The following is a 54640-nucleotide window of genomic DNA, read 5'->3' as shown; positions in this document are numbered from 1 at the left end:
TGGCGTGCATCTGAAGCCAGATCGAGGCGCCGCAGCAGGCCAGCAGCAGCACGGCGAACACGACAGAGATGCGCCGGGACAGGCTCGCACGAAGGGTCATGAAGCACCCTCCTGGGCCGCCAGCTTGTAGCCGCGCCCCCACACCGTGAGGATGCACCGCGGCTGCGACGGGTCGGCCTCGATCTTCATGCGCAGGCGATTGATGTGCGTGTTGACCGTGTGCTCGTAGCCGTCGTGCTGGTAACCCCAAACATGGTTGAGCAGGTCGAGTCGCGAGAACACCTTGCCCGGATGGCGGGCGAAGAAATGCAGCAGGTCGAACTCCCGCGGCGTGAGCTCGATCGACCTGCCGTCGACCTGCACCTCGCGGGCGACCGGATCGATGCCCAGCTTGCCGATGTCCAGGCGCCCCGCTTCCATCCGCGCATTGCGCGCCAGCGCGTCGGTGCGCCGCAGCAGCGCCCGGACCCGCGCCACCAGTTCCAGCACGGAGAACGGCTTTGCCAGGTAGTCGTCAGCGCCGAGTTCCAACCCCAGGATGCGATGCACCTCGCTCGACCGAGCACTGGTGATGATGATCGGTGTATACCGCGTCATGGCTCGGGCCCGGCGGCAGATCTCGAGGCCGTCGACCCCCGGCAGCATCAGGTCCAGGATCAACGCGTCCCAGCTGCCGCGTTCGAGCTCCCGCATGCCGGCATCGCCATCGGCCGCGCGTGTGATGGCATAGCCCTCGTCGTGAAGGTGCATGCGCATCAGCTCGGCGATGTGGGCATCGTCCTCGACGATCAGAACGCGTTTGGCGGAGTCCATGAAGGTGGATTGTGCGGCGATCCGGGCGGCGCATTTATCACGATTAATTGAACTCTTCGTGATGAAACGGCCATCGGGCGCACCCAAGAATCTGCCCCATGCAGCGCAAGTCTCCATCCACCGGCAACGTGCCCATCCACCCGCTGTGGCTGCGCATCACGCATTGGCTCAACGCCCTCGCGGTGCTGGTGCTGGTCACGAGCGGTTGGCGCATCTACGACGCATCGCCGCTTTTCGGCTTCGAGTTTCCGGCCTCCATCACGCTGGGCGGTTGGCTGGGCGGCGCACTGCAATGGCACTTCGCCGCGATGTGGCTGCTGGCGATCAACGGCCTGACCTATCTCGCGCTCAATGTGGCGAGCGGGAGGCTCTGGCGCAAGTTCTTCCCGTTGTCACTCGCCGGCATCTGGCGCGATGCACTTGCGGCTTTGCGCGGCAAGCTGTCGCACGATGACCCGCGGCGCTACAACTACGTGCAGCGCCTGGCCTACCTGTTCGTGATGGTTGACATCACGGTGCTCGTTCTCTCGGGTCTGGTGCTCTGGAAGTCGGTCCAGTTTGCAGGTCTGCGCGAGTTGCTGGGCGGCTACGAATTCGCCCGCCGCATTCACTTCTGCGCCATGGCCGCGCTGGTCGGTTTCGTGGCGGTCCATCTCGTGATGGTGGCGCTGGTCCCGCGCACGCTGCTCACGATGCTGAGCAACCACGGCAAGGAAGCAGCATGAAGGTCTTCAAGCGCCCCTCCCTGACCCCTTTGGCCGGCGTGGACACGGACGCGGCCCTGGCCGAGGCACGCAAGCTGATCGGACGCCGCATCGAGCAGCCTGCGCGCCGCGCGTTCCTGCAACGCTCGCTGACGCTGGGCGGCCTGTCGCTGCTCAGCGGATGCAGCATCAGCGACAACGCGACGGTCGAGGCTGCCCTCCTGCGCATCTCGCGCTTCAACGATGCCGCCCAGGCCTGGCTCTTCGACCCGGACAAGCTCGCGCCGACCTATCCGGACTCGATGATCACGCGGCCGTTTCCATTCAATGCGTACTACGGCGAGGACGAGATCCGCGAGGTGGCGGAGGCCGGCTACCGGCTCGAAGTCACTGGCCTCGTCGCCGACAAGCGAAGCTGGACACTGGCTGACCTGCGCGCGATGCCGCAGCAAGACCAAGTCACGCGCCATATCTGCGTCGAAGGCTGGAGCGCGATCGGCAAGTGGGGCGGCATTCCCTTCGCCGATTTCCTGCGCAGGATCGGCGCCGACACGAGCGCGAAGTACGTCGGCTTCAAGTGCGCCGACGATTACTACACCAGCATTGACATGCCCACAGCACTGCATCCGCAGACCCTGCTCACGCTCACTTACGACGGCCAGCCGCTTCCTCCGAAGTACGGCTTCCCGATGAAGCTGCGCATGCCCACCAAGCTGGGCTACAAGAATCCGAAGCACATCCGGGCGATCTTCGTCACCAACACCTACCCTGGCGGCTACTGGGAAGACCAGGGCTACAACTGGTTCGGCGGCAGTTGAGTCGATCCCGATTCAGCGCTGTTGAAAGCGCGCGGCCGCGTTCTCTTGAACCGTGCCCATCGAAACTTCCACTCACAAGGACACAGAAATGAACAAGCTCACCGCAACGCTCCTCGCCGCCTTCATGGTCGTCGGCCCTGCCTCGGCATTCGCCGCGGACGACATGAGCAAGGACGCCATGTCGAAAGATTCCATGTCGAAAGACGCCATGGGCAAGGGTGGCGCCATGGCCAAGGACGGCATGAAGAAGGACTCCATGGCAAAGGACAGCATGTCCAAGGACTCCATGGCAAAGGACGGCATGTCCAAGGACTCCATGGCAAAGGACGGCATGAAGAAGGACGACATGAAGAAGGACGACATGAAGAAGGATGAAATGAAGAAGTAGCTCCCGCCCGGCGTTCCCCCCTCTGAAACGTCGCCACAGGAGCGAAGTCATGCGTATCGACGAAGACAAACTCAACAACCTGCTCGGCAGGATGGTTGCCGAATTCGGCGGGTTGGCCAGCGCGCGCGATGGCGGGTGCCGGGCCGATGGCGGTGGATCAGTTCAGCGAACGCACACGACTGCGCCTGCGTTACGCGCAGGAGTGGCTCAATGCGCAAGCAGCGAGCGGCTTCGTCGACTACGACCCGGATGCGCAAAGCTACAAGCTTTCGCCGAAGCGGCCCAGGTGCTGGCGGACGACACCAGCCCGGCCTTCATGGGCGGGGGTTCGAATGCCTGATGTCGATGTTTTTCAACATTGACAAGGTGCAGAAAGCCTTCCGCGATGGGTCGAGCCTCGCCTGGCACGAAAATCACCTGAGTCTTTTTCCGGCACCGAGCGCTTCTTCCGGGCTGGGCACAGCGCGAACCTGGAGCCGAGCTGGATTCCCGCATTGACGGCATGAGCGAACGGCTGGCAGCCGGCGCTCACGTGGCCGATGTGGGTTGCGGCTTCGGCGCCGACGATGATCTGTACCCCCTGCTCGCTGTCACAGGAAGTAGGGCTGGGACTCGGCGCCCAGGCCGGCGAATCGCGGCTTCGAAGGGTGGCGCAAGACGGAGGATTCGGCCGATTTCGGTGGGCGGCCCAGACGCCTTTCAAACTGGTTTTTGAAACTCGTCCGTAGCCTCATGGGAGTCGGGCGGCACGACGCGAAGCTCTTGCGGATGGCTTTGGCCTGAACTCGCGATGGAGGTCGTCACCAAGTGATGCGCCAGTGCCTCGTACAGGGGGCGACTGATCATGCGGGACACAAGGCTGGCCAACATGGCGCACGCCATCAAGCTCAGCACCATCGAATGTCCATCCACCATCTCCATGACGATGATGAATGCCGTTAGCGGCGCCTGCGTCACGGCGGCCAGGAAGCCCGCCATCCCCATCGCAATGAGGGCGGGACCCAGATCGGGCGTCGCGAACCGAGCCACGGTCTCGCCGATTCCCGCGCCAATGGACAGTGACGGAGCAAAGATGCCACCTGGCACGCCGCACCACGCGGTGATCCATGTGGCAACGAACTTAAACAGCGTGAAGAGTGGCGTCAGCTCTTCGTGTCCTGCCAGCATCCCCTTCACTGCCTCGGAACCGGCGCCGAAAGTGACCCCGCCGCTCACCAATCCGAGCACCGCCACCACAAGTCCCCCGGCGGCAGCAAATCGAATGGGCCAGCGCGCCCGCAAGGTGTTGAGACGTTGAGGCGAACCGGTGAGGGAGGCAATCATCAGTCGGGAAAAAAGTCCACCGGCCACACCTGCTCCCAAAGCCACCATCACGCCGGGCCCCGCCAGATCCAACCCCAAACGGGGTACTCTAATCACTCCAAAATAGCTCAGGTTGCCGAAGGCCGATACCGCCACCAGACCGGCCAGCACGATCGCGGTGAGGATGACGCCGCTCGCTCGCGCCTCGAGCCTGCCGGTCAGTTCCTCGATGGCAAACACCACCCCCGCAAGCGGCGCGTTGAAAGCTGCGGCGATGCCGGCCGCGCCACCGGCGACCAGGAGAGCGCGAATGTCGACGCTAGACCCTGCAGACAGCCACCGCCGGGCGTGTTGCATGACGCCCGCCGCGACTTGAACCGAGGGGCCCTCCCGGCCGACGGAGAGGCCGGCGGCAAAGCTCGCCGCCCCGAGCACCATCTTTGCCAGCGTGAGGCGCAGCGATACCAAGTTCCCGCGCCGCCCCGCGGGGAGATCTGCATGCAACGCCGCCTTGACCTGCGGAATGCCCGAGCCGGCGGAGCCCGGGAACCATCGCCTCGTGGCCCAAACAATGCACGCGGTCAGCGCTGGGGTCCACACCAGCACGGCCCACGCGTGTTTCGAATGCAGAGCTTCGAACAAGCCGAAGGCCCAGTTCGCGGCCAAGGTAAAAAGCACGACGAAGAGTCCGGCGAGCAAGGCATAGCCAAGGACGATGGTGCGATCGACCCACAGGCGCCAGCTCGATAACTCGGTGCGCAGGTTTGCCAGGAAGTCGGGTTCAACGTTCATCGCTCCGCCAATTGTGCCAACACACGAGCAGCAAGCCATGGCTCAAGGCGCGACGCGCCAGCCAGCGCCTCAATTCGGGAGTAGCGCGCTAGCGTCTGCTCGAGCGGTGACCGCGAGGTCCGCTCATGGCCCGACAAGGGAAGTCCTGGCCGCGTCGCGCGCGTGTCCGCTCGCAGTCTTGAAGCGACTTTCAGCATTCGTGGGTTTACACACGCTGCGCCCAGGTCGTTTTCCAGCAGGACGGATTCGACGTTGGCATCGATGCTCACGCGTCCTATGCTCCGCTTTGGCTGACGGTGGTCGAGCCTCCTTACCAGTCGTCCCCACCGCTCGAGTCGCTGCCGCCACTGTCCCAGGAAGACGAGTCCGAGATCCCGAAGTCGTTGCCGCCCATATTCGGGTCCAGGTCGGGTCCCAGGTCGTTGGCAAACGCGGGTGAATGGCCGCGGCGGTCATCGCTGTCATCCCGACCGACGCTCCGGAAGCCGTCGCTGCTCTCGTCGCGATGAGAAATGTGGCGCACCGCTTCTTCCACGGCCATCGCGCCGAGGCCCATCGCGGCGCCCGTCGCCAAGGCGCCGCCGATGCCCATGCCGCCGGCCGGCGCGGGTTGCGGCGGCATCGGTTGAGCATTGCCGTATCCGCCTGAATACCCACCACCGTAGGACGGTGCAATGGGCCCGCCACTGTGCCAGGCCGTGGCCGCCGAAATGTTGCGACGCACCTCAAGGTCCGACCAGGTGCGCTAAAGGCAGATCCGTGGCTCAGCGAACTCGCGGCCGACATCCTCGTTGAGATTCTGCGTCGAGGCCACGTCGCGCCGAGGCGCTTTGCGAGCACGCCCCAAGAGTTGGCTGACGGACGTCGCGGCCAACAGCGGAAAGGCCAGCATTGCAGACATCAACAACGCGCGCACACGATCCAACTTCAAGGGGGCCGCGCAGCCCAACAGAAACATAGGCGTCGCAAAACTCGTCACATCAACGCGGCCGGCGCGCTCGCGACCTTGTGTCTTCGGTCGGCGGAAGCAGGGGAGCCACGACTTCCGCAATGGCCGTCGCGTTGCGACCGCTGATTTTGCGCATCGATGCCGACAGTCGCTCATCCGCCTCGGCCGACAGCCAGAAGTTGTGAGCGGCCTCGAAGGCTTGCGTCCACACGTCGTGCTGCGCCCCCAATGATTGGAACGAGGGCGTGACAACTCGAAGCTCCGGCTCGATACCGCCTCCGACCGGCGAATACATCATCGGGAGCATGTCGTAAGCGGGCGATACCCCGACAGGGCGACCGCGTTCGTCCGTCATGAGCGACAGGTTCTCAAAATGACGATCGCCGTTGCCGATCAGCTCGGAATAAGCCGTGAGAACCTGGACCCGTTGAACGCCATGTGCATCAAGGAGGCCTTCGTCTGCGCATCGGTGAGCGAAGGCTGGCCACGTGTCGCGCATGCCGAAGAGTTCATCGTCGATTGCGCCCGCGGAGATCATCCCGCGACGGCCAAACCGACCTATGCGATCGAAGCGATCGACCTCGAGGAACCCATATTCGTCGCCCTCGAAGTAGCGGGCTGCCGCAGCCTCGACGCCCGCCGCGGAAAGCGACGAGAGCGCCAGCTCTTCGAGCACGAGCAAGTCGGATGACCGGCTGCGAACGCGCGCAAACTTCACGATGAGATGCCCTCGCGACGCTGTCTCGCACGTGAACTTGGGCTGTTCGCCGCCGGCGCTGCTTCCTGCACCCGTCTGGCTTGTGGCGCTTGCCAGCTCTTGATATACGCGCTGGATGTCGGCGTCCTGAATCGGCACCATGCGGCGCGAATTCATGTGAGCAGCGAATGAATCCGCCCCCCACATCAATGAGCCGGCCACGTCGGCACCCATGGTGCAAAGAAACTTGGCGCGGTGGTCGTCCGACCAGTCACGAAGGGAGGCCGGCACGCCGATCGCAGAAGCGACGACCTTCGCGATGCGCGCGCCTAGATATCCCGAGGGTGCGGCGAAAGCCATCGCCGGCGGAAGTCCTTCGTAGAACTGGCTGTCCGGTCCGGCAAGGTCTACCCATGTGCCACCGCCTTGGAGGAAATTGACCTTGCCGATCTCCGCCACCCTTCCATCCTCGTCGACTCGAAAAATGGGCTGGGGCGAAGGAACGGGCTCGTCTCGCAGGAGGGCATACCGCGGCGTGCGGATACCCGGTTGTCGAAACACGATCGCTTCGCTGCCTATCCGTTGAATAGTTCGCGAGAAAGTCGGCTGACTGATCTTGAGCTGGGCCAAGAGCTCGTCGGTTGGGCGCGGCCCATGCGCGAGGGCGCGGCGGACGGCGAGAGCGCGCTCCGACTGAAGATCGTCAGCGCGACTGCGTGCGGCATTCACTGGATAGTTTGATGAATAGTTCGACGCATGAAATATTGTAGCCCGGCACCCAGCGCCAGGAACCACATGCCTGCGTCCTCATCTCCGGCTTTCCGCGTTGCGATACATCGACGTCGTCCCAACCGACGCATGCCCAAGATTGTTCTGTACCACCCGAATGGGTACCGGTGCCTGCCCTTCCCTTCCCTGCAGCGCATGCGAGCCATGAGAATGCCGCAGCCAGTGGGTGCTCGCCTTCCGGAGGTGCTGCGCATCAGCGCCCTCCAGACAGTCGGCCGCCTGCGCGAGGAACGCTTTGATCGCCTGGTAGAGCCCTGAAGCGGACCACGAGGCAGGCCGTTCGACGTCCGGCTCGAATCGCGCCATGATTGGGATGCCCCGGTTGCTGACGGCGCCGACCTGTCGATCGAAGCCGTGGCGCTCGAGTTCGTCACCGAGCTCGCTAACCAATTCGTCAGGCACCCGCACCTGCCGGCTGCGGCCGCCCTTGCCGGCGACGCGCAGCAGCCAGTCGGGCGCAGTGGCTCCATGAGCCGCATGGTTTTCGGCAGGCTTCAGGTCCTCGCACCGCACGTTCGTGATCTCGGCCAAGCGCAGCCCGGTCGCATAGAGCCAGCGCATGGCGCGTCGCAGTCGCCTGCCTGGTTCGGTATCGGCGTGGCCCTGCAGCAAGCCGTCAATGTGATCCCACTGCGCGAAGCTCAAGGTCCGGCTCGAGCCTAGCGGCCGTTGTGGATTCGGCGGCAGCGCGACGGCCGAGAACGGGTTGCCGACCACGTAGCCCTGGCTCACCAGGAACGCAAACAGGCTGCGCAGGATGATGAGCGACTGGCGTCTGGCGGTGGGCGTCAAGGGTCCTTCGAGCGGGCGCCACAGCGGCGACCAGCGCTGGCAATGACGCGGGCCGCACCAGGTCGACGGTGGATCGACGAGGAAGCTGCTGAAGGCGGCTGCGTCTTCGACTGACAGCGACGACAGCGCCTTCTTCCGTTCAAGGATCGACCAAAGCAGCAGCCGCTCAGCCTCCTTGCGGTACGAGCGCTGGGTCGACGAGAGCTCGCCTTCGGTGCTTGCGCCGGATCCGTCCGGCTGCTTCGAGGCCAGCCACGCTCCGATCGCCGCGTGGTCGTCGGCCGCCATCAGGAGGCACTTGTCGTGCGGCGCGCGGTAGCGCCCTGCACGGCCGTCCAGGTCGGCAGGCAGCACGAATTTCTCGAAGGGAACGATAGCGGTCGCCGCAGGCACCACGGCGGACAGGACGCTCGGAGCCAGTTGCGCCCGCGGGCGCTTGACGTGAGCACCCACTCGCATCCCGAGGGCTTGCTCGTTCGCAAGCAGCCAATCCAGGATCCGGGTCGCCTTGAGTTCACCGACGCCGGGCACCTGAACCCACCACCGGGCACCGATGCCATTGATACGTTCGATGAGGTCAGAGAGCGTGGGCACGCCCGAGCGCTCGAGCCGGGCGGCGAGAGCCGGATGGAGCCAGGTGCCGACGCTGTCGCCCGGCCGCGGATCCTTCACGACCAGGCCCTCGAGCCACCGCAGCGCCTGCAGCTGGTGGTCGATCACACGGGCTCGGCGCGACGGCCGGGCGGATGCCCCGCCCTGCCCTCCCCGCCCCCCTCCGCCTCCGGCCGGGTAGGCGGCCTCGTAGGCCTCAATCTGCTCGGCTTCTGAGAAATCCTCCATGCCCTGCGCGGCCGCGAACTCGGCCAAGGTCGGAAGCGCCGGCGCGGACTTGAAACGGTCGGGATCGAGCAGGATCAGCCGCGCAGTGCCAGGCTTGTTCTCGCGTTTGGCGGCCGCCGCAAACTCGTCGCGGATCCAGGCGATCGTGCTTCGCACTGTCCGCAGGTCGGTGTGCTCGCCTTCCAGACGCAGGTAGCGCTCCCAACTTGTGCGTTCGTCCAGACCCTGGGCGAGCGCGCGCATGAACGCGAAGTGACCGCGGTGCAACTTTCGGTGCGGACCGACGTTGCCCTTCTTTGAGTTTGCGGACAGTCCGTCTTGCCGGGTCACCAGAACTTCCACCACGGCTTAGGTGGCGCGATAGGCGCCAGGGCATCGAGGTGCTGGAGTTCGCTCTGACGCAAGCGTCGTCGGCGTTCCACTTCGAAGGCGTGCGCAACACCAAACGCCCGTCGGTCCCCGCGTAAGGCTTGCGTGCGCCAGCCCGCGGCGAGTTCCTCGAGGCGATCGTCGGCGAGGTTCGCGATCTGGGAAGGGGTAGGCAAGTTGGTCATTGGTAACGAAGGTGGCCGATCAGAAGCTGGACAGTTCGGGCTCGATGACACGCAGTTGCGAAACGACGCGCCCTCCGTTCATGCCCAGGGAACCTCGGTTTTGGGCCGTTTCGGATGAGTGATTATCCACATAATCATCAATTTCGAAAACGTGTTTCAAAAGGAACGGGCCGAGCGGCGATCAAAATAAATTCAATTGAATCAAAGACTTATGCCGCTGCTCGCTGAATGAAAGCGAACAATGGTTTGATGCGAAGGCGGGTGTCGCGCCGTGCGGGTTGGGTTGCCAGAGGGTCTTCCGGACCGTTTCGGCGAACCCCTGGGGACGTGCCTCCACGCCGCCCATGGGTTGCGCACCTGCACGCCCATCGCCTCGAAGGGCCCGGTGTCGCGGGTTGCCACCGCCTCAATGCCACTGGCGGGCGCAACGGCCGCGTCGAGCATCTCCATGACGGTGCTGGCGCTGATGCACAGATGGTCGGCTACCTGGTCCTCAGCCAAGCGATCGCAGCGCGGCCGGCTTCAGAGGTTCTGCCAGGACGTTCGTGGCGAGCAGGATCATTCGAATGTCGCCGGTTCGTTTGGTCACCCTCGCGCCTGAATCCGGCCTCGATCTCCTCGTCGCCCATGCCTTCTCCAGCGACAGCGAGGCTCGCCTGGAACTGACGGCCGATGGTGGCAAGCTGGCTGTCCGGGCCAGGCCCCCGATTCCGAGTCGCATCGACCAGGAGCTTTCGGGCGAGATCTTCCACCCCGCGCCGACCGCCTTCGACTGCCATGACATTGAGTGCCGCGTGGGGCGCCTTCGGGAATATCGCGGATGGTGATCGTTGCCATTGCTATCACTTTGCTAGCAAGCATAAATCGAGGTGCTGTCTGCTACAACGTGCAGCTGGACATTTATAGGAGTAAGCATTCACTTAACGAGTAATTCCATTTCCGCCGGCCTCGTTAAGAACATCTGCGCCAGAGCTCTGGTACCGGAGAAAGCGCAAGCGCGCTGCCCCGCCATCAGCCTCTCCGATGACAACCCTCATGCTCGAAAGTCGCCACGTTCCCATTCACACGATCCGGGTTGTCGATGGGATGGAACTCAAGTTTCCGTTGGGGCGAGGTCGCGTCGCCGAACGGGCGATTGCAGACAAGATTTCGCGGTCTCCCCGGCCTCACGACGGCGGACAGGGCTTCCTTGATCGAGCGCCAAGTCGTGCTTGATGTGTTGCAGGCTCGAGCATCGCCGCAACACCTGCGGGGCCAGTCCGTCCCAACGCCACAATCTGCTGCCTGCGCCGTACCGCATTTAGGCGGGCTACGAGCTGCTCATCGCCCCGCGTGTCTGGGGGCCGCCTGGCCTCTGTAGTACGGTACTACGCCCCGGACTCTTCCTCCGCGTCCAGCTTTGCTCACTGACCTGAATCTCCAGCGGCGCCTTTCCCCGCAGAAGCCGAACGTCTAAAGGCGGTGGGAACGACGACCAGCACATTTCGGAACCCGATGGCTGGCAACCACGCGAGGCATATTGCCTTCATAGGACGCTGCGCGAGCCGCCGGATCTTGACTAGCTTGCCGGCACGTTCATTGCGCAGCTTTCGTTGGCGCCTCGGGGCGAGACCGTGGAGACACCCTATCCTGAGCAGGCCGTGTGGACTCGTCAGCGCGACATGGCAACCGGGTTGCCACCGTTTCTTTCAACGGGATCTAGCCCCCGCCCAACGTCCCAGTTTGGACCCGATGAGAAGATGAGAAGGGCATGGAATATCGTGTGAGCGCCCCGCATGGACTTGCGGTCCAGCCTTCGACTTGCGTCTGGCAACCCGGTTGCCGGCCTGCCTTGGCAACCCCAAATAGGCCAGCAATCGCTAGTTCGCAGGTTTCTGATTCCCAATCGGGCCTCGCAGCGTGTGAACGATTTCCTCCCCGCGAGCTGGCCGAAAAACCTAACCAGCGATAGCAATCGTCAGCCCCGCCATCGGCGGTCTGCACGGCCTTGCCCAGGTGGCTGCCGACTTTGAACTCAAAGTGCACTCCCTTGGCAGTCGCGTTTACCTCTAGAAGGGGCGCGACCCTCGCGCCGCGGGCGCAGCACGCAGCGGCCGATACAGCTTGGCCGTAGTACGGTACTACGCCCCTGCCCTCCACCCCTCCCGGTTGCACGGATAGGCCTCGAAACTGGGTGTAGTACCGTACTACGGCATCTCGTTGCTCCGAGGGGGCCCGGCACTCGGATGCCACAGGGCCCCCTCCAGCATCGGGGCGCAGCACGGTACTACGCCCCTGCGCTCCATCCCCTCCGGTCGCACGGATAGGCTTCGAAACTGGGTGTAGTACCGTACTACGGCATCTCGTTGCTCCGAGGGTGCCCCGCACTCGGATGGCGCAGGGGCCCTCCAGCATTGGGGCGTAGTACGGTACTACACCCCTGCTCTCCCTCCCTTTCCGGTCGCACGGATAGGCCTCGAAACTGGGTGTAGTACCGTACTACGGCGTCTCGTTGCTCCGAGGGTGCCCCGCACTCGGATGACGCAGGGGCCCTCCAGCATTGGGGCGTAGTACCGTACTACACCCCTGCTCTCCCTCCCTTTCCGGTCGCACGGATAGGCCTCGAAACTGGGTGTAGTACCGTACTACGGCATCTCGTTGCTCCGAGGGGGCCCGGCACTCGAATGCCACAGGGCCCCTCCAGCATCAGGGCGTAGTACCGTACTACACCCTCGCACGCGTGCGGCAACAAGAAAAAGGGGCGCCAATGCGCCCCTGATTCATGGAAGTGAAGGACGGCTCAACTTGCGTCCACGAAACGCTCCAGCAGTTTGGCTAGTTCGCGTTGACGGGCACTCGTCAATCGCACGTGGATTCGGATTACCGAGCGCCCTTCCCCATCAATCTTCATCGTAGCAACGGTCTTGCCTTCTCTTTCAAAAGCCTGCACCGTCGCCGGCGCTTGCGCCTGGACAGGGCTCTCCTGCGGTCCGGTCAGCGCCGCAAAAATCTGCTTCGGCGTCATGCCGCTGCGGTTGGAGATGATCTTGGCCGCCCTGCTTTCCAAGCCTGCCAAATCGCTTTCGATGGCCGTCTTGAATGCAGTCGACCAGCGGAACTGCAGGTCCAATGGCGACGCAAACGCGTCCAGCACCTTCCCCGGCAGCCGCGCCAAGACCAGCGCCTTCGACAGATTAGTTGCATCGACCCCGATCGCAGAGGCGAGTTGGCGAATCGAGGGGTAAAGGCCTCGATCCAGGGCACGGGCATACATGACCCCCTGCTCCCACGCGGACAGGTCGGCACGCTCCCGGTTCTCGCGCTCCATCGCTTCGAATAGCGCCTGGTCATCAAGGTTGTCCACGAATGCCAGGACCGGCAGCCCCAGTTGCGAACAGGCCTCGTGGCGGCGATGCCCGAAGACGATCTCAAATTGCGGTCCGTCACCTGGGTTGGCCACCGCCCTCACCTTGATCGGCTGCACGTTCCCACCGGCCTCCTTGATCTCCCGCTTCAGCGCTTCGAAGCCTTCGCTTTTGAAGCTGGACTCATGGCGGTTCGCATAGACGCTACGCTTGATGGCCTTGGGATCGAGCAGCCGGGTCGCTTTCGCGCCGTCCCAACTCTGAAGTTCCTCAACCGCGCTCTGCAGCCGGCCTTCCAATTCAACCGACTTGGCCGCCTGCTGGCGCAGAACGTCGTTCTCACGCAGCAGTTCGGAGCGCTGATCATTGGCCAGCGCCATCATGGCGCCGGGCGCAGTCTTTGGCTTCGCTGCTTCGGGGTTGAGCGGCGGTACCGGCATCAACGAGGCGAAATCGATCTTGGATGCCTTGTCCTTGAGTCCCATATCAGGCCGCCGTTTCCAGGATTTGTCGTTCCGCCACTTGGCGGGCCCAAACCGCTTCGATCTGCTGCTCAATCAGTTCGCACATGCGATCGTAGGCAACACGCGCGCGAGAGAAGGTCTTCGAATTCACCGAACCGCGGGGCAAGTCGTAGACCGTCCCGAACTCGGCACTCGCCGTGGCGGCGACGGACGTCTTGGGGATTTCGATCGGCAGGACCTTATCGCCATAGCCTTCGAGGATCCACTGCCGCACCACCGAACTGGCGGTGTCGGAAGGCTCGACACGCGAGAGCAGCACATCGATGAATTCAAAGCTCTTGTCCTTGCCGCGGCTTCGCACAAGCTGGTTGCAGAGGTCGGAGAACAAGTCCCAGAACTGGGCCGAGCTCGAGAAGTCAAGGGCCGAAGGGGGCAGGGGCATGATCACCCCATCGGCCGCCATCAGCGCATTGATCGTCACATAGCTCAAGGAGGGTGGGGTGTCGATCACGATGGCGTCGTACTTTTCCCGGGTGAGATCCAGCCCTCGGTCCAGCACCCGCCAGAACTCGAAGCCGGGGTCGCGAGCCTGCCGCGCTGGCAGATGGAACTCGGCACCGTAGAGGAGGGGTGCGGCACACACCAGGTCGATGTTGGGCCAGTAGGTTGGGCGAATCGCGTACTGAAGATCGTCCTGCTCTCCGGTGAACAGGGACATCGCCGTGTGCTCGGTCTCCACCTCGGCATCGGGCAACACACCAAACAGCGTGGTAGCCGAACCCTGGGGATCCAGATCGACCAGGAGAACCCTGTGGCCGCGCATCGACAGGCCCTGCGCAAGCGTCACGGCGGAGGTGGTCTTGGCGACGCCGCCCTTGAAGTTCGCCACGGTGATCGTGATGCCAGCGGCGCCCTCAGGACGCAGGTGCTCGGCACGCAGTTCACGAGCCCAGACCTGCGACTCCGCCATGGTCCACTCACGGCTGTTGCCATGAATTTCGCCAGCGGGCAGGTCGCCCCGCGTCAGGCGATACGCAATCTTGGATTTGTCGACGCCGCAGAGCTCGGCCAGTTGCACTGCCTTGAGGGTTGGAGCAGACTTCGCGGCGGTCGGCGCCAGCATCGCGGCGCGGATCCGCTCCATCATGCCGGCAACCTTATGTGCTTGGTGCTCGATATCCTCAAGGTTCTGTCGTCGGATGGTCTTCTTAATGTCCACGATATCTGCCTTGAAAGTTTGAGTGTCGTGCGATTATGCCAACCACCTTCGAAAAAACGAAGAATCGCGTGCGCATCTCGGTTTCCTTGAGGTCTTGGCAGGGGCCAGAAGGAGGTTTCTTGCTCAAGATCCCCCGAGATTAAGAAGAAGTCTTAAATACCTTAAATAGATTAAGCTTGCGCTTGATTGGAATTTCTTCTTATAAATCAATGACTTACATGCGGTCTGCTGGATGAAGTGTCCAGACTCTGATCGCATGCGTCCAGGTTTTGATCGGAGCCGTCCGTGTTCTGATCGGCAGCTGTCCGGAAGCTGATCGGGGCGGGGGTAGATATCCACAGGGCGCCATATCGCTGGTGGAAGGGCCTCAAAGTGGCGTCTGAAGCGCAATGTCCAGCTTCTAATCGACCCCAAAACAGAGCCCGAGATGGGTTGAAGTGCGAAGTGTCCGGGTTTTGATCGCCTCGGTCGGCGATCGCCTCCGGTCCGGGGACGGCAAAATGTCCAGCTTTTAATCGCCCAAACTCGCCCGGACGTCGTTGTCCGCGGTCTTCCGAGCTTCGAGGCGCCCGCGTGGTAGGTGCCGTCTTGTGTCCAAGCGGAGTTGGACATACGATCAGACCCCCATGAGCGCGTCAACGAACATCGTCACCCAGGTTTCCGGTTCGGAGGAGCCGCTCGAGTTGCGCAAGCCGCACGAGATGATCGTCATGATGCCGCGCTCGGCTCGCGTGACGCTCACTGGCCGACGCATCTACACGGCGCTCCTGCAGATCGCGCAGACGCGCCTGGTTGCCATGCCAACGATGCCAACGGCCGATTTCATGTTCGAGGCCCCGCTGGCGGCGGTGCTGCGCACCACCGGGTCGAGCGGCAGCGAGCGGACGGCGGCGAAGCGCTATCTGATCGAGATGCGCAGCCTGGAAGTCGACTGGGAGTCGACGGCGCCTGGAGATGGGGTCAAGTGGCGCGGTTTCTCGATGTTGTCTGAGGTGGCGCTCGAAGTGCGACGCGGCGAAAACTGGGTCAGCTGGTCCTACCCGCCAACCATCATGTCCGCGCTTCGCGAGCCGCAACGCTGGGCAACGATCGATCTCGAGGTGCTCGGCAAGCTGGGGTCGTACACCGCGGTCGCGCTCTACGAGATCTGTGTGCGCTATCGGGACAATCCCAGCGGGGTGACGAGCCGCAAGCCGGTGGCCTGGTGGGTCGATGCCTTGAGCAATGGCCCAGGGCCCGAGCGGCGCGAGTGGCGCAAGTTCAAGAACGAACGGGTCAAGGACGCGGTGCTGGAAATTAACGCCGAGACCGAGCTCGAGATCGAGTTGATCGAGCACAAGCAGGGAAGGTTGATCAACGAAGTGCAGTTCGCCGTGCGAAAGAAGAGGGTGGCCGCGGTGCCGCAGCCTGCTGCCGCACAGCCGGTGGATGCGAATCTGATTTTTCGCGCCGAGACCTTGGGAATTCGGGAGATCAAGCTGGAAGGGCTGATCAAGGAATTCGGGGACGATCGTGTGCGCGAGCAGATCGCCGTCCTGGAGAGGCGGGCGGCGAGCAAGAATCTGCGCTCGATTGAGAACGCCTTCTCGTATTTGCGGTCCTTGCTACGGAACGGCGCGGAGGAGGGTGCGCCGCCGGCGATTGCTCCTTCTTCCCCAAGCGTTCCCGAGGCGCCGCCCGCGCGGCCGGTGCAGCCGTCGGCAAGCGACAAGTCGACTTGGTTGCGCGAGCGCATCGAGGGAATGAAGCAAGAGGTCGCGGCGCTCGACGCGACGACTTTGCAGAAGTGGGTCAACCGCGCGTTGCAGGACTTGGCGCGCAAGGGTGCCCTGAATGCTGTCATCAGCCGGCGGGCGGCGCAGGGAGACGTTCTCCATGGGCTGCTCGGCTCGGCCGTGGTCTACGCGTATGCGGACGCGACCTACGGGCCGGACTGGAAGGTTGATCGGCAGCTGTTTGATGCGGAGGCGGGTAAGTAGCGTTGGTTCGCTGCGCCCGCCCGAAGCAGACGGGGCCGGCCGCAGATGGATCGCCCTGCGCGGCGTCCGGTGCACTCGTTAGCGACTCTTCATGGACGCCGCATACAGCGACGGCTGCAGGTCGCGCAGTTCCTTGCGTCGAGCAACGAGGTCGGAGTGGCGACCCTGCCGCTCCAGACCGAGAAGTTCCACCAGGAGTTCGAGAAGTGTTGCCGGGCAGCAGGTTGTCCGGACCCAGGCGGATCGTAGGCTGAGAGCACCGAGCCGTTCACGTTGTCGTTCCTCACTTCTTCGCGTGACGGAACTCGAATGGATTGAAGACGGGAACGTCGAACTGCTTGAAGTCTGCGACGTTTCGGGTGACAACCGTCAGGCGATGATGAATGGCCGTGGCGGCGATCATCGCGTCCTCGTAGGGCGTGTCTGATCGGCGATGCATCAGGCGCGCCCAGATGCGAAACGTCTGTGCATCCATCGATAGCAATTCGAATGCGTCGGCCATTTGCTGAGCCTATTGCTCGATCTCGGCTGCCTTCCACGTATCCTGCTCTCGGGTTAGTTCGATACCGGCTTGGATCTCATCGATGGTGACGTCCGAAATGCGCAGTTCGCCATCCGGTACTGACTGCAGTCAGGCTACCACCGCACCATGCGGCTTGGGACGGCGCAACTCGAATACGACATTGGTGTCCAGCAGATACATGCCGCGTCCTTAGGTCAGGGGCCTGACGGGGCGACGCCGTGCATGCCCGCCCTGGTGCTGGCGTTCGGGGGTCAGTTGTTCCGTGCGAGCTACTGCCGACAGCAACAAGTCCTTGAGGGAAGGACGTGCAGCCGCCTGCATTTGCTTCCATTGCGCAGCAGGTACCAGAATCGCTGCCTCGGTGCCACGGCGAGTGACCATCTGCGGTCCTTCGGACAGGCAACTGTCCAAGAACTCGCTAAACCGCGCTTTTGCGTCCTGGACAGACCAAGTGTTCACGGCGGGCTCCCCTATAAACTGACTGGTCGTTTTATCACTGACTCAGCGTCGGTCGCTCCTGCCATCGGGGAATCCCTTCTCACGAACTGCGAAGGGTCGGAGAAAATCGTCTGCGGCCGCAGATGTCACGAACGCAGAAGGGTTTGTCGCTTCCGATGCGGCATGGATGCCGGACACTCCCGGCGCGCGTAGGAGCGATGTGGCTATCGACGGAAGCCTTCCCGAAAGTCAGGACGCCGCAGTGGAGTCGACCGAAGCGCGAGATCTCGCTGCCATCGAGCGCAGCATTGGACTCGATGAATCGGCGGCACAAAGGCGCTTCCGGCAAAACGTTGCGGTGGCAATCATCTTCGCGCTCGCGGCGCTCACGCTGGTCGTGATCGTGCGACTGGGCCACGCGTTCTGATGAACTACCAAAGTTGTCCCCTTGGGCCGTGGGCGCCTTTTCTGCCAGCGTAGCCGCGACACTTGTCGGTATGGCGAAAGACCGTCACAGGAACCTCGAGTTGCTTCCTTCGGAGAAAGAGAGGGCCGCGTCTGCGCGCGCTCGTCGCAAGGGCGCGCCCTCGCGTGGGCGGGGATCCAAAAGGCAGCCTCTGCTGTTCGACTATGAGACTTGGCTGACCCTGACCGCGGGCGTTGCCCAAGCAGCGGCCGCCGCTAAAGCAAGCGGGACCGGCCGCGGGTAGTTCACGCGCCAGTCGTCAGCGACTCCTCATGTACGCCGCATAGAGCGAAGGCTGAAGGTCGCGCAGTTCCTTGCGTCGAGCAACGAGGTCGGAGTGGCGACCCTGCCGCTCCAGGCCCAGCAGTTCCACCAGCAGACGCATCGCCTGCTCCGGCGGGGTGTGCTGCGAGGGCTGCGTGGCTGCCAAATGCTCACGAAGATCCGGGCGCTCGATGAGCGCCCATGCGGCGAGCCAGCTGAGGTCGCCGATCTCGGCCCCACCCGTGCTCGCCTCGAAGCTGCGAATCAATCGTGGCAAGTGCGGGTCGGGCGAGCGTTGTGCGACGTCTTCCAACAGCGTTGGCGACAGCCACCCCAATTCCGCGAGCAACGGCCAAGTTGCTGGCAGTCCGAGCAGGTGCAACCGGGCCTCGGCCATCCAGGCCAGTGGCACCGGCTTGCGCCGCCACGATTCAATGGTGGCGACCGCCCGTGCGGCGGCCTCCCAGTTGCCTGCGCGCAGCCATAGTGGCGCCGCATGGTCTCGCGGTTCCGCGGCGTCGAACGCCAGCGACCCGGCGCGACGCGCGAGTTCCTGCCAGCTCACAGCGAGCCAGACACCGGAGCCCGGGTTGCCGAAAGTGCGGTGCGCAGCGTCATGGATCGACTCTTGCAGCATCCGTCGCGCTTCGCGTGAGGATGCGTGGTCGGTAAACGCAATTTCGCGGTTGCCCTCGGCGGCCTCGATGTAGCCGGCCAGAACGCGCAGCGAGGGCAGGGATTCGTCGTCAGGATATTCCTGGGAAAGGCGATCGCAAGCGTGCAGGGCGGCCAACGCGTCGCGTCGCTCGAGAGCGTGCACGACGTCGTTCCTCAGCATCACCTCGCGGCCGTTTTCGAAGATGTCGAGTTGCATCGGTTCACCTGTGCTTCATGCTCCCACACGCGCTCGTTCTCTCGCACCGGGGCGCGGAAAGATTCTGATGTGCTGTTGCGACCAAGCGGGTGCCGTCGAACAGGGTAAGAGCGGAGCCGGGCACCCCCGGAAATGTAGTGTCTTGCGCGCCGATGAACCGATCGAATCGCACACGGATCGCGCCCTTGCCCGGCTTTGTTTGCGGGACACGCGTGCCGGCGACCGGATCGCCGCATCACGGCATGGATCTTCCAAACGAGGCTGGCGCGCCGTCGGTCGGCCTCAAACCACAGAGTCGATCACGTTCTCATGTCGCATTGGCCAATTGACGCGCTGGTCCTGTGGAGAAACACGTGTAGATACGCGGGGGCCTCCGGGCTCCTGCCAACGGGAGCGACCATGCACACTGCAAAAGCCAAGCTCTTTGCCAGTGGGGGGAGTCAAGCCGTGCGACTGCCGGCGGAGTTTCGCTTTGAGGACGTCACCGAGGTCTACGTCCGCCGGGACGACATGACGAGCCGACAGCCATGGCACGCTGCGCGCCCACCTCAAAGCTCAAGGCCAGTCCATCGGGGACTTCGACGAGATGATTGCTGCCCATGCGCTCGCTGTTGGTGCAGATACGAAGCCGAGCGCCCATGAGTGGCTTCTGGGGTTCGGCCGCGTGATCGAGGGCGCTGGGCGGCTCAGCCGCCATTGGCCTTGCGCAGGAGCTTCATCTGCCGCGCCTCTTCGGCCTCACGGAGGCTCTTGGCCGCCCTGGCGGCAGCGAACTGCGCGTAGAGGATGTCGATCTCGCGGCGCCACGCCTTGCCGGGCTCGCTATGTTCGGGCGGCACCGCCACGCCAACTTTGGTGAGGATCTGCGCCTTGTGTCTCGCGCTGAGCATGTTTGGCTCCTGGGGTTCACGTGTTGCGCCTGTTGCATCTGCCGGATGCGCTCTAGCCTGAAGCAAGCTCCAGACTATGTCCGAGGCAGCCGGGTTTCATCGATGAAGACGCTGATGCGGGTGCGCCGGGGAGGGCGCAGAATGGGACTTTGTTTCCCGACGATCTGACGTTTTCCGCCATTCGGCGTCGCCGTCCTCCAGGTGGCGGTTTGCTTCATCTGAAGAGCCGATCGAATGGATGCATCGATCAGTGCGCGAACAATTGAAGGGCTTCGCGGCCTGCCTTCGGTCGCGACCCGGGCTTCCATCCCTGACGCGATCGCGCACATGATGGCGCCTTCTGGGTGCTCCTCCTGGGAGACGTCTTGTCAGACCTCTCCCGCCGGCGCTTCGCTTGGCCTCCCTCTCCATACCGCGGAACTGCCCGAGGCAGCTCCGCGGGCCTGCGCCTGATCGGCGCAGCCCATGGCCGCCTGCGGCGGCCAGCTGCACTTGCGTGCGATCAGCGCCGGCGTGACCGCCGGCGGTAGGCGCTCGGCGCGCGCCGGGTTCTGAGTGCCTGGCGCGGTGGCGCCGTGTTTCCGCACTTCCTGAGTTCCTCGCTTTTGCCGGTGACTTTGCTCCGGTGCTGGCCAGCGATCGCTTCGCTTCAAGGGTGCGGCTTCGCCCAGGTCCTCACCCGTTCGGTGCTCGCTGCGCTGCGCTCCGCATGCGGCCTGCGGGCCTGCCCTTGCTCCCTGTCCATCCCCTGCGCGGCAGTGCACCGGGCGACGAACTCAGGAAGTACGGCGGCAGCAACACCGGAGCTGCCGCATGCCCTCAGAACCCCAGTCGATGGGCTCTGAATCTTGGAACCCGGTCAGCTCTAGGAGTCAATGAAATGTCAGCTTTTGAAGCAACGAACGATGCAGTGGTGGAGGTCGAAGGCAACACCGTGCCGGTGGAGCAGGGCGAGCGTCGGATCATTCCCCTGAACCGTCTCTTCCTGTCCGCGCAGAACGTGCGCAAGGTGCGCAACCCGGAAACGATTCCCGAACTGGCCGCGATGATCGAGGCGCAGGGCCTGCTGTACCCGCTGTGCGTTGTGGTCGAGAAGCGCAAGGGTGCAAAAGGTGAGCACTTCGGCGTGGTGGCGGGCGGCCGTCGATTGGCCGCGCTGCAGTGGCTCGTGGAGATGGGGCGAATGGCAAAGGAGGTGCCGATCGAATGCCTGGTGTTCGATGTGGACCGAGCGGTGGCTGTGAGCTTGACCGAGAACGCAGCGCAGGAAGCCATGCATCCCGCAGATCAGTTGGAAGCGTTCAAGCTGATGGTGGAGGAGGGCAGGGCCGTGGGTCAGATCGCCGCGGCCTTCGGTGTGTCGGCTCTGACGGTGGAGCGGCGTCTCAAGCTCGCCAATCTGGCGCCGATGTTCATCGCACTGTTCCGCGAGGGCAAGATCGAGCAGGCGCAGATGCAGGCCTTGGCCCTCACAGAGGACCATGCGCAGCAAGTGCGCGTGTGGGAGTCGCTGTCTCACTGGGAGCGCAGTGCTCACAACATCAGGAGCCGGCTGACGGAGCAAGAGGTTCGCGCAGATCAGCCGTTGGCTCTGTTCGTGGGTCTCGATGCATATCGCGCTGCGGGGGGCAGCGTTCGCACCGATATCTTCGCCAACGAAGGCGAAGGCTTCTTGCATGACGTTGATTTGCTGAACCGGCTGGCTGCGGAGAAGCTGCAGGCCAAAGCTGACGCGGTCCGTGCGCTGGGCTGGAAATGGGTCGAGGCGAGGGAAGCCGGATTCCCGTACGCGGAGCGCTCGCGCTTCGCGCTGCTGACCTGCGCTTCGGTCCAGCCGAGCGCGAAAGAGGCCGAGGCCATCGAGGCCTTGGAGGCAGACCTCGCTCGCATCGTCCGCCGCATGGACGAACTGGAGGAACTGAACTCCTACGATGCAGACACCGACGAGGACCGGGAGTGGACGCCTGAACAGCAAGCCGAGTACGAGGCCCTCGAAGAGCAGCACGGCACGCTGGACGACCAACTCGACGCGATGCGCGATTCGCTGCGCGAATGGAGTCCCGATCAGAAGGCAATGGCCGGTGTCGTGCTCTACATCGGGGAGGGCGGCACGCTGGCCAGTGTGGAAGGGCTCGTTCGGGCCGAGGATCGCAAGGAAGCCAATCGCAACGTTGGTGGCGGCGGTGCCACCCCGTCGTATGAATCCGCACCCAAGGAGCGCGCGGAGTTCAGCGCTGCTCTGTGCCAGAGCCTTACCGCGCATCGCACCGCTGCTGTTGCCGCCGCGTTCACGCTGAGTCCGAAGGTCGCATTGGCTGCCTTGCTTCACACCTTGCTTTCGCATGAGCGCGAGCCATGGCAATCGTCGCCGCTCGGAGCGCGCTTCGACAACAACGCACACAAGATTGCCAGTGCCGCGAAGGACTTTGACTCATCTCCTGCTGCTCGGATGCTGGAGCAGGCGGAAGGGTGGGGCGACCACCTGCCCGGAGACTCTGCGGCTCTCTTCGATCGACTGCAGGCGATGGAGGTGAACGGATTGCTCGAACTGCTGGCGCGCGTTGTGGCACGTGCCTACAGCGTGCAGGGCCCGGATCCGGTTCGTTCGATTCAACGGGGATTTGATCCGGCGAGAGGCATCGAGACGGCATTGGGTATCGACATGGCCGACTGGTGGTCGCCGACGCCCGAGAGCTTCCTGAACCACGTCTCCAAGGCCAAGATGATCGAAGCGGTCACCCAAGCTTGCGGCGCAGAGGCCGCGCGGCCCATCGAAGCCATGAAGAAAGCGGATGCGGTGGCCGCTGCAGCTGCGCTTTTGGAGGGCAAGCGCTGGTTGCCTTCGACCCTGCAGTCCTATGTGGCCCCTGCGGTCAATGACGACGACGTGGTCGCAGTCGAAGAGGAGGGCGCGGAGGACTGATGGGAGGCGCCGCAGCTTCGCGCTGCGGCGCCTTCTTTCAGACGGCGAACAAGATCATGGACAGAAATTCATTGAAGCTTGCGGTCCGCTACAGCGGCGAGACACCACCCGCCACGCTGCGCGCCTGGTGCGACGTCCATCCAGAGCGCGTGTTTGAACTGCATGTCGGCGGCGGCCACAACACGGACCGGCCGGATGGCCGCGCCTACGACGTTCTGCTGCGGCCCGGCTGGCGCATGGCGGACGACTACTGCCACACCCTGATCGAGCCGACTGTCGCCGGAATGCTGCGGCAGTTGCGCGCTACAACGCCGTGCGAATGCGAAGATTGCAAGAAGGCGCTGGCCAAGGAGGACGGCGCATGGTGAACGTAGTGCAAGGTCAACATCGACGGATCTTTCCTGACGAGGCGGATGGCATCGCCTACTGGTCCTTTCGCGATTGGAAGAAGTGGGCCGTCCACATCGTGGCCGGACCGGCAAAGAGGCCGACCTACAAGCGCACGGCCTACGTCCGTGCGAGGACCGCACAGGCGGCGATCTCGGTCGCTCGCCGCGAGGTCTATCCCAGCCCGCCTCGATCCGCGCGCTTCGACGCGCGGATGGTCGGGCCGCGCGAGCTCGGCTGAGAGTGGAAAGATCTCGCCGACCGTACCGGCGCGAGGGGTCGCGTAGGGGCGCGCGAATTTGTCGTTCTCTGTTGCCAATGACCCCGGACCAAGACATCCAGCGCTGACCGCCGCGCTTCTGGGCTCGATCAGGCCCTGCCTAGTAGCAGGAGCCTTCGTGCGGGTTCACAGGTTGCCGTGGGGAAAAGGCCGTCAGACTTTTCCTGACGGCCTTTCAATGCCGCTTGGCGGCCTGCGCTGCAAGCGCTGATGCATCCCATCGTGCGCAGAGGCATTGCGCCCCACGGCGCAAAATGGCGCTTTCACGATCCATGTTGAAAATCAAGGAGGCGCACATGGAGCAATGGACCCAGAAGCAGGCGATCGACTACGAATGCGCGCGCGAGTGCATCACCGCGTTGATCGGCGTGTATACGTCGGAGCTCGACGAGCAGGAGGCTCGCCCTGATCCGGATGCGGTGGCGATCGCGGCACTGAACGAGACGATCACCCGGCTCTTCAACGAACGCAGGGATCTTCGGCTCACCGACGACGAGGAGGTGGCTCGTGTGAATTCCGTCTATGGATCAATGGTGCGATCCGCGATGGAGGCCACGCGGAGCCAACTGCAATCTTCGGCCGGGCCCACCTGAGCCGTGGATCGCAATGCAGATCTGCATCTCCTGAGCGAACCTGAAAACGAGCGGATCTTCGACCAACGAATTCGATCGCGCCTCTTCGCCGAGGCGCGTCCATCTTCCCTTCCGGTGGCAATCATCTTTGGTGGTCAACCAGGCGCAGGCAAGAGCGCGGCGCTCGCCGCCGCCATGCTCGAGATGGAGTCGCGTGGGGGAGCCGTGGAAATCATTGGCGACGACCTGCGCGCCATGCATCCGAGCTTCAAAAGGCTCATGGCGGCGGACGATCAGTCCGCCGCCTTCTACACCGATCGCGACGCCGGCAGATGGGTGGAGAAGGCCATCTCGTATGCCAAGGACCATCGCTACAACGTCGTGATCGAGGGCACGTTCCGTAGTAGCGATGTGGTTGCCAACACCATGCGGCAGTTTCGCGAAGCTGGCTATGAGATCGATGCGCGTGCCTTGGCTGTGAACGAGCGTTTCAGCCGGCAGGGGATCATCGAGCGCTACGAGGCGCAGCGGGCCGCTCGCGGCAGTGGCCGCATGACGATGCCCCACTCCCATCAGGCCGCCTATGACGGCATGCCGTTGACCATCGAGCGCATTGAGAGGGAGCAGCTCGTCGATCGCCTTGCGCTCTACCGGCGCGGCAACGAGGTGATCTACACGAACCAGGTGAAGAACGGCCGTTGGGAGAATCCGCCTCGGGCCGTCGAGGCGCTGCAGCAGGAGCGCGCCAGGCCGTGGTCAGAGCATGAGCGGACCGCGTTCCTTGATGCGGCGGATCGCATAGAGGCCATGTTGCTCGCTGAAGGCCGGCACGCGACGCAGAAGGAGATTGCCGCTGCAGTGCAGCTACGCTCGGCCATCGAGCCGGCGAGCACCGAGTTGGCGAAGGAGCAAAGCGGGCTCGTGGATCCGCTTAGCCGCTACCCTGAGATCGTCGCTGCAAGGGCTCGCGTTGCGGCGCGAGACCTTCAGCGTTCCCGCTCGCCCAAGGGCCCTGGCAAGGGGTTTGGACTTGAGGGTTTTGGGGAGTAGGTCGCTACTGCCTGTTTGGGAGGCAGCGTAGTGCGAAGCCGCGCCGGGCCTCGCTTTCGAGGCTTCTGGTGGATCAAATCCACAGCGTTATCCACTGAATTCTGGGATTGATCTTGCCGGGTAGGCCGCCGATGGTCGGCGTGTCCCGGCAGCGCGTCCCGGCCGGGCTGCCGGGCCTGGCGGCCCTACGGCCGTAGGCGCTGGTCGTACGCCGGTGCTGGCGTGCGCCACGGCATGCATTGCGCGGATCGCGATCAGGCGATGCGAATGTCGAGCCGTTTTCCCATCGCGTGCAGAGCCGCAGCGATGGTGTCGATCTTCGTCGCGTGATGCAGATCCACGAGGCGGGTTACCTCTTGCGGGCGCGTGTGCATCAAGCGCGCCAGTTCGGCAGGGCGCTTGCCCTGCGCAATCATCTCGTTCAGCAAAAGTACTTTTGCTGAAACGCTCACGGGCAGATCGACGGCGATCTGTCCCTTTTTCAACGGTGACGGCATTGGAACCGGCCGCCTATCCTCGAAGTAGAAGTCCATCGCGGTGGTCAGAGCGTCGGCCGCCAGCTCGATTGCTTCGGCTTTGTCTTTCGCACCGGTCACGGCTTCCGGGATGTCCGGGAAGGTCACCAGGTAGCCATCGCCATCCCGCGTGACACGTGCGGGGTAGCTAAACATCGGTCATTCTCAATCTTTGATGTCGAGTTGCCTCAGGATTGCCTTGCGCAATCCTTCGCCAAGTTCCTTGGCGTGTCGCGGCAACAGCGACTGTTTTCCGTTCCGATTTCATCTTTCCTTGGTGAGAAATCGAAGAGTTGTGGCCCCCCATTGGATTTCATCGAGGTGATCGAATCGTAAACAAAAATGTTGATTCAAGCGATCTGGATGGGTCGTCTCCGGCTCTCGCCGGCCGCGCTGTCGTGCTTCGCATCGAGCCCTAGCGGTCTCGCCCCCTTCGGGCTTCCATCCCTGACGCAGGCCTGCGCCTGGCAGGCGCAGGTCACGGCCGCCCGCGGCGGCCAGCTGCACTTCGTGCAATCAGCGCCGGCGTGACCGCCGGCGGTAGGCGCTCGGCGCGCGCCGGGTTCTGAGTGCCTGGCGCGGTGGCGCCGTGTTTCCGCACTTCCTGAGTTCCTCGCTTTTGCCGGTGACTTTGCTCCGGTGCTGGCCAGCGATCGCTTCGCTTCAAGGGTGCGGCTTCGCCCAGGTCCTCACCCGTTCGGTGCTCGCCTGCGGCTGTGCTCCGCATGCGGCTTCCGGGCCTGCCCTTGCTCCCTGTCCATCCCCTGCGCGGCAGCGCACCGGGCGACGAACTCAGGAAGTACGGCGGCAGCAACACCGGAGCTGCCGCATGCCCTCAGAACCCCAGTCGATGGGCTCTGAATCTTGGAACCCGGTCAGCTTCAGGAGAGGAAGATCATGCAACTCGCTTCACGTTTCGGCCGCAATTCGCACTCGTACCGCAGTCCCTCGCCGCTGTCGGATGAGCAACTGCGCAAGGTGGCTCCTTCGATCTTTGCGGAGGCGGCGCACGGCAGCCGTTCCGAGCGCTACACGTACATCCCGACTTCGCATGTTCTCGCAGGCCTGCGCAAGGAGGGCTTCGAGCCTTTCATGGTGTGCCAGACGCGCGTTCGCGATGAAGAAAAGCGGGCTTTCACGAAGCACATGCTGCGCCTTCGGCATGCGAGCCAGATCGATGACGCCGAGGCGAACGAAATCATTCTGCTGAACAGCCACGATGGCACGAGTTGCTATCAGATGCTGGCGGGGATGTTCCGCTTCGCGTGCAGCAATGGTCTTGTCTGCGGCACTCAGATCGCGGACGTGCGGGTGCGTCACAAGGGCGAGATCGTCGACAACGTAATCGAGGGCGCCTTCGAGGTGCTCGACGGCTTCGATCTCGTGCGCGAGAAGCGAGAACAGATGCGGGCCGTCACGCTGGAGCCGGTCGAGGCGGAGATCTTCGCTCGCTGTGCGCTCGCCCTGAAGTACGACGCCCCGGCGAAGCCCGCGCCAATCACCGAGGCCCAGATTCTTGCGCCGCGCCGCATCGCTGACGTCAAGTCCGATCTCTGGACCACGTTCAACCGTGTGCAGGAGAACTTTGTGAAAGGCGGACTCTCCGCGCGCACGTCGAACGGTCGCCGCCAGAGCACGCGCGCCGTGCAAGGCATCGACCAGAACATCAGGGTCAATCGCGCCCTCTGGCTGCTCGCCGAGGAGATGCAGCGCCTGAAGGCCTGACCTTCAAGCGCAGAAGCCGGCGACTGGTGGTCAGCCGCCGGCTTCTGACCATGCACCACGCAATGAGGAACACAACACATGGCTAAGCCAAATCATAGGGGGCAGGGCGCCCACAAGAAAGAACTGATCGGCCTCATGCGGGCGACCGCGCGGAGGCACCACTTGCACAAGGTTTTTGCGGACTTCTGCGAACTCAGCGCGCTCGCGATCAGCAACAGCGTCGACCGAATCCAGTTCGCAGCGCGAGAGGAACGCTACCTACATATCGTGAAAGGCTACGAGCCCGCAGAAGTCGAGAAATTTCCGCTGATGCTGGCGATCCTGGTCGATTGGCTGCAGTGTGGGCTTGCCGATTGCCTGGGCGAACTCTTCATGTCGTTGGAGCTCGGAGACCATTGGAAGGGGCAGTTCTTTACGCCCTCCAGCGTCGCGTCCGCGATGGCGCACATCAGCCTGCACGACGTGAAAAAGACTGTCGAGCGGGAAGGATTTGTCTCGATCTGCGAGCCCGCATGTGGCGCCGGAGGGATGCTGATCGCGTGCGCGGAAGCGGTATTGGAGCAGGGCGTGAACTACCAGACGGCCATGCACGTGACGGCGATCGACATCGACGCGACGGCCGCGCACATGGCGTATGTGCAACTGTCGTTGCTGAACGTGCCTGCGATCGTGATCCATGGGAACGCGCTCAGCCTCGAGCAGCGGAGCCACTGGGTAACGCCGGCGCACGTCCTGGGCGGATGGGATCGGCGCTTGCGAAGGCGATCGTCGGCCGACACGCCAGGTGCTCCGCAACACGCGCAGGAGGATTCGATGCGCCCGGCATCGTCGGCATACGGCGGCGCAGAAGCAGTCCCCATCGAGGAGCGTCGCGCGCGCGTGGTTGAGCAGAGGCTCGCGGAGCAGAAATCACTGTTCTAGCCACGAAGCGGCGCAGCTCGGAGGAGGCAAATCGGAAAGAGCTAACCGTTCTCGGGTGGATCCAATGAACACAGCACTTGTGCCCAACACAAGCCGCTCACGACCAACGCAACCACGAGCAGTCCGAGCAGCACGATGCTGGTGACTGCAAGTTCGGAGGGGCCGCGGCCGACGACCAGGAGGAATTGCGGAAGCACCGCGGACGCAACGATGCATGCCAGGAGTAGCCATGCTTGGGCAGTTCGATCGTCGAGGTTTTTCATGCTGTCTTTCGTCGTCCTCGGTCCGAAGATTCACGGGATTCGGCGATGCAGCATAGGAACACTGATGCGTCCCATGCATCAGAGGACTCTGAAACTGCGACACGCTAGCGGCTCAAGCAACCGGATCCCCTCAGGTAGGGCGGCGTCAATGGATCTGGCGAGATGCTCTCGCCAGATTGCACTCTTGTGTTTTTGCGCGCTTTGCTTGCCTTCGATCAGGCGCGCGTGGCGCGCAGAGATCGCCAGTGCTTTGCCTGGCGCCTGTTGTCGTTGCTGCGTGTCCCTCCGTCGGCTGCGTTCGTCCGCCCGGTGGTGGTTGATCTGCTTTCCGGTCCGCTCTTGTCGACGCATAGCGCATCAGCCAACTGCGCCAAGGGTTCGCTTCGCCGCGTCCTCACCCGTTCGGTGCTCGCCTTCGGCGGCGCTCCGCATGCGGCTTCCGGGCGCGCCCTTGGCCCAGCCGTCTGCTGCGCTCTTCATGCGTCGAGCGGCTCCGGAAAGCAGATTTATCAACCACCACCTGAAAGGGCAATCGTATGAACGCAGCCAACACACTCAGCAACGACAACAGCCAAGACGGGCTTTCCCCCCGTACCCCCCGAGCTCACCAAAAAGCAGGTGCTTGAGAAGGGAAGGGCGAACGATGAACTACGAAGAGGCTTGTGAGACCTCGGTGACCCGCGAGGAAGCGAGGGCGGAGATTGCGAAGCATGACATCGAGGGAGGCTTCGATCTCTTCTTGCAGGAGGTCGGGGATCGAGCCGAATACAAGGGCTCGGAGGTTCTCGACTGGCTGGGATACTGAAACAGGAAAGGGAGCAACAACATGAACCGAACGCAATTGATCGGCCGCCTTGGGCGCGCCCCGGATATCAATGAGACCGCCCGCGGCCTGGTGGCCACGTTCAGCGTGGCGACGAACGAGTACTGGAAGGACCAGGAATCAGGCGAGATGCGCTCGCATACCGAGTGGCACACGTGCGTGTGCTTCGATCGGCTCGCGCTGGTTGCGAGGGACTACCTGCACAAGGGCGATGAGGTTTACGTCGAAGGCAGGGTTCGATCGTCCCGTTGGGTGGACAAAGACGGTGTCCAGCGCGTCGACCGGGAGTTGCGCGTGGAGGAGATGCAGATGCTGCGGCGATCGCGCGTGGATGCCGTGTCGTCGGCCATCAGCATGCTCGAGTCGATCGAGATGTTGGCGCGCAGGATGGAAAACGGTGAAGTCGACGTGGCCGAACTGGGAACGGTCGCCGGGATGCTGGCGACGGTGCGGGAGACGCTGACGAACCCGGCACCACCCAAGCCGTCGACGAGCCGCAGGAGGGAGACACCATGAGCTGGCTGACCGCGCTCGAATGGGCGGGGGCGCTCACGGGCCTGGCGGGGGCGTTCATCCTTGCGACGAATTCACGCTTCTCGCCGATCGGGTGGTTGGCGTTCCTCTTGGCCAACTTCCTGATGGTCGGTTTTGCACTCGCTGGTGGGCACTGGGGATTGCTGACCCAGCAGGTCGGCTTCACCTTCACGAGCTTATTGGGGATCTACCGCAGCGGGTTGCTGAGGTCGGAGCGTTGAAACAAGCGGATCGGCGGCCCCGGTGCTGGGGGGCCGCCGATTCGCGGTCAATCGGCCGGCTTCTCCGAGGTGGGCGACGGTAGCTCGAGCAAGCAGCGCAGCGCGTCACGGTCGCCGTCAGCGGCCAGCATGTCGCGGGCGAAGTCGGCACACGCGCTTGCGAAGCGACTGGCGATCTCGCGCTGAAGAGGATTGAACCGGGTGGTTCCGGTGCATCCCACATTCAACAGCGTCATGGCTTCATCCAGGCTGTCGATGACTACGGCACACAGCGCGGTAGAGCGCTTGGTCGGGCGGTCGAGCCCGGGGAAAAGCCCGCGCAAGGCATATCGATCCAGACTTTCTTCGCTCATAGCAATGCCATCCGAGTACCGATGAAGCCGCCTAGCACGCTCGCGGCGAGCGCCACGCCAAAGATCACAGCGACGAACCGCATGCGACCGCGCTTGGCGTGATCCGCCGTCGTCGCGATCAGCGCAGACTTGCTATTTAGCTGGTTGCCGATCAGCGCGGCTCCGTACTTGCCAGCCTCCTCGAGCTTTTCCTTCTGCTCGTCCATCACAGCTTCGATGCCGGACTTGGTCGATGAATAGGCGCTTGCGGCCGCGTGCTGCATCGCCTTGGCGACTTTCTGACTCAGGGCCCCATCAACCCGCTCAAGTCGCTTCACCAAGTCATCGACGTCCTTGAGCAGCTCGCCCACGAGGGCCTCCCGGCCTGTAGAGAAATTACTCATATCGGGGCCCTCAAGCGAACAACGCCTTGTAAGCCGCGTCGAGATTCCGGTTCGCTGATCTGGCCAGCTGCTGTGTCGAGAGCATGGTGTTGGCAACATTCTTCCCAGTCTCGTCCTTTGCCTCTCGGCGTTGGGCCCGGTAGTCCGTGGTATCTGCCGCCAGCTCCGCGATCGACTTCTTCAGCGTTCCGATGCGCTCGAACACCTCGCTGATGAAAATCACTGCCCCGGAACTCAGCGTAAACAGCTTGTTCTTCTGGTGATAGGCGTGCAGCGCAGCGAATCGTCCAGGAATGTCGCCGGCGTCGTCCAGGTCCACCTTGTTGAACACGACGCGGATCTTCTTTGGCGGCACGCCCAATCTGGCCAGGGTGGCGATGGTGCCGATCGCGTCGACTTGCTGCTTCTTTTCATCGACAACCGGCACCACGTAGTAGTCGAACTCCTCGTGCGAGCCCTCGAACTGGCCCATCAGCTTGATGAACTGCTCGACGTTGGAGGCACCTACATCGACGATCGCGCTGTCCAGGTTGCCTATTTCGTCGAGCAGCGAGCCGTACTCCTTGCCTTTCAGGCGCTCAGCGTCGCCGGCATCGTCTTGCGCATTCGCGTTGATCGTCTCGATCACGAATTCGCTGGCGCCTTCCATCCGAGGCGCAAGCAACTGCTTGGCAACCGTGGTCTTGCCCACATTGCCGCTGAAATTGATGATGGCCACTTTCACTTCTTATGTCCCTTTGGTTGTAAATCCGTTCCCCGGCGATGCGAAATCGCTTGGTGCTGGGTGATGGCTTGATTCCGGCAAAGCCGGAGCGAAATGGTCTATCGGTTGGATTTGCGGCGGCTGTTTCTGACCATCTCCTTTCCCAAACGTTGGAGTTCGTCGTATTCGGCCTCCTGCCTTTCCGGATCGGGCTGCATCAGCCGCGTGAGTTCCTCCGGAGTGGGTGGGCTTGTGTGGACTGCGGCGGCGGTTGCGTTCGAGCCTGACATGGCGACAGCAGACGAGGGCACTGGGCCGCGGCTTTCGTCCGACGACTCTGGACCATCGATAGCCTTACGTGCTTCCTCGTCCCGGTCACAGCGGGCTTGACCAGAGCGCGCCATCGGCACCTGCTGGCTTCGTTTGCCGAGCTTCTTTCGGTGTTGGTAGAGATAGCTGCGCAAGGTGGCTTCGCTCAACTCGAGGCCCGCGTCATTCAGGGCCTTGAGGATGACGGCCAGGCGCACGCCGGCGGCGAGCTTGCGCTCGATGACCGGAAGGATCTCGCGCACGCGTGCGGCTTTGGTTTCGGGCTCAATCGCCTCCAACGCCCGAATCAAATCACTACTGGACATCTTGGTCGCATTCTCGAAATGCGAGTCATGCATCGGAATGAGACAAGTCTGAGATTCAGCTCGCATCGGATGTCTGATAGGTCCGCCTTCATTTCAGACACCGGTTGTGCAACTTCACCTCCGTTGCACATCAAACTCACCTCGATTTCGCATCGTCTTCCCACGGCCTTCGGCCTAAGTGGTGTGAACGCCCTCCTTAACCCCTGAGATTCCGGTCCTTAACAGGCCCAAAATCTCAATACACAGTACGCACCCCCTCCGGGGGAGCTAAGTCATTGATTTCAAACGAAGTCGGTGATTCGGAACTTTCTTGTAGGTCACCATGCGTTCACCATGAATCGGGCGCTAGACCGCATGGCTGCTAGATTCAGCATGGTGAATATGTGATCAGGGAGATACTGAAAGTGAAAAGCGGTGAAACACTGTCGGTTTGGCTCTCCGCGGAGGACCGCCGCAGACTCGAGGAAGCCTGTGCCATCGCCGGTTATCAGCACCTGTCGAGGTACGTAAGGGACAAGGCGTTGGGCAAGGATGGCGATGCGCAACGCAACAGATCTGACGAGTGGCAGCATCGACGCGACGTCGATCAGCGTCTGACCGAACTCGAGCGGAAGCAGGCAGGCACCAATGCCATGTTGGCTGCGTTGCTGGTATTGGCCCGCCGCAGGGCTACGACCGGCGAGTTGAGCGAGCTCGTGGCCGCCACGCGTCGCTCGGATTCGTCAGCTTCAGTACTATCGAGCTTGGCGCCTGAACTGGCCGATGTAGTGGCCCGATTGAGCAAGTCGGGGGATCCGGGCGGCCCGCTCTGACTCGTCGAATGCGGCTGGGCTAAAGGCTCGGGAAGTTTTCTGGCCTCTCATATGAGCGCGAACCCGCTCGCTTCTGTTTCAGCGCCGGGGGGGTTTATTCGTCATGAACAGCTACATCACGTCCGATGGTGGTCGCGCTGCAACGGGCCTGGACGAACGACTGGACTGCGCGGTTCGGGCTCTGGCATTGAGCACCGGTATGTCCTACCTGGAGGCACACAAAATCTGTGCCGACGCTGGCCGGCGCCCGCGAGAACAATGCGACCCACGGCAGTGCATGAGGTGTATGAAATCCACGCAGGAGCCTCCTGGGTGTCCTTCGTGAGCCGGCGACCAGCAATGCGGCCCACGGTTGCCCAACTTGTTCGCGATTTGTCCGTTGGTCGCTACATCTTCAGAGTGAAAGGCCACGAATTCGCTTTCGTCGATGGCGTGTGCCTAGATGTCTTTCCCAAGCCAGCTCCTCGCCAGGGAGTTGAAGGTTACTGGACCATGAATGCTGTTGCTGCGCCGCGGGCACTGTTCACTGTTCCGGCCTCGAGGGCTGAACAGTTAGAGCTGACATGGTAAGCATTGGCAGTGTTCGCGCGGATGCTTGCATCTGCACAACGAGCGCGCTCACGGCGCGGGTTTGAGGCGGCTCAGCAAGCGCGCCGCAAGGTCCCGGACCAGGTCGTTGTCGTCTTTGCTCATCCCCTGCAGGTCGCGGATCAGCTGATTTTTCAGGTACGGATTTGCGTCGGCAATCCTGTACATGGCAATGATCGCCGACATGCGTACCTTGTAGGCATCGTCTGTCAGGCTTTCCCGGACCTTGCGGTAATTGCGGATTGGCTCTTCGGAGCCGTGCGTCGCCGACCCGTAAATGGGGACCGAGTAGGTGACGGTCTTGGAAACGTTTCTGCCCTTGCCGAGATCAAATTTCTTGCCTTCGACCAGCAGATACTCATGCGACAGCTTCATCCCGATGAATTGGAGATCCTGAAGGGTAACTTCGAGATCGCCACCTGAAGTCGCGCTTACCCGAAAGTCCGATTGGACGGTCACGGTCGCCCATATCGATTGCGCTGGATCATCCTCCGCGAGTTTGTTGAACGCAGCCTCCTGCTGCGACAGGGCCTGCTGCAGCGCCTGGTCGATTTTCTTCTTCCGGAGATCATCATAATTTTCCTTGTGAATGTGCACTTCAGGCGGAAAGAGCAACATGAGCCCCACCTGCAGCAGCAATCCCGGGGCTTCCTCGGCCAGGAAGCGCCCCGCGCTCCTGAACCGGGATGCCTTGATGCCGGTACGCGTCGCGCCTCCTGCTCCTGCTCCTTCTCCGACTGGCGGCGTCTCAACTTTTGGCTGGGTCGCTGAACTCTCCCCCGAAACGGTCTTTGGGTCCGAAGCAGGAGGGGCCGGATTTTTTTCCACTTGCGCAGGTTTTGGCGGTGGGGCGTCGCCGCCCGGTTTGACCTCCGTCTTCTCCTTGGTGGCGGTCTGGCCTGCGTCCTGCTCCACTTTCGCCACCGCGTCCGCCGCGGCCTTGTCCTCCGTGGCTTGCAGCTTGGCCTTTTCCTTCGAGCTCATGCCGCGTCTCTTGGGAATGTTGGGATCGGCGTGCTTGACCCGCAACTGCTCGGCTTCGTCGATGAACTGCGTTTCCGTCTGCGGCTTGGTATCGGGGATGCCCTGACCGGGCCGGCCGAGCCGCGGACCCTTTCCGGGCACGCGCGTGTTGTCCCAGGGCAGACGCGCTCCGGCGCTCTCAAGCCCCGCCCGAATCTCCGACTCGAAGGCCTGGACCTTTGTTTTGCTGCGCGCGCGGATCGTCCAGGCGTCCACGGCGAGCTTGCGGCTCCACTTGTTCCCCGCGGCCACGTACTCGCCAAAACGATCAGCGATCTCGCCCACTGTTGTCTTTCCGACTTTCAGGAATTCGCCTGTCGTGGCGTCCCGCAAGACATAAACGATCTGCGTCTGACCGCCCTCGAACTCCAATGCCTGGCGCCACGCAGAGTTCGTCAGGTCGATCTCGATATGCTGCTTCGATATCGCAATCTTGGAAGGTCCTCGCTGGATCGCCGGCGCCGCAAGCGGGGAGGGCGTGGCAGTGCCCGCGCGCGCCTGCTGTTCGGAGGAATGCGCCGCGTCCAGCACCGGCGCTCTGGCAAGGTCCCGATCGTCGAAGGTGGCCTGCTGGACGATGTGGGTCAACTCGTGAAAAAGGATTGCGTGTCCCTCCACCGTCGCGAGGTCGATTGCGCCGTCTCGCGCGACAATGTGCCGGCCCAAGGTGAAAGCCGGCGCGCCGACCGCCAAGGCCGCCTCGTCCGCCCATGGGCCGCGGTGCACGCGAACATTCCCGAAGTCGTGCCGAAAGCGTTGTTCGGCCATGCGGCGAGCCCTGGGCTCGAGCGGCTCGCCCGGCGTGCGCATCAACGGGTCGGCGACTTCATCGTCCTCACGCTGAAATACGGGAATCGTGCTGAAATCCCATGCGGGGCCACGCAGCGTCGCCTCGTTCTTCATCGTCGGTTGGAGTGCTTGTTTGACCTCCGCCGGCTTCTGCTGGTATGCCGTGCCATTGGTCGAAACGTCCGTTCCTTTCGCCTGTGACTTGGCGATCCTCGGAGCAAACACGGCGGCCCTCCCGAGACACATGATCGGGTTCGATTTTGCGCCTTTTCCTGAGATGGCTCACATCGACGTCATCTACTTTGACGGCTGGCAGGGCGGTAAGCAGAACGAGCCTGAGCTGCTGGCCTCATGCTATCGGCGTGCGCTCGAGCTCGCGACGCTGGTCGACGCCAAGACCATCGCGTTTCCGTGCATCAGCACTGGCGTCTATGGCTATCCCTTTAATCAAGCCGCGCGCATCGCAGTCGCCCAGGTCCGGGCGTACGCCGCAGAAAACGCCGAGCTCGAGGAAGTGATGTTCTGCTGCTTTTCGGACACGGACATCGCGGTGTACGAGGCGTTGTTGCAATCGCCTGCACGGTCTCCGGCGGAAGCTGAGCCTGGCGGATGACGACCGTTCCGGCAACTTCCGGGGGTCGGTATGCTGAGACGGCACACGACGGCCAGAAGTTACCGCTCACGGGCTGGATCAATGTGCGACCGTGAGTGGCAGTTCAGGGAGCTCGATGACAAGATGTGGCGCAAAATTGTGCCGACTCGTGGGATCGGGTGATCGGATGATTGATCGTCGGAAGTTCGCACAAGCGATGGCGCTGACTTGGTCCGCAAGGTTCGGCTTCGGACGTGCACAGACCTCGAGCCGAACCTACCGCGTTGGCTACCTTGGCTACACCGAGGCCACGGCACCCGACGAAGTGGATGGCTGGCCCGCCTTCGTGCAGCGCCTGGGCGAGCTGGGCTTCGTCGAGGGCCACAATTTGGCGCTCCTGTCGCGCTATGCGGAAGGCCACGACGAGCGTTACGCGGACTTCGCGGCGGAATTTGCGCGCCTGGGTGTCGATCTCGTCGTCGTCGCCAGCGGTACGGCGGCACGCGCCGTGATGACCGTCAGCCCCGCGACGCCCATCGTGACCGTGGCCGTGCCCGACCCGGTGCGTGCCGGCCTCATCGCCAGCCTGGCGCGGCCGGGCGGGCGGGTGACGGGCATCTCCAACCTGGCCGACGACTTGACCCCCAAGCGCATAGAGTTGCTGAAGGCCGCGGTGCCGTCCGTGCGAAAGATGGCATTCGCGCGCTGTCCAGGCTGCGCGCTGAGCGCGGGCGAGAGTGCGGCGCAAGTAGACGCGCGGTACGCGCAGTACGCCGCCGCAGCCCGCGCGTTGGGCATGGACTTGTTGCCGTTGAACGTCAATGCCGCATCGGACTTCTTGGCGGCGCGCGCCATCGTGCACCGGGAGCGGCCAGATGCTTTGTTGATCGGTGCCACGCAGATCAACGTCGCGCTGCGCACCGAGTGGCTCGCGCTCGCCGCCGAGCAACGGCTGCCGGTGATGGCGCCGTACCGCGGCTTCGGCGCGATGCTGTCCTATGGCCCGGACTTCGTGGCCATCTACCGGCGCGCGGCGGAATTCGTCGCGCTGATCCTCAATGGCGCCAATCCTGCCGAAACGCCGATGGAGCAGCCGACCAAGTTCGAGCTGGTGGTGAACTTGAAGCTCGCGCACGCGGCCGGGCTCGAAATTCCGCAGGCGCTGCTGCTGCGTGCTGACGCGGTGATTCGGTGACCAGGAACTCCGCTGTCTGGAAAGTAATGCGCGTGCTTGGCAAGCCAGATGCCGACGTAAGTCATGGCTCGAAAGTCCAGGTTCGCCATTCATTCGTCAAGGCTCTGATCTACCGGCCCCTCGGAACATTAATAAGGTGGGCCCTCCTCGATCGGAAGTGAGAGGTCCCGCGACCACTCGTTCCAGGAGCCCAAGTAGAGCCGTGGCCGCGTGGATTATTGCGCGGCTTGAAGGTGTCGAGGCCGCTGAGAGCGCACTCCACTACGTTGCACCTGTGGGCGAGAAGGAGCAGTTCGTTTCGCGGGCGATGAGCAACATCCTCCCATTCCTGCCCGCCGCGCTACTCAAGGCTGCTTGAGGCTCGCTGGCCCTTGAAGGGCAACACCCCGGGGCCCGAAGCTCCGGCGAGGCTGACAGGCTACAGTCGGCCACAACCCCACTTTCGGCCTCTACGTTCCGCCTTCCACTGAGCGCTCCCGCGACGAACCCTGTGTCGGTATGCCACGGTGATAAGTTCGCCGGACCGGTCACTCGCTCGTCAGCGGCCGAAGAATGCAAGGATACAAGTGCCTAGCAGCACGACGGCGGCGAACAGGTCCGACAGCATCGCCACAGTCTCAAGGCGGTTACGGTGTGGCTGAAGCACGTGGGCCACGCCGGCCAGTGCATAGAAGATGCCTCCGGCCAGCGCGGCTGCCAGTTGCCAGGGCGGGACAGCGATGCTCAGGATGCCCAACGTTCCCATCGCGAGATTTGCGAAGCCGAGTTCGCGCACCACAACCAAGGACTCGTCGCTCTTGAGTCCCAGGATTTCTTGTGCGGTGTAGGCAGGCTGGGCTACCTGTCGGACACCCGCGAGGAACAGGCGCCATCCCACTGCCCAGAAGACGTACCACTTCGCGATGAGAAGCGGTGTGAGGGCCGCACCGCCATGCCCCATCTCCCAGATAACCGAAAGAACGGGCAGAGCAAACATCAGAACGGCCACTACGACGTAGTACATGCGCAAGTCCTTTTACCGGGTCGCAATGATGCCTCGAGGCCGGCTGGGAGGGTGCATGCTTCTGGGCGGCGCGTGATGGCGCAGCTGCGATGTGCAGGAGCAGGCCACAAGTGGCCTTCCCTGCTCGCATCTCTCAGAGCCCCGACGTCGATAGTGTCAAGGGCGAAGTCGGTACCGGAAAGGCCACCGACAACCTATGAGCAGCGGGTTAGGGCTTGTCGGAAATCGCCGTGGTGGCTTGAGTCATGACGGTCGCCCATGCGCCGTCAATACGCTTCCAGACCTCAACTACCCACAGCCCGCCGCTGAAAAAACGAGTGACTACAAGGTCTCCTTGCTGTTCGTGTTTCTCGCGTTCCCGCGGGACATAGGGCCGATGCTTCTGCGTTTGGAGGTTGCCAATCCGTTCGGTCCGAGACATGAACTGGCCGTTCTGCTGGACAGTCGTGAAATTGCTCGCTGTGTATCTACCCCACCGAGCCGAATCGACCGCGTAAAAGGCTTCGTCGCGTTCACGCATTGCGGCTTGAAGGTCAGGAGGGAGCGTGGTCGCGTCGGTCATAGAAGCACTGTAGCAAACGCCCATTCTTTGCTCCATCGCGAGACCCGAGGTCAGCCTTGGTCCCGAACGCCGAGACGACAGGCTACAGTCGACCAGAACCAATAGGGGCCGCGGCGGCCGGGGCGTGTGCACACGAACTTCAAGCTCGGCCACAACCAACGACGCTCATATGGACGTTGTGCTAATTGGCCTTTGGCTCGTGCTGGACACCATGCTTATGCTTACAGGTAAGGTGGCGAGCTAACGATGAAAATCAATCCCGCCAATACGTCAGCCGCGATGGCATACCTTCTAGGTTGCGTCGCAGCAATCGCAATTTGCTTGCTTGCAAAGTTCGTTTTCAAGAAAAAATTGACCCTCAATCAGGCCGAAGCCATTGTTGTCGGAGTCATCGCAGTGGGCTGCGTGATTTTGACGGTCTTGTATAGCTAACGGGCAGAGGCATCCGCAAGCGGCTTCTTCCGGCCAAGACTAGACGGTCGCCTGCACCCCAGACTTTGCGGGAAAGCGGGCGTTCGCGGCGCGCGCAAGGCCACTTGGTTCGAACTCCACTACACCAGTGGCGCTCGCCTAATGGATGATGCCGGAGACGATGACGGCGAGACCCGAGGCGCTGATTGCAAGGCCGATGACTTTTTGGAGCTTCATGCGTCCATGCTGCCATCGGGCGCGGCATCGCGGGTTTGCGAATCTAGATGCGCGCCATTGAGCGGAGCTATCCCATGCGCTGGGCCTTCCCCCGAGACGATGGCCGCTACAGGCTCCGGTCGGCCGACAGCAGACCTCGACCCTGAGAAGAGAACCTACTTCTCAACGACTGACCAGCCTGCTTGTTGGTTTGTCTTGTCGTTTTCGTACTCCCACCGCGTGCCGCAGGCGTCGCAACGGTAGCTGGTGATGGTGACCGTGTGACCGCCGCTATCGCCATCGCTGCGCTCCACCTTGCGACTAGACATTTGAACCAGTTCGGCATGCCCGGGCGCGCGGCGCCAGTTGCGCTGGACTGCGGCGCATGAAGCGCAAAGCGCCGGTTTGTTCAGCTCATCTTGTCGGTTCGATGCATCGGTCATACGGCTTCAGGTTTCTCTCCGGGCTAGACCGCGAGTTCCTCAAGCGTCTTGCCAGACGCGACTAGGTCCTTAAGCCATCCGGGCTGAGGCCCCATCCCTGCCCAAGTTTTACCACTCGCTGGGTCCGCATACTGTTTTTTCGCGCGACGCTTTTGCGCGCCCTTCGCAGTTTTGGCAGCGGCCGGCCTCGTCGCGGTAGCCCGAGTCTTGCCGGTAGCCGGCTTCGCCTGGGTCGAGGCCTTACTCACCAGGAAGTCCTCGAGCGACTTGCCGGCTTCCAGTTCCGCGCGCAACCACGCCGGTCGAGGCCCCATGCCTCCCCAGACTTGTCCCTGTCCATTGGCATACTTGGCTTTTCCCGCGCTCGGGGCCTTGCTTGAAGTCTTCTTGGCAATGACGCCCTTCGATGGGGAACCGAATCCGAGTTGCTCGGCGGTGATGCCATATTCAGCGATTGCTACCTTGATGCGGTCGATGACTCCACTCATCTCTCGCATCCGTAGCCTCTCTGCCTCACGTTGCAGACTCTGGATTTGCTTTTGAACTTGCAAGTACGTTTGGGCCATGACTTTCTCCTTTGCTGTTGCCATGCGCCCGACTGTATCCGTTGAAGCTGACTAACTTAGTCAATCCAGGGGGGAGTCAGCCGGAATAGCAGACGGACGAGGACCCTTCCCACATCGAGTTCGGAGGCTACACGTCTGCCGAAGCGACGACCTGCCGGAGCCTCACTGCGGCGATTGCGGCAACTCGTCGTCACCGTACTCGAAAAGCAGCTCGCTCATGGCTTCACCAACCCCGTAGCCGATGCTGTAGCTGGCACGGCACACGGCACCCAAACGTTGCATCAGAAGGGGGCGCTGCGCATCTGGCAGCCTCGCGATAGCCTGCAACGCCTGCTCGAACATCCGCACGAGCGCCGCGAAGAAGGCCTCATCCTGCAGCCCGACTTCGATGCTGAAGGCTGATGCGCGTTCGCAGTAGAAGACCATCAATTCAGCCAAACCCTCCGGTTGGCCAATGGCGTTCTTGTAGTCCGCGATGGCCTTCTTCGCCTTGGCGACGGAGACTCCCTGGTTTCGGAGCGTGTCGGGCCAGAGCCAACGGTTGATGGTGGCCTTGTACGGTGCCAAGCCATCTCCGCCGAGTTCGAAACGCGTATGAAGGAATACTTGGTTGTCCTTGCTCGCCGCGCAGAGGTCATGAACCAATCCGACCAAGCCGTCGCGGTCGAAGTGGGCCAGCTTTGCTTTGACATCGCCCCAGGACGCACCGTTGCTAGGTTTGTCGGATTTCATCTCTGTTCGCGCTTTAAGGTTGGCATCGTAGACCGAGCCGTTCGGAGAGAGTCCAGAGAAGCTGCCCGTCGCCAGAGCTACCAGCGCAGACTGAGGTTCCTTTCCTCTACAGGAGCTCATCATGCAAGCAATCTCGACGACTCATCGCGAAGCATGGAACAAGGGCAAGCTGGTCGGCCAGAAGACTCCGTTCAGGCTCAAGGAAATCTGGGCCATTCGGGTGCGGTTGGAACTGCAAGGTCGGGTGCGCGACCTCGCGCTGTTCAACCTCGGCATCGACAGCAAGCTCCGAGCCTGCGACTTGGTGCAACTCCGGGTCCGCGACGTCTCAAACGGTGAGCGCGCTGCGGCCCGCGCCAAGGTGATGCAGCAGAAGACCGGGCAGCCAGTCCAGTTCGAGATGACGGGGCCAACGCGGTTGGCCGTAGAGGCGTGGATTGCGGCAGCGCATCTGAAGGCGGGAGACTTCCTCTTCCCAAGCCGGATTCATGAATCGCCGCACATCGGAACTCGCCAGTACGCTCGCATCGTTGATAGTTGGGTTGAGGAAATCGGCCTCGACAGCTCGGCTTACGGCACCCATTCGATGCGCAGGACGAAGCCATCGTTGATTTACCGGCGCACGAAGAACTTGCGCGCCGTGCAGTTGCTCCTTGGGCACAGCAAGATTGAAAGCACGGTACGCTACCTCGGCATCGAGGTCGAGGATGCCTTGGAGTTGGCGGAGCACACGGATGCTTGACGGCCATTGGCGGCCCTGCACAATGCGCGGGCCGCCCGCAGCGTCAGGCCAGGAGCGGTCGTCACCCCTCGTTCAAGCTCCTAACACCCGCCGGCGTGCGTTAGCCAGCGCCAGGGGCTATAACAGACAAGGCCGGACGCGGCGTTGTAATCGGGTCTGCATGCCGATGAACGAGCTTCCACTTGTCTCCCTCCAGCCGAAAGACGCTGGTCACTCTAACAGCCACCGGTACGAGGTTAGCGCCGCCGCCAACCTTCGCCCGTCCGTGCTCGACCTCGACAATACATGCGAGCTCATCGGAGACGTACCGCTCGACCAGGTCGACCCCCGTGGCCTCTCCGTCGCGGTAGTTTGCGGCCGCACGGGCCAGTGTCTCCTCGACGTTACGCCGACCGCGCGCATAGGGGCCGAACGGGTTTCCAAGCGTCACGTCCTCGGCAGTGGAGAACAAGGACTCGTACCCACCGGGGTCGCCCCTCAAGATAGCATCCAGAGCCGCATGGCTCTCTGCGATGGCGCTGTCAATGCCGGTCTTTGCCATGTGCGCCCCCTTCAGGTCTTCGCGTCCAGCTTAGTTCCCTCTGGCCAGGGTTTCAACCGCGGGCAACATGCGGAACGCTTGGGCTCTCGTCGCAAGGGTAAGTGTGTTTGAGCCACCCCGCAATCTGCTCCGGCGACCACTGCAGCTTGAGCTTGTCCGCTCAGGCATGCGACGAACGGCCGCTTCCGAGCAAGCCCGATGACCGCTTAGGCGCGGACCGGCGCTGGCAAGCTCCGGCAGAATGCGGCCACAACCGGACCCTCGGGACGCATTCCTGAATGAGACTATCTACGAGCTTCAGCACGGCCAGGTTGTTCGCCGCGGGGACAGGTACTTCGTGCGCTATGACGCGGGGTCGCTGGTGAACGCATGGCGGGAAGATGAAATCACGGAAGCGGAGTTCCAACGTGCTATGGATAGCCCAAGGACGCTGTACGACGTTGTCATCGGAATTCAGAAGCGCCTTGGGCTTGATGCAAACACGTCCAACTGGACCCCGCCCAACGCCTAGACTGCAGATGGCCAACGGCGGACCTCCGATGCCGACCCCCACCAAGAACCTTAGATGAAGAACATTCAGGTCATCGACGGCGCAGTGAACTGCGTGTACGACATCTTTGCCGCTACTGACGAAGAATTCGCGCTCATCTTTCCTGAAGGTCAGGACATCGCTTTCATCGATGAGGTGTACGGGCGCGGCGGACACGAAGCAGCTCTCAACAGAGCATTCGAGGCGCTATGGGCGCGTCGAGTCGTCAAGGCCCAAGCGATGGGAATCCATGGGCAGCTGTTCTACGACCTCGACGAGAAGAAGCCGTTCTATCCGACGAGGCGCGATGAGGAAGCAGAGAACCCAGGGGGCTATCGCCTTCGATAGCACGCGGCCTGTGGCAGGATGCGGAACCAGACCTTCGACGCTCGTCTAGAAACTCCGTCCTCGCTTCCCCAACCGTCCAAGCTCAAGTCCTACTGTGTCCGAACAATTCTTCATCCGTCCAGCCGTTGAGGGCGACTTCGTGGCTTGGCTGTCACTCTGGAATGGCTACAACGCGTTCTATGGTCGCAGCGGAGCGACGGCGTTACCGGCCGACATCACGCGCACGACCTGGTCGCGCTTCCTTGATGCCGACGAGCCAATGCATGCGCTGGTGGCGGAGAACTCTTCGGGCCTTCTCGGCCTCGCCCACTTTCTCTTCCATCGCAGCACCATTCAGCGCGGCCCGAGCTGCTATCTGCAGGACCTTTACACAGTCGAAGCTTCCAGAGGGAGGGGCGTCGCACGCGCGCTCATCGAGGAAGTCTACCGGCGGGCGAGGGAGGCCGGTGCACCGCGGGTGTACTGGCAAACCCATGAGACCAATGCCACGGCGATGATGCTCTACGACAAGGTTGCCGAGAAATCGGGATTCGTTGTCTATCGGAAGATGCTCTGACCGCGGACTGACGGCGGCTCGTGTGAACCAATTCAGAATCCGGCCGTGAGACGACTTTCAGGCGCTCCCCAATCCATCTAAGCGATGCCTCTCCGACCATGACGACTCCAATAACTCGGCGGCCCCAAATTTGCGTGCTTGGTAGCGCCGAACCAGGCTCCTCGGCGTTTGAGCGGGCGGGTGAAGTCGGCGCGCTCTTGGCTTCGCTCGGCATGACCTTGGTTAGCGGCTGCGGTAGTCCCGCAACAAGGGTTGCTGCCGAACGTGCCATAGGTGCGGGCGGTCTGGTGTTGAGCATCGTGCCACCTGACCACATGCCGCCCGCTGATTGGCCCGCAACGGTGGTTGTGCCCTGCGGCATGGGTGACGCGCGCAACTTGCTCATGGCCTTGTCGGGTGATGCCTGCATCGTCATCGGTGGAAGGGCCGGCACGATTTCTGAGGTTTGCCTCGCTTGGCTGCACCGCCGTCCATTGCTACCTCTCGTAGGACACGGGGGATGGTCTGATGGTCTGCCGTCAAATCCACCGGACGAGCGAAATAACTCGGAAATCTTGCCTTGGACCACGACAGCCGAACTCGAGGAGCAACTGCGTAAGCTCGGATTGGTCCAGACACGAACCGAGGAGGCTCGAACTGGCCCATAGCCAGTTCGGCCCACGCGAGGCTCTCGATACAGTAGGCTGCGAGCACCTCGTCGCAACCGTGACCACTTCAAACTGGAGACTCGCAGATGCGCTTCCTCTCGTTCGTCGAGCAGCTTTGGACGTTCTGGTTGCCCTTGGTGGCTTCGCTCCTTTTGGTGGCCTTCGCATTCTCCGACCGGAATTTGGGCATGGGCGTCCTCGGCCTCGCGACGGGAGTTATGGCTTGCCTCTTCAGGGTGATTGCGGTGGGCGCCTCCAAAGGCGACCGAAACGCAAGCAGGTAGGTGGAGTAGCGCACTCGAGAGGCAGAATCCGGCCAACTCCGGACCTTCCGACCTCGGTCAGAATTTCGCTCCGAACCACTCTTCTTTCCTACGCGCCATGAGCCATTGGTTGTCGGTCCGCCAGCGCTTCCTCATGAAACTGGGCATAAGACGATGAAACTGGCCGAGGAACTCCCCGAAGTGTTCGAGCGCTTCGGCCGTGTGTCAGCCCGCCGCATGTTCGGCGGCCACGGCATCTTCCACGAGGGTCGGATGTTCGGCCTCGTGAGCGGCGAGCGCCTGTACCTCAAGACTGACGAGGAGAGCCGAGCGAAGTTCGAGGCGAAGGGGCTCGCGCCTTTCGAGTACATGCGCTCGGGCAAGCTGACGCCGACCTCGTACGTGGAAGCGCCGCCCGAAATCTATGAAGACCGCGAGGAAGCGGCACACTGGGCCCGCCTGGCCTGGGAGGCCGTCCTGCGCAAGGGCGGCGCGGCCGCGCGAAAGAAGCCGGCTGCCGGGGAGATGGCTGCGACGAAGGCGCCTCAGAAGAAGCCGGCCACGAAGAAGCGCTCCGGCGCAAATCGCTGACCCGCTGTGCCTGCTGCCTAGGCGTTTGGAACAAACTGACCATCGTCGGTCGTGTGGCAAAGTTCGGCCAACTACGGACTTTCAACCCCGGCCCAGAATTCGCCCATGCAGCAGGCAAATCGACGGTGTTCGACTCCGCTTCGGCACATGGCCTCGCTTCCTTGGCGGTGTTCGACCAGCCGCTCTCTCCTATCGCTCACCGGACCTGCTAGCTTCGTCTGAGGAACAGGCCGTCCGCAGAGCTGTTGTGCGCCTTGACCATCTGAAGGTGCGCCTTCACACTCGTCCATCCCAACACAACCTCCGAGGCCGATATGAGACTCAAAGGTAAGGTCGCCGTAGTCACCGGCGGCACCAGCGGCATCGGTCGGCGCATGGTTGAGCGATTCGTCCAAGAAGGGGCCTCGGTCCTTTTCAGTGGTCGGCGCGCAGAATTGGGCGCCAAGGTGGCCCAAGACACCGGCGCGACGTTCATCGAAGCAGACGCCGCGGTGGAAGCTGATGCCGCGCGCACCATTGCCGCCGCCATGGCCCAAAGCGGCCGCATCGACGTGTTGGTGAACAACGCTGGCAGTGCCACTGGAAGCGCCCGCCTGGAAACTGTGTCGCTGGAAGACTTCGACTACACGTTTGCGGTGCACGTGCGCGGTGCTATGGCGCACATGAAGCATGTCGCGGCGCTCATGCGTGCGCAGCAGCATGGCAGCATCATCAACATTGGTTCCATCGCCGGGCACCGCGCCGGCTATGCGGGAACGCTGGGCTACTCGGCCGCCAAGGCCGCGCTGATTCACCTGAGCCGCTGCGCAGCGCTGGAACTGGGCGAGGACAACGTCCGGGTCAATTCCATCTCTCCGGGCGGCATCGCTACTGCCATCTTCGGTAAGGCGTATGGCCTGACGGGTGCGGAAGCTGAAGCCAGCGCTGAAAAAATGAAGGCGGTGCTGGGCAAGATGCAAGCCGTGCCGCGTGCCGGCATTCCCGACGACATAGCCAATGCCGCCATCTACCTGGCCAGTGACGAATCGTCATTCGTCAACGGCACCGACATCGTGGTCGACGGGGGCGCAATTGGTGGACGCCGTTTCAGCGATGTGGCGGCCGGCAGGCAGGCCATGCGCACCCTGTTCGAATGAGAGAGGGGGCCGCCCAAAAGGTCTTGCCCCGGCTCAACATCAGCGTCAGCGCACAGACTGCCTATTCGCCCTGGAGAGGTCGGCTACGAGACCAGTGTTTCGAATGCCGTCACTGGCTACTGTCGGCCAAGACCCGTGGGAGCTGCCTAGTTCGCCTCTTGTGGGACCGACAACACCGAGAAGCAGCAGAATTGCTGGTCGCGCCAAATGGAGGCTGCTATGTCGATTTCACACCCTCTCGCTTCCCAACCCCTGCTTGCTTCCGGCGAGCGAACGGGCAAAAGGCATGCTGCGAGATGCATCCTGTTTGCGCTTGCCGCCGCGTCCTGCTGGGCAGCGTTGGTGCAGGCCGCAGGGCCAACGGACAACAAGGGTGTGACCACCAGTGTGCTGGGAAGCATAGACCTGAGTACTGAAATTCCTGAGGCGACTGGCCGTCAATTGGCCCACATTTGAATACGTGGTGCAAGGCAACGTGGTGGAGGTGAGGAACGGCGTTGAAGTGCCACATGCGGCCGGCGAAATGGTGCCGGCCGGCAATGGCGTATCTCACTACTGGGAGAATCGGGGCACTACCCCTGTCATCCTCATGCCGGTCGACGTCTTCAAGCCTTGACCTGTTCAAGCGACGCCCCGTGCGCCTCCCGGCCCTCAGACGGCGTCGGGAGGCTACGGTCGCATCGCTTCGAAGGTCGCTGATGGGTCGTTGAACCCATCCAGCGCGTCCTTCTTGACCAACAGCCCTTCGGCAACCAGCTTTTCCATCGCTCGTGTGGCCTGTAGAGGACTCACCTTGGCGGCCCTGGCCACGATGAAACCATCTGCAGGGCCCTTCGAATTGCGAAGCGCGGCGAGTACCGCGTCTCGGCTACTGATGCCGAATGTACCTTTGGATGTCACCTGTCTCTCCTCTTCTTCTCTGCTTTCGCCCAACGCGTTGCCTGCGCCAACGCGACCCAACCAGATTCCTGTGAGTGCTGCTGCGTAAGGTGGGAGGCAGACAGCGGGCTCTTCAACCGGTACGCAGGCTCGCTTCAAGTACCAAGAGTGATTGACTTCACCTGGCGCTCGAAATCTCTCGAATGGACCCGGAGCAAGCCATTGGCAAAGCGTCGAACCACACGGATGCTTTATGACGAGTACTTCCGCCTCGAGAGCGTGGTGGTCGCTGGAGAACCATCCGGACAATGCCTCTATGAAGCCTTGACCCTCATTGGCCCCAAAGAATTGGAGATTGGAGATGCAAAGGGCCGGAGCGCCGGCGACAGCGGCTTCGAACCAGGAATACTGAACGCGAGCCTGTAGCCCGGAAGATGTGTACCAGCGAGCGCCGCCGCCGACGCCTCGCACCCTTGTTTCAAACTCCCGGAGCCAGAAGAAGAACTGGCTCAACTCGTCTCTCACCCGCAACCCTGCACCCATGATGACTAAATCGTAAAAGCGTTGGACCTCCGAGCCGCGAATGAAAGCGCAAATCAGAGGCCATTCGGCTTCATCTGCTGCGTCGCAGCAACAGTTCGGGCTACTGCAGAGCTGAAAGAAAACGGCGCGATAACTTTTTGGAGAGCGTCACTACGGGTAGACGCGGGTGCGACACGATTGATTTGTCGGCGCGCGAAGGGAGCGCGGGCCACGCAGCTTGAACTCCATCACCGAAGCTCACGAGATGCTACGAGGGCTCCACATCGATGTCTGTAACGGTGACCTGCGCCGGCGCGTGTTCGGAGCCCTGGCTGCAAGAGCTATCCCGTTTGTCGGAAATCGACGGTCACTTGCCCCATATCATTTCTGCCCGGTCCCAGCTTTCGTGTTACTCATCAATGACCCAACTTTCATGGGATGACCTCTTTACGGACGCGTCTCATCTGGAATTTCAGCGCTTGCTCGACATGTGGCCCAAGACTGTGTCGGGTCCCCTCGTCCCCATCGGCGCTTCGGCCTTTGGAGACCTTTTTTTCCTGAGGCCTCCTGGCAATGTCGAGAAACTGGACGTCTTGGTCGGTGGCGTTCACTATGCCGCCTCTAGCTTCGACGAGTTCAAGAGCCTGATGAACTCCAGGTACTGGCGGGATATGAATTTGCTAACCGGCGGCGTTCGTTTGGCGCAAAGCAAGGGGCACTCGAGGAAGCCGACTCAGTTCTTCGGCTTTTCCGCGCATCCATCGTCTTCGGAACGAATTGATTGGTCTTCGGCGAAGCCGATGGATGCCGTCGCTTGGCATGCTGTTTGTGCGAAAAAGCTTGACGGCTTTTCGCAGTAGCAGCGAGTCCCGACGAAGGCCGAGCCCTCAGTCCGAGATTTCTATCTCCCGCGTCCACTTCGTCACGACACAAGACGTCCTCTGGGAGGCAAACTGACGCCATGGTCAGGACGCTCTTTCTGCTACTCGCTGTTCTCTTGCCAGTTGGACTGGTCTATGCATTCGGCGCGTGGGTACTTCTCTTGCTGTTCGGGGTGGCGGCCGCAACGCTGCTGTTGTCGACCCGGAAGGCACGCGGAGCCGAGGCGACGCAGGGCGGTAGGCTCACCGGGTACTACACCACCATGACCACTGACCTTTAGGCCTCATCGAACTCGTCCAGATGTAGACTTCGGGGTGAGGAACGGCCATGCCGACGTCAGCGTTCATTGTTGAGGTGCCATCAGCCGAAGCGCTTGTCGGCGACTTGCGGGAACGCTTCGACTCGACAGCTCAGCTCGGCGTGCCTGCGCACGTCACGGTCCTGTACCCATTCATGGACCCAGCATACGTGACTCCCGCCGTTCTTCAGAAAGCTCGGACGGCATTGGTTAGCGTCAGCTCATTCGAGTTCTCGCTCGAGGGCGTCGGGCGGTTTCGGACAACTGCGTACTTGGCACCTTTTCCTTTGGTGCCTTTCACGGCCATGACGGCTTCACTCGCGCAGGCCTTCCCGGAGTTCCCTCCATACGGCGGTGAGCACGCGGGGTCGATTCCTCACCTCACGGTGGCGCACGGAGACGTCATTCATGCAGAGGTTGCCGCTGCCGAGCTCGAGGACCGCCTTCGGCTGTACGGCCCAATCGAAACGCATTGCTCATCTGTCGTCTTGATTGAGAACTCCACAGGGCGCTGGGGGAGGATGCATGTATTTCATCTGCCTGCTGCGGTCAATGAAGCTCGTGACACCTGAATGCGGTCGAAGACGGTTCGATGGCCTTCTCGACGATTGGCATGGCGGATTCCTGGAACTTGGTCGGGGTTCGCTAGGCGACCATCGGTCCGCGCCTGGCGGTCGGTCCCTCAAACCATCAGTGCGAGGCCGGGCGAACGTCGGCTGGCCCAGAGATTGACCAAGGCGTCGAGCTCCGTTTGGAAGACGCCAGTGGTGGTCTTGTTCGCATGCTCACTGTCGCCGCCGATTACCCGCGACGCATACCATCGTCCGTCAGTAAGCAGCAGGTGGTGCCCCAGGCATTCGAGGCCATAGGGTGTTTTTGGACTGCGTGGCATTCGGCGCAGGAGGAGTCCCTTGGCTTTACTGCCAGGCACTCCGGCCAGCGATACGAGCAAATACAGTCCGTCGTCCTGGACGATTCGGTCGCCGAGGTTCGGGTGATATGACAGCTCGGGTTGTGCTGGTTGCTGAGGCTTTGACATGGCACCCTGAATAACGGCAGGCAGGCGACGAGCTTGAGCGCTGTTACACCGGCGGAACAGGCCCATTCCTTGAGCTACCTCAAGGAATGAGTGGCAATCCATGGCTCGAAACCGGCGTCACTTCGATGCGGGTTTCGGGCAAGAAGCTAGTGTGGCGTGAATACACCGCCTACAAGTCCGATGGGTCGTTCAAGGGCCTAAGGACAGGGGCGCCTAGCAATAATCAGAGCGTGAATTCACCATCCGAGTTTGAAGACCTCAGCGACGACCAGTTGGCAGCGCTAGCTACGCAATGGCGAACTCGAGCGTTGCATGGCGAACGAGACGCCAATGGCCGCGCTCACGAACTGGAGCGCGAACTGCGCCAACGGAGCGGCGCCGCGTGCACGCTGGGGGCAGCCTTGCGCGGCGACCCACGCCAACTTGAAAAGCCTTGGTGAAGCAGGGCGATTCGCACTCCGCCAGTACTTGGAAGTGCACGTCCGTGCTCCGCGCGGTGCCTGAGAGCCTTCTCAGGTCTTCGCAGACTTCTTTGCCGCTCTACTCGCGGCCTGCAGGGCCGCCGCCTGCGCAGCGTGCTTCTCGGCACGCGAGGGCCTGTGGGCCTTGCCAGCCGTGGCCTTCTTAGCCTCCTTGGGCTCCTTATTTCCCCAGGGCTTCTCCTTGGCCTGCGGGTGGTGCGTCCTCACCAGCTTGTCGATGGCCTTCGCCCTCGGCTGCTGCGCCTGCGCTTGGCGCTTCGCACGTTCCTCCTTGAGTAGGCGGCGCTCCTCGGCCAGCACCTGCTCGGCTTCTGACGGCTCATGGTCCGCACCCAGCGAGTGGACGCGGTCCATCGTCGCCTTGTGAAGCATCGCGCCGTTCTTCGCGATGCGGTGGGTCAACGATGCGATGCGAATCGGCATGGTGCGTTCCTCCTGGTGGGTGGAAGACCAATGTAGGCCGCCCGCCGCATCCTGCCAATCGATTTGTATGACTTCGCCCCTGCGACAGTGAGTTTCTGCTGCTGGAGAAGGGGCTGTCTGCGCTTCTGGCCGCACTGTCCCCTTGGCACGAAGGCTCTGGTGTGCCGCCGGGAAAAGCTAGGTCCTCGAGCAAAGCGGACCCCGCTGGTACTCGAGTGGTTGGGCGCGCTGAAATGGTCGCTTCAAGCCTGAGCAGTTGCTCTCCCGGCCCGGCCGTCCGCTTTCGCTGGAATTCTGGGACGGCTGTGACTGACCGGTATTCGCCGTAAGCGCGCTGTCGTACGCGGCCGATACTGGGCGATGGCAACCGGCCTCAGATAGGCGTCTATTTGCGCGCCAGCAGGTCGCCGAAGTTTTGGACCTGCCGTGCATCAAGTGGACGTCCGACAGCGGCCCCGAACACCTGTAGAGAACAAATCACCGGCGGTTTCGGGTGGATGACCTAGCTTTTCTTGGACGTCTTCGCAAAGAATTTCGTCGGCTGGTGCTGAACGGCTTCACTGGCGCACTTCGGGCAACGCAGACGAGCAGTCTCGTGCTCAGCGACGTGTTCGATGTGCTCGAAAACTTCGCCGCACTTTGCGCAACGATATTGGTACGTAGGCATGGCACTTCTCCACTCATGAGCGGGTTGTGCAAGTTTTGCGAGGGCGCCCGCTCCTGGCGTTTCATCCTACGACGACGGGGTTTCCGTGGAAACACTTTTTCGGGATGTGGTGGAGGTCAGCCAATGGCCGGGTCCGGCGGTTGTAGGAGGCTTGCCAAGCCAACCATTCTGGCGGAGATGCAGCTGTTGCACGTAGCCAGCTTCCTCCATCCGGCGCGGGTACTGCCCAGGGTCGAACAAGCTCCTGAATCGAGCGGAGCAGTTCGCTTCTTCGTAGACAACTTGGACAGATGCCGCATCGAAGAACGCTCTGAGGTGCCTCCTCACGGCCTGTGGAGTCGAGCCGTGGCACCGAAAGGCGAGCGAGATGAAGTCGACTTGGTTTGTCCTGTCTTGGTACATGTCGATGACGAACGCATTGAGCTCAGCGGCGCCGCTCTGAAACACATACACATCACCGCGGCCAAGGCGAGGTTCTTCAAAGAACTGCTCATACAGGGCAACGACGTCAGCTTCGACGCCGAGCAAGCGGCTGTAAAGGGGTTCGACCGGGGCTCCGGGCAGGGCCGGCGGAGGTGCCGCTCGCGAACGATTTAAATTGCAAAAAATTGAGCCTAGGATGGAGAATTCGCAGTTAAGCAAGAATATGTTGTGTGTAACGCAGGGTCTCGCGGTTGACCCTGAAGGCATTAAAGCATAAAATATAAAGCGTTAACTGCCATTTGCCATGATAAGGCACAACATGTTGCTATTTGAGCTCGCCACAGTCTCCGAAATCGGGACCGAAATCGGTCGGCGACTTCAGGCCCAGCGGCTTGCCCAGAATCTGACGCAGGCCGAGGTGGCGGCGCGCGCTGGCGTCTCGAAGGGCACCGTCCAGAACCTCGAAACGAAGGGGCAGGCGACGCTGGAATCGCTTGTGAAGGTCGTGATGGCCCTTGGCCTCGTGTCCGAGCTGTCTGGCCTCTTCGTACAACGCGCCACCTCTATCAAGCAGCTGGAAGCCGCCAGTGCTGGCCGCAAGCGTGCAAGGACTTCGAACAAGTGAAGAAACTGACCGTCATCTACGCCGGCTGGGGCGAGCTCTATCCTCTTGGGGAACTGGCCGACAACGGTAAGCAACTGCTGTTTGAGTACACGCCTGAAGCGATGGCACGCGGGCTCGAGCTGTCGCCGCTGAATCTCAAGCTACGTCCCGCAGCCTACGGGGACTTTCCGCACCACCAGTACGGACTGCCCGGCCTCATCGCGGATAGCCTGCCGGACGGTTGGGGCCTCGCTCTGCAGGACAAGCTCTTTCGCAAGAAGGGCTTCAATCCGGCTCGCGTGTCCCCACTGGACCGGCTGGCGCTGGTGAACAGCAACTCGATGGGCGCTTTGGTCTTCGAGCCACCGCAGGCTGAGCCACTGGAAAAAGCCGATGTCGACCTGCTGGCGCTGGCCAACGAAGTGCGCGACGTCATGGAGGACGAAAGCGTTGAGCTGCTGCGCGAGCTGGTGGTGATGGGCGGGTCGCCTCATGGTGCGCGCCCGAAGGTGCTGGTCAACTATGACCAGGCCAGCGGTCGCATGGTCAACTCGGAGTACGCCGCCGGTGTGCCTTGGCTCGTCAAGTTCCAGGCAGAGAACGAGCACAAGGAGGTGTGTGCCATCGAGGACTTGTACGCGTCATTCGCACGCAACTGTGGCCTCGACGTGCCGCAAACCCAGTACTTTGACCTCGACAAGAAGCTGGCGGCCTTCGGTATCGCGCGTTTTGACCGTCAAGAAGGCCAGCGCGCCCCTATCCAGACCGTGGCAGCACTGCTCAACGCCAACTTCCGCCTGCCGTCGTCGGTCGACTACACCTCGTTCATTCGCCTCACCCGGTTCCTCACTCGTGACGAGCGCGAAGTCATCAAGGCATTCGAGCGTTGCGTCTTCAACGTCGTGTTCAACAACCGCGATGACCACGCAAAGAACTTCTCTTTCCGAATGACGCGTGCTGGCGCATGGCAGCTGTCGCCGGCCTACGACCTGACGTTCTGCGAAGGTCCTGGCGGTGAGCACCAGATGGACATCTGCGGCGAAGCGCTCGCACCCTCCCGCGCAGACCTTCTCAAGCTGGCGCAGCAGATGGGGCTGAAGCCAAAGGCGGCGATAGACATCATCGACAACGTAGTTGAGAAGGCGGGCTGGTTCAAGGCAGCGGCCAAGAACCACGCAATCCGCAAGGCGACCATCGACCATATCAGCAGCGCAATCGAAGCCAACCGGGCGCGAATGAAGTAAAGCCTCACAGGGACCGAACCAGGCACGGGTGCTCCGCGCCGGATGAGAAGGTGCCGCCGAATTCTTCGGCAAGCTAGGCTTCAGCAATTCGACGAACGCGATGGAGCGTTTGCGGCGCTAAGCGCGCGCTCGATTCCGGGCGCGACACAAAAGGTGGAAGCCACCGGCAGCGAACATTTTGCTGCAACATCGACGGACGGGCCTGAACCGACTGGACCCAACCGCTCCGCGCGTCCCCGGGCGGCAGCGGCTAGGCGAACGGGGCAGACGTTCCGAATGTCGGGTTCTGGCCGCAATCGGCTTTGGGCGCATCGATGCCCAAGCAGGCACTCATCGGACGAAGGACCATAGGTGCTGTCACGTCTTCTTCCCTCGCCAGGACGCTGGATGGAGCATGGCAACGCCAAGCAAGAGGAACGCGCCTCCTGAAGCCACGAGGAACCAGCGGAACGCGCCGCCGTCCCGCATGACCTCAAGCGCCGCATTGCGTGGATTCCCTGGCTCGTAGATGACGGAGACCTGGCTGCCTATGGGACGAGTGCTTGCCTGCGATTCCGCCTCGCTGCGTTGGTGCTTGCACGCCAATGTGCCAAACGCCGCGCGACGATTGAAGGTAAGCGTGCGACCGAGGCCCTCTTGAATGCGACGTACTGTATGAAGACGATCGTGTGATCGTGCTCGCCGAAGGATGGTGTGCACTTCACG

The 54640-nt window shown here is 62.4% G+C and carries 63 protein-coding genes and 2 pseudogenes (1 of these 65 cut by a window edge); 35 read left to right on the top strand and 30 right to left on the bottom strand.

Translation table 11 applies throughout. The features are described 5' to 3' along the window. Positions 1-100: the 5' end (the start) of a sensor histidine kinase gene (locus BLW05_RS32705; RefSeq protein WP_093168649.1), read on the bottom strand. 1364 nt of this gene lie to the left of the window's left edge; the window shows 100 of its 1464 coding nt (coding positions 1-100); it begins with the start codon at positions 98-100; the stop codon falls past the left edge of the window. Beyond that, entirely contained in the window at positions 97-813 is a 717-nt protein-coding gene (locus BLW05_RS32700) for a response regulator transcription factor (protein ID WP_093168647.1), read from the bottom strand. Before BLW05_RS32700 ends, BLW05_RS32705 begins: the two co-directional genes overlap by 4 nt. A 98-nt stretch (positions 814-911) precedes the next feature. On the opposite strand from BLW05_RS32700, the gene BLW05_RS32695 reads away from it, so the two are divergent. The 4 genes from BLW05_RS32695 to BLW05_RS36685 all read left to right on the top strand — a co-directional run bounded on the left by BLW05_RS32695 (position 912) and on the right by BLW05_RS36685 (position 3085). After that, positions 912-1538, top strand: a complete 627-nt coding sequence (locus BLW05_RS32695) for a cytochrome b/b6 domain-containing protein (protein ID WP_093168645.1) — start codon at positions 912-914, stop codon at positions 1536-1538. Then, positions 1535-2335 (top strand): molybdopterin-binding protein, encoded by an 801-nt coding sequence (locus BLW05_RS32690; protein WP_093168643.1) that lies wholly within the window; start codon positions 1535-1537, stop codon positions 2333-2335. Before BLW05_RS32695 ends, BLW05_RS32690 begins: the two co-directional genes overlap by 4 nt. 88 nt (positions 2336-2423) lie before the next feature. Next, positions 2424-2723, top strand: coding sequence for a pentapeptide MXKDX repeat protein (locus BLW05_RS32685; RefSeq protein ID WP_093168641.1), 300 nt, complete (start codon positions 2424-2426; stop codon positions 2721-2723). A gap of 128 nt (positions 2724-2851) precedes the next feature. Further along, positions 2852-3085: a hypothetical protein gene (locus BLW05_RS36685; RefSeq protein WP_371127008.1), complete on the top strand. Its 234-nt coding sequence runs from the start codon at positions 2852-2854 to the stop codon at positions 3083-3085. A 337-nt stretch (positions 3086-3422) separates the two neighbouring features. Here the strand turns inward: BLW05_RS36685 and BLW05_RS32675 are convergent, their stop codons facing one another. From BLW05_RS32675 to BLW05_RS32655, 4 genes are all read right to left on the bottom strand, one after another. Then, on the bottom strand, positions 3423-4817 hold the full coding sequence (locus BLW05_RS32675) for a chloride channel protein (protein WP_093168639.1): 1395 nt from the start codon (positions 4815-4817) through the stop codon (positions 3423-3425). Positions 4818-5127: 310 nt separating this feature from the next. Beyond that, on the bottom strand, positions 5128-5439 hold the full coding sequence (locus BLW05_RS32670) for a hypothetical protein (RefSeq protein WP_093168638.1): 312 nt from the start codon (positions 5437-5439) through the stop codon (positions 5128-5130). A 358-nt stretch (positions 5440-5797) separates the two neighbouring features. Continuing rightward, positions 5798-7093 carry a HipA domain-containing protein gene (locus BLW05_RS32660; RefSeq protein ID WP_143045002.1) on the bottom strand — a complete coding sequence of 432 codons (1296 nt, stop codon included), beginning with the start codon at positions 7091-7093 and terminating at the stop codon, positions 5798-5800. A gap of 177 nt (positions 7094-7270) precedes the next feature. Further along, positions 7271-9214 carry a phage integrase family protein gene (locus BLW05_RS32655; RefSeq protein ID WP_256330610.1) on the bottom strand — a complete coding sequence of 648 codons (1944 nt, stop codon included), beginning with the start codon at positions 9212-9214 and terminating at the stop codon, positions 7271-7273. Positions 9215-10004: 790 nt separating this feature from the next. Between BLW05_RS32655 and BLW05_RS32645 the strand changes: the two genes are divergently transcribed. Then, positions 10005-10265, top strand: a complete 261-nt coding sequence (locus BLW05_RS32645; RefSeq protein ID WP_093168630.1) for a hypothetical protein — start codon at positions 10005-10007, stop codon at positions 10263-10265. Positions 10266-12217: 1952 nt separating this feature from the next. Here the strand turns inward: BLW05_RS32645 and BLW05_RS32640 are convergent. Beyond that, positions 12218-13267 (bottom strand): ParB/RepB/Spo0J family partition protein, encoded by a 1050-nt coding sequence (locus BLW05_RS32640; protein ID WP_093168628.1) that lies wholly within the window; start codon positions 13265-13267, stop codon positions 12218-12220. A 1-nt stretch (position 13268) separates the two neighbouring features. Continuing rightward, the gene (locus BLW05_RS32635; protein WP_256330609.1) at positions 13269-14465 is read right to left on the bottom strand and encodes a ParA family protein; all 1197 of its coding nucleotides are present in this window, start codon (positions 14463-14465) and stop codon (positions 13269-13271) included. 626 nt (positions 14466-15091) lie between these two features. Between BLW05_RS32635 and BLW05_RS32630 the strand changes: the two genes are divergently transcribed. Continuing rightward, positions 15092-16444 (top strand): replication initiation protein, encoded by a 1353-nt coding sequence (locus BLW05_RS32630; RefSeq protein WP_093168624.1) that lies wholly within the window; start codon positions 15092-15094, stop codon positions 16442-16444. Between the two features lie 283 nt (positions 16445-16727). On the opposite strand, the gene BLW05_RS36675 is transcribed toward BLW05_RS32630, so the two are convergent. Both BLW05_RS36675 and BLW05_RS32620 read right to left on the bottom strand, forming a co-directional pair. Next, positions 16728-16946, bottom strand: a complete 219-nt coding sequence (locus BLW05_RS36675) for a PIN domain-containing protein (protein WP_256330608.1) — start codon at positions 16944-16946, stop codon at positions 16728-16730. Positions 16947-17156: 210 nt separating this feature from the next. Beyond that, positions 17157-17426 carry a type II toxin-antitoxin system Phd/YefM family antitoxin gene (locus tag BLW05_RS32620; protein ID WP_093168622.1) on the bottom strand — a complete coding sequence of 90 codons (270 nt, stop codon included), beginning with the start codon at positions 17424-17426 and terminating at the stop codon, positions 17157-17159. A gap of 166 nt (positions 17427-17592) precedes the next feature. Between BLW05_RS32620 and BLW05_RS35750 the strand changes: the two genes are divergently transcribed. After that, positions 17593-17832 carry a hypothetical protein gene (locus BLW05_RS35750; protein WP_143045001.1) on the top strand — a complete coding sequence of 80 codons (240 nt, stop codon included), beginning with the start codon at positions 17593-17595 and terminating at the stop codon, positions 17830-17832. Positions 17833-18130: 298 nt separating this feature from the next. On the opposite strand, the gene BLW05_RS36670 is transcribed toward BLW05_RS35750, so the two are convergent. Continuing rightward, a complete protein-coding gene (locus tag BLW05_RS36670) occupies positions 18131-19009 on the bottom strand; it encodes a hypothetical protein (protein ID WP_256330607.1) in 879 nt (292 codons plus the stop codon). Positions 19010-19408: 399 nt separating this feature from the next. Between BLW05_RS36670 and BLW05_RS36975 the strand changes: the two are divergent. Next, positions 19409-19537: pseudogene (locus tag BLW05_RS36975) on the top strand (antitoxin); the annotation flags it as partial. A 158-nt stretch (positions 19538-19695) separates the two neighbouring features. Here the strand turns inward: BLW05_RS36975 and BLW05_RS32600 are convergent. Next, positions 19696-19899: a hypothetical protein gene (locus BLW05_RS32600; protein ID WP_093168620.1), complete on the bottom strand. Its 204-nt coding sequence runs from the start codon at positions 19897-19899 to the stop codon at positions 19696-19698. 880 nt (positions 19900-20779) lie between these two features. On the opposite strand from BLW05_RS32600, the gene BLW05_RS32595 reads away from it, so the two are divergent. The 5 genes from BLW05_RS32595 to BLW05_RS32575 all read left to right on the top strand — a co-directional run bounded on the left by BLW05_RS32595 (position 20780) and on the right by BLW05_RS32575 (position 25111). Next, complete coding sequence (locus BLW05_RS32595; RefSeq protein WP_177142909.1) at positions 20780-22822, top strand: ParB/RepB/Spo0J family partition protein; 2043 nt, start codon at positions 20780-20782, stop codon at positions 22820-22822. A gap of 56 nt (positions 22823-22878) precedes the next feature. Further along, positions 22879-23190 (top strand): hypothetical protein, encoded by a 312-nt coding sequence (locus BLW05_RS32590; protein WP_143045000.1) that lies wholly within the window; start codon positions 22879-22881, stop codon positions 23188-23190. Beyond that, on the top strand, positions 23184-23450 hold the full coding sequence (locus tag BLW05_RS32585; RefSeq protein WP_093168614.1) for a hypothetical protein: 267 nt from the start codon (positions 23184-23186) through the stop codon (positions 23448-23450). The genes BLW05_RS32590 and BLW05_RS32585 overlap by 7 nt, the downstream gene beginning before the upstream one ends. Before the next feature lie 335 nt (positions 23451-23785). Beyond that, positions 23786-24082, top strand: a complete 297-nt coding sequence (locus BLW05_RS32580; protein WP_093168612.1) for a hypothetical protein — start codon at positions 23786-23788, stop codon at positions 24080-24082. Positions 24083-24085: 3 nt separating this feature from the next. After that, positions 24086-25111, top strand: a complete 1026-nt coding sequence (locus BLW05_RS32575; RefSeq protein ID WP_093168610.1) for a zeta toxin family protein — start codon at positions 24086-24088, stop codon at positions 25109-25111. 254 nt (positions 25112-25365) lie between these two features. Here the strand turns inward: BLW05_RS32575 and BLW05_RS32570 are convergent, their stop codons facing one another. Next, positions 25366-25782, bottom strand: coding sequence for a type II toxin-antitoxin system HicB family antitoxin (locus BLW05_RS32570; protein ID WP_093168608.1), 417 nt, complete (start codon positions 25780-25782; stop codon positions 25366-25368). A 741-nt stretch (positions 25783-26523) separates the two neighbouring features. On the opposite strand from BLW05_RS32570, the gene BLW05_RS32560 reads away from it, so the two are divergent. Together BLW05_RS32560 and BLW05_RS32555 are read left to right on the top strand one after the other, a co-directional pair. After that, a complete protein-coding gene (locus tag BLW05_RS32560) occupies positions 26524-27351 on the top strand; it encodes a DUF932 domain-containing protein (RefSeq protein ID WP_093168604.1) in 828 nt (275 codons plus the stop codon). 162 nt (positions 27352-27513) lie between these two features. Next, entirely contained in the window at positions 27514-28272 is a 759-nt protein-coding gene (locus BLW05_RS32555) for an N-6 DNA methylase (protein WP_177142908.1), read from the top strand. A 41-nt stretch (positions 28273-28313) separates the two neighbouring features. Here the strand turns inward: BLW05_RS32555 and BLW05_RS32550 are convergent, their stop codons facing one another. Beyond that, complete coding sequence (locus BLW05_RS32550) at positions 28314-28535, bottom strand: hypothetical protein (protein ID WP_093168600.1); 222 nt, start codon at positions 28533-28535, stop codon at positions 28314-28316. Between the two features lie 643 nt (positions 28536-29178). Between BLW05_RS32550 and BLW05_RS36210 the strand changes: the two genes are divergently transcribed. The 3 genes from BLW05_RS36210 to BLW05_RS32540 are packed head-to-tail and all read left to right on the top strand — an operon-like array spanning position 29179 to position 30113. Continuing rightward, positions 29179-29340 carry a hypothetical protein gene (locus BLW05_RS36210; protein WP_177142907.1) on the top strand — a complete coding sequence of 54 codons (162 nt, stop codon included), beginning with the start codon at positions 29179-29181 and terminating at the stop codon, positions 29338-29340. Between the two features lie 21 nt (positions 29341-29361). Further along, positions 29362-29874, top strand: coding sequence for a single-stranded DNA-binding protein (locus BLW05_RS32545; protein ID WP_093168598.1), 513 nt, complete (start codon positions 29362-29364; stop codon positions 29872-29874). Next, positions 29871-30113, top strand: coding sequence for a hypothetical protein (locus BLW05_RS32540; protein WP_093168596.1), 243 nt, complete (start codon positions 29871-29873; stop codon positions 30111-30113). Before BLW05_RS32545 ends, BLW05_RS32540 begins: the two co-directional genes overlap by 4 nt. A gap of 47 nt (positions 30114-30160) precedes the next feature. Here BLW05_RS32540 and BLW05_RS32535 read toward each other — a convergent pair whose 3' ends face one another. From BLW05_RS32535 to BLW05_RS32520, 4 genes are all read right to left on the bottom strand, one after another. Beyond that, complete coding sequence (locus BLW05_RS32535; RefSeq protein ID WP_093168594.1) at positions 30161-30466, bottom strand: hypothetical protein; 306 nt, start codon at positions 30464-30466, stop codon at positions 30161-30163. Next, positions 30463-30816 carry a hypothetical protein gene (locus tag BLW05_RS32530; protein WP_143044999.1) on the bottom strand — a complete coding sequence of 118 codons (354 nt, stop codon included), beginning with the start codon at positions 30814-30816 and terminating at the stop codon, positions 30463-30465. The genes BLW05_RS32535 and BLW05_RS32530 overlap by 4 nt, the downstream gene beginning before the upstream one ends. Before the next feature lie 43 nt (positions 30817-30859). Continuing rightward, positions 30860-31567 carry a StbB family protein gene (stbB, locus tag BLW05_RS32525; protein ID WP_256330605.1) on the bottom strand — a complete coding sequence of 236 codons (708 nt, stop codon included), beginning with the start codon at positions 31565-31567 and terminating at the stop codon, positions 30860-30862. Between the two features lie 104 nt (positions 31568-31671). After that, positions 31672-32220, bottom strand: coding sequence for a conjugal transfer protein TraD (locus BLW05_RS32520; RefSeq protein ID WP_143044998.1), 549 nt, complete (start codon positions 32218-32220; stop codon positions 31672-31674). A gap of 371 nt (positions 32221-32591) precedes the next feature. Here BLW05_RS32520 and BLW05_RS32515 point away from each other — a divergent pair, with 371 nt between their 5' ends. Beyond that, entirely contained in the window at positions 32592-32999 is a 408-nt protein-coding gene (locus BLW05_RS32515; protein WP_143044997.1) for a hypothetical protein, read from the top strand. A gap of 618 nt (positions 33000-33617) precedes the next feature. Here BLW05_RS32515 and BLW05_RS32510 read toward each other — a convergent pair. Continuing rightward, positions 33618-35624 carry an eCIS core domain-containing protein gene (locus tag BLW05_RS32510; protein WP_177142906.1) on the bottom strand — a complete coding sequence of 669 codons (2007 nt, stop codon included), beginning with the start codon at positions 35622-35624 and terminating at the stop codon, positions 33618-33620. 19 nt (positions 35625-35643) lie between these two features. Between BLW05_RS32510 and BLW05_RS32505 the strand changes: the two genes are divergently transcribed. From BLW05_RS32505 to BLW05_RS32495, 3 genes and pseudogenes are all read left to right on the top strand, one after another. Continuing rightward, positions 35644-36012: a macro domain-containing protein gene (locus BLW05_RS32505; RefSeq protein WP_093168582.1), complete on the top strand. Its 369-nt coding sequence runs from the start codon at positions 35644-35646 to the stop codon at positions 36010-36012. A gap of 148 nt (positions 36013-36160) precedes the next feature. After that, positions 36161-37186, top strand: coding sequence for an ABC transporter substrate-binding protein (locus tag BLW05_RS32500; protein ID WP_177142905.1), 1026 nt, complete (start codon positions 36161-36163; stop codon positions 37184-37186). 199 nt (positions 37187-37385) lie between these two features. Further along, positions 37386-37544, top strand: a pseudogene (locus BLW05_RS32495) (AraC family transcriptional regulator); the annotation flags it as partial. 180 nt (positions 37545-37724) lie between these two features. Here the strand turns inward: BLW05_RS32495 and BLW05_RS32490 are convergent. After that, positions 37725-38189, bottom strand: coding sequence for a DUF6790 family protein (locus tag BLW05_RS32490; RefSeq protein ID WP_093168578.1), 465 nt, complete (start codon positions 38187-38189; stop codon positions 37725-37727). A 208-nt stretch (positions 38190-38397) separates the two neighbouring features. Continuing rightward, positions 38398-38751 carry a hypothetical protein gene (locus tag BLW05_RS32485; RefSeq protein WP_093168686.1) on the bottom strand — a complete coding sequence of 118 codons (354 nt, stop codon included), beginning with the start codon at positions 38749-38751 and terminating at the stop codon, positions 38398-38400. A gap of 246 nt (positions 38752-38997) precedes the next feature. Between BLW05_RS32485 and BLW05_RS35740 the strand changes: the two genes are divergently transcribed. Then, positions 38998-39183 carry a hypothetical protein gene (locus tag BLW05_RS35740; protein WP_143044996.1) on the top strand — a complete coding sequence of 62 codons (186 nt, stop codon included), beginning with the start codon at positions 38998-39000 and terminating at the stop codon, positions 39181-39183. A gap of 371 nt (positions 39184-39554) precedes the next feature. Here the strand turns inward: BLW05_RS35740 and BLW05_RS32480 are convergent, their stop codons facing one another. The 3 genes from BLW05_RS32480 to BLW05_RS32470 all read right to left on the bottom strand — a co-directional run bounded on the left by BLW05_RS32480 (position 39555) and on the right by BLW05_RS32470 (position 41119). Beyond that, positions 39555-39821, bottom strand: coding sequence for a hypothetical protein (locus BLW05_RS32480; RefSeq protein WP_093168576.1), 267 nt, complete (start codon positions 39819-39821; stop codon positions 39555-39557). Positions 39822-39844: 23 nt separating this feature from the next. Next, positions 39845-40387 (bottom strand): H-NS family nucleoid-associated regulatory protein, encoded by a 543-nt coding sequence (locus BLW05_RS32475; protein WP_177142904.1) that lies wholly within the window; start codon positions 40385-40387, stop codon positions 39845-39847. Between the two features lie 162 nt (positions 40388-40549). After that, positions 40550-41119, bottom strand: a complete 570-nt coding sequence (locus tag BLW05_RS32470) for a hypothetical protein (protein WP_093168572.1) — start codon at positions 41117-41119, stop codon at positions 40550-40552. A 121-nt stretch (positions 41120-41240) separates the two neighbouring features. Here BLW05_RS32470 and BLW05_RS32465 point away from each other — a divergent pair, with 121 nt between their 5' ends. After that, positions 41241-41861, top strand: coding sequence for a tyrosine-type recombinase/integrase (locus BLW05_RS32465; protein WP_093168570.1), 621 nt, complete (start codon positions 41241-41243; stop codon positions 41859-41861). Between the two features lie 100 nt (positions 41862-41961). Here BLW05_RS32465 and BLW05_RS32460 read toward each other — a convergent pair whose 3' ends face one another. Then, positions 41962-42402, bottom strand: coding sequence for a YybH family protein (locus tag BLW05_RS32460; protein WP_093168568.1), 441 nt, complete (start codon positions 42400-42402; stop codon positions 41962-41964). A 565-nt stretch (positions 42403-42967) separates the two neighbouring features. Between BLW05_RS32460 and BLW05_RS32450 the strand changes: the two genes are divergently transcribed. The 5 genes from BLW05_RS32450 (at position 42968) to BLW05_RS32425 (ending at position 46472) form a co-directional block, all read left to right on the top strand. Beyond that, positions 42968-43279, top strand: a complete 312-nt coding sequence (locus BLW05_RS32450; RefSeq protein WP_093168564.1) for a hypothetical protein — start codon at positions 42968-42970, stop codon at positions 43277-43279. Positions 43280-43373: 94 nt separating this feature from the next. Continuing rightward, positions 43374-43835: a GNAT family N-acetyltransferase gene (locus BLW05_RS32445; RefSeq protein ID WP_093168562.1), complete on the top strand. Its 462-nt coding sequence runs from the start codon at positions 43374-43376 to the stop codon at positions 43833-43835. A 98-nt stretch (positions 43836-43933) separates the two neighbouring features. After that, entirely contained in the window at positions 43934-44482 is a 549-nt protein-coding gene (locus BLW05_RS32440) for an SLOG cluster 4 domain-containing protein (protein WP_093168560.1), read from the top strand. Between the two features lie 437 nt (positions 44483-44919). Then, positions 44920-45336 carry a TfoX/Sxy family protein gene (locus tag BLW05_RS32430; RefSeq protein ID WP_093168556.1) on the top strand — a complete coding sequence of 139 codons (417 nt, stop codon included), beginning with the start codon at positions 44920-44922 and terminating at the stop codon, positions 45334-45336. Positions 45337-45650: 314 nt separating this feature from the next. After that, entirely contained in the window at positions 45651-46472 is an 822-nt protein-coding gene (locus tag BLW05_RS32425) for an SDR family NAD(P)-dependent oxidoreductase (protein ID WP_093168555.1), read from the top strand. 669 nt (positions 46473-47141) lie between these two features. Here BLW05_RS32425 and BLW05_RS35735 read toward each other — a convergent pair. Continuing rightward, positions 47142-47372: a hypothetical protein gene (locus BLW05_RS35735; protein ID WP_143044995.1), complete on the bottom strand. Its 231-nt coding sequence runs from the start codon at positions 47370-47372 to the stop codon at positions 47142-47144. A 147-nt stretch (positions 47373-47519) separates the two neighbouring features. On the opposite strand from BLW05_RS35735, the gene BLW05_RS32420 reads away from it, so the two are divergent. The 3 genes from BLW05_RS32420 (at position 47520) to BLW05_RS32405 (ending at position 49625) form a co-directional block, all read left to right on the top strand. After that, positions 47520-47777: a hypothetical protein gene (locus BLW05_RS32420; protein ID WP_143044994.1), complete on the top strand. Its 258-nt coding sequence runs from the start codon at positions 47520-47522 to the stop codon at positions 47775-47777. A 515-nt stretch (positions 47778-48292) separates the two neighbouring features. Further along, positions 48293-48733 (top strand): hypothetical protein, encoded by a 441-nt coding sequence (locus tag BLW05_RS32415; protein ID WP_143044993.1) that lies wholly within the window; start codon positions 48293-48295, stop codon positions 48731-48733. 349 nt (positions 48734-49082) lie between these two features. After that, on the top strand, positions 49083-49625 hold the full coding sequence (locus BLW05_RS32405; protein ID WP_093168548.1) for a 2'-5' RNA ligase family protein: 543 nt from the start codon (positions 49083-49085) through the stop codon (positions 49623-49625). A 110-nt stretch (positions 49626-49735) separates the two neighbouring features. On the opposite strand, the gene BLW05_RS35730 is transcribed toward BLW05_RS32405, so the two are convergent. The 3 genes from BLW05_RS35730 to BLW05_RS32390 all read right to left on the bottom strand — a co-directional run bounded on the left by BLW05_RS35730 (position 49736) and on the right by BLW05_RS32390 (position 51664). Continuing rightward, the gene (locus BLW05_RS35730) at positions 49736-50092 is read right to left on the bottom strand and encodes a hypothetical protein (RefSeq protein ID WP_143044992.1); all 357 of its coding nucleotides are present in this window, start codon (positions 50090-50092) and stop codon (positions 49736-49738) included. 512 nt (positions 50093-50604) lie between these two features. Next, positions 50605-50997 carry a hypothetical protein gene (locus BLW05_RS32395; protein ID WP_093168544.1) on the bottom strand — a complete coding sequence of 131 codons (393 nt, stop codon included), beginning with the start codon at positions 50995-50997 and terminating at the stop codon, positions 50605-50607. Positions 50998-51499: 502 nt separating this feature from the next. Then, entirely contained in the window at positions 51500-51664 is a 165-nt protein-coding gene (locus BLW05_RS32390; protein ID WP_093168542.1) for an FmdB family zinc ribbon protein, read from the bottom strand. Between the two features lie 123 nt (positions 51665-51787). Between BLW05_RS32390 and BLW05_RS32385 the strand changes: the two genes are divergently transcribed. The 3 genes from BLW05_RS32385 (at position 51788) to BLW05_RS32375 (ending at position 53935) form a co-directional block, all read left to right on the top strand. Continuing rightward, complete coding sequence (locus BLW05_RS32385; protein ID WP_093168540.1) at positions 51788-52261, top strand: hypothetical protein; 474 nt, start codon at positions 51788-51790, stop codon at positions 52259-52261. A 145-nt stretch (positions 52262-52406) separates the two neighbouring features. After that, entirely contained in the window at positions 52407-52712 is a 306-nt protein-coding gene (locus BLW05_RS32380; RefSeq protein ID WP_256330604.1) for a helix-turn-helix domain-containing protein, read from the top strand. Next, positions 52709-53935: a type II toxin-antitoxin system HipA family toxin gene (locus tag BLW05_RS32375; protein WP_093168538.1), complete on the top strand. Its 1227-nt coding sequence runs from the start codon at positions 52709-52711 to the stop codon at positions 53933-53935. Before BLW05_RS32380 ends, BLW05_RS32375 begins: the two co-directional genes overlap by 4 nt. Before the next feature lie 357 nt (positions 53936-54292). Here BLW05_RS32375 and BLW05_RS36330 read toward each other — a convergent pair. Then, a partial coding sequence (locus BLW05_RS36330) for a DUF3592 domain-containing protein (protein ID WP_218135264.1) occupies positions 54293-54640 on the bottom strand: 348 nt, incomplete at its 5' end.

The organism is Variovorax sp. YR216 (assembly GCF_900107745.1).
In the GTDB taxonomy this organism is placed as follows: domain Bacteria; phylum Pseudomonadota; class Gammaproteobacteria; order Burkholderiales; family Burkholderiaceae_C; genus Variovorax.
This window is presented reverse-complemented; position numbering and strand designations above follow the sequence as displayed.

Coding starts and splice junctions, on each gene's coding strand:
- BLW05_RS32395 (WP_093168544.1), bottom strand. CDS start 50,997: ATGCCGATTCGCATCGCATCGTTGACCCACCGCATCGCGAAGAACGGC.
- BLW05_RS32675 (WP_093168639.1), bottom strand. CDS start 4,817: ATGAACGTTGAACCCGACTTCCTGGCAAACCTGCGCACCGAGTTATCG.
- BLW05_RS32425 (WP_093168555.1), top strand. CDS start 45,651: ATGAGACTCAAAGGTAAGGTCGCCGTAGTCACCGGCGGCACCAGCGGC.
- BLW05_RS32700 (WP_093168647.1), bottom strand. CDS start 813: ATGGACTCCGCCAAACGCGTTCTGATCGTCGAGGACGATGCCCACATC.
- BLW05_RS32440 (WP_093168560.1), top strand. CDS start 43,934: ATGACGACTCCAATAACTCGGCGGCCCCAAATTTGCGTGCTTGGTAGC.
- BLW05_RS32390 (WP_093168542.1), bottom strand. CDS start 51,664: ATGCCTACGTACCAATATCGTTGCGCAAAGTGCGGCGAAGTTTTCGAG.
- BLW05_RS32460 (WP_093168568.1), bottom strand. CDS start 42,402: ATGGCAAAGACCGGCATTGACAGCGCCATCGCAGAGAGCCATGCGGCT.
- BLW05_RS32645 (WP_093168630.1), top strand. CDS start 10,005: ATGTCGCCGGTTCGTTTGGTCACCCTCGCGCCTGAATCCGGCCTCGAT.
- BLW05_RS32640 (WP_093168628.1), bottom strand. CDS start 13,267: ATGGGACTCAAGGACAAGGCATCCAAGATCGATTTCGCCTCGTTGATG.
- BLW05_RS36210 (WP_177142907.1), top strand. CDS start 29,179: ATGAACTACGAAGAGGCTTGTGAGACCTCGGTGACCCGCGAGGAAGCG.
- BLW05_RS32490 (WP_093168578.1), bottom strand. CDS start 38,189: ATGTACTACGTCGTAGTGGCCGTTCTGATGTTTGCTCTGCCCGTTCTT.
- BLW05_RS32385 (WP_093168540.1), top strand. CDS start 51,788: ATGGCCGGGTCCGGCGGTTGTAGGAGGCTTGCCAAGCCAACCATTCTG.
- BLW05_RS32630 (WP_093168624.1), top strand. CDS start 15,092: ATGAGCGCGTCAACGAACATCGTCACCCAGGTTTCCGGTTCGGAGGAG.
- BLW05_RS32595 (WP_177142909.1), top strand. CDS start 20,780: ATGTCAGCTTTTGAAGCAACGAACGATGCAGTGGTGGAGGTCGAAGGC.
- BLW05_RS32430 (WP_093168556.1), top strand. CDS start 44,920: ATGAAACTGGCCGAGGAACTCCCCGAAGTGTTCGAGCGCTTCGGCCGT.
- BLW05_RS32570 (WP_093168608.1), bottom strand. CDS start 25,782: ATGTTTAGCTACCCCGCACGTGTCACGCGGGATGGCGATGGCTACCTG.
- BLW05_RS32415 (WP_143044993.1), top strand. CDS start 48,293: ATGACCCAACTTTCATGGGATGACCTCTTTACGGACGCGTCTCATCTG.
- BLW05_RS35740 (WP_143044996.1), top strand. CDS start 38,998: ATGAAAATCAATCCCGCCAATACGTCAGCCGCGATGGCATACCTTCTA.
- BLW05_RS32475 (WP_177142904.1), bottom strand. CDS start 40,387: ATGGCCCAAACGTACTTGCAAGTTCAAAAGCAAATCCAGAGTCTGCAA.
- BLW05_RS36670 (WP_256330607.1), bottom strand. CDS start 19,009: ATGCAACTCGACATCTTCGAAAACGGCCGCGAGGTGATGCTGAGGAAC.
- BLW05_RS32670 (WP_093168638.1), bottom strand. CDS start 5,439: ATGCCGCCGCAACCCGCGCCGGCCGGCGGCATGGGCATCGGCGGCGCC.
- BLW05_RS32505 (WP_093168582.1), top strand. CDS start 35,644: ATGATCGGGTTCGATTTTGCGCCTTTTCCTGAGATGGCTCACATCGAC.
- BLW05_RS32470 (WP_093168572.1), bottom strand. CDS start 41,119: ATGAAATCCGACAAACCTAGCAACGGTGCGTCCTGGGGCGATGTCAAA.
- BLW05_RS32380 (WP_256330604.1), top strand. CDS start 52,407: ATGTTGCTATTTGAGCTCGCCACAGTCTCCGAAATCGGGACCGAAATC.
- BLW05_RS32520 (WP_143044998.1), bottom strand. CDS start 32,220: ATGCATGACTCGCATTTCGAGAATGCGACCAAGATGTCCAGTAGTGAT.
- BLW05_RS32580 (WP_093168612.1), top strand. CDS start 23,786: ATGGAGCAATGGACCCAGAAGCAGGCGATCGACTACGAATGCGCGCGC.
- BLW05_RS32550 (WP_093168600.1), bottom strand. CDS start 28,535: ATGAAAAACCTCGACGATCGAACTGCCCAAGCATGGCTACTCCTGGCA.
- BLW05_RS32540 (WP_093168596.1), top strand. CDS start 29,871: ATGAGCTGGCTGACCGCGCTCGAATGGGCGGGGGCGCTCACGGGCCTG.
- BLW05_RS32695 (WP_093168645.1), top strand. CDS start 912: ATGCAGCGCAAGTCTCCATCCACCGGCAACGTGCCCATCCACCCGCTG.
- BLW05_RS32545 (WP_093168598.1), top strand. CDS start 29,362: ATGAACCGAACGCAATTGATCGGCCGCCTTGGGCGCGCCCCGGATATC.
- BLW05_RS32480 (WP_093168576.1), bottom strand. CDS start 39,821: ATGACCGATGCATCGAACCGACAAGATGAGCTGAACAAACCGGCGCTT.
- BLW05_RS32585 (WP_093168614.1), top strand. CDS start 23,184: ATGGTGAACGTAGTGCAAGGTCAACATCGACGGATCTTTCCTGACGAG.
- BLW05_RS32560 (WP_093168604.1), top strand. CDS start 26,524: ATGCAACTCGCTTCACGTTTCGGCCGCAATTCGCACTCGTACCGCAGT.
- BLW05_RS32600 (WP_093168620.1), bottom strand. CDS start 19,899: ATGCTCAGCGCGAGACACAAGGCGCAGATCCTCACCAAAGTTGGCGTG.
- BLW05_RS35730 (WP_143044992.1), bottom strand. CDS start 50,092: ATGTCAAAGCCTCAGCAACCAGCACAACCCGAGCTGTCATATCACCCG.
- BLW05_RS32590 (WP_143045000.1), top strand. CDS start 22,879: ATGGACAGAAATTCATTGAAGCTTGCGGTCCGCTACAGCGGCGAGACA.
- BLW05_RS32485 (WP_093168686.1), bottom strand. CDS start 38,751: ATGACCGACGCGACCACGCTCCCTCCTGACCTTCAAGCCGCAATGCGT.
- BLW05_RS32690 (WP_093168643.1), top strand. CDS start 1,535: ATGAAGGTCTTCAAGCGCCCCTCCCTGACCCCTTTGGCCGGCGTGGAC.
- BLW05_RS35750 (WP_143045001.1), top strand. CDS start 17,593: ATGCCGGACACTCCCGGCGCGCGTAGGAGCGATGTGGCTATCGACGGA.
- BLW05_RS32405 (WP_093168548.1), top strand. CDS start 49,083: ATGCCGACGTCAGCGTTCATTGTTGAGGTGCCATCAGCCGAAGCGCTT.
- BLW05_RS36685 (WP_371127008.1), top strand. CDS start 2,852: ATGGCGGGTGCCGGGCCGATGGCGGTGGATCAGTTCAGCGAACGCACA.
- BLW05_RS32685 (WP_093168641.1), top strand. CDS start 2,424: ATGAACAAGCTCACCGCAACGCTCCTCGCCGCCTTCATGGTCGTCGGC.
- BLW05_RS36675 (WP_256330608.1), bottom strand. CDS start 16,946: ATGGCCGACGCATTCGAATTGCTATCGATGGATGCACAGACGTTTCGC.
- BLW05_RS32535 (WP_093168594.1), bottom strand. CDS start 30,466: ATGAGCGAAGAAAGTCTGGATCGATATGCCTTGCGCGGGCTTTTCCCC.
- BLW05_RS32465 (WP_093168570.1), top strand. CDS start 41,241: ATGCAAGCAATCTCGACGACTCATCGCGAAGCATGGAACAAGGGCAAG.
- BLW05_RS32450 (WP_093168564.1), top strand. CDS start 42,968: ATGAAGAACATTCAGGTCATCGACGGCGCAGTGAACTGCGTGTACGAC.